This window comes from Stagnimonas sp. FW305-C-60 (assembly GCF_058782965.1).
Genome location: NZ_JBYSYF010000001.1, coordinates 277,578 through 331,810, shown reverse-complemented (window position 1 = coordinate 331,810; position 54,233 = coordinate 277,578). Strand labels below are relative to the sequence as shown.

At 66.9% G+C, this 54,233-nt stretch carries 55 protein-coding genes and 1 riboswitch (2 of these 56 cut by a window edge); of the genes, 27 read left to right on the top strand and 28 right to left on the bottom strand.

The window, feature by feature from the left end; genetic code table 11:
• The 3 genes from AC3WT6_RS01575 to AC3WT6_RS01565 all read right to left on the bottom strand — a co-directional run.
• A protein-coding gene (locus tag AC3WT6_RS01575; protein ID WP_492651795.1) for a DUF2277 domain-containing protein crosses the window boundary here: on the bottom strand, positions 1-188 show its 5' portion. It extends 88 nt beyond the left edge of the window; 188 of the gene's 276 nt are visible here — the first part of the coding sequence; it begins with the start codon at positions 186-188; the stop codon falls past the left edge of the window.
• Positions 189-244: 56 nt separating this feature from the next.
• Positions 245-541: a hypothetical protein gene (locus AC3WT6_RS01570; RefSeq protein ID WP_492651794.1), complete on the bottom strand. Its 297-nt coding sequence runs from the start codon at positions 539-541 to the stop codon at positions 245-247.
• 73 nt (positions 542-614) lie between these two features.
• Entirely contained in the window at positions 615-1,589 is a 975-nt protein-coding gene (locus AC3WT6_RS01565) for a helix-turn-helix transcriptional regulator (RefSeq protein WP_492651793.1), read from the bottom strand.
• A 116-nt stretch (positions 1,590-1,705) separates the two neighbouring features.
• Here AC3WT6_RS01565 and AC3WT6_RS01560 point away from each other — a divergent pair, with 116 nt between their 5' ends.
• Complete coding sequence (locus AC3WT6_RS01560) at positions 1,706-2,266, top strand: hypothetical protein (protein WP_492651792.1); 561 nt, start codon at positions 1,706-1,708, stop codon at positions 2,264-2,266.
• Between the two features lie 64 nt (positions 2,267-2,330).
• A complete protein-coding gene (locus tag AC3WT6_RS01555; protein ID WP_492651791.1) occupies positions 2,331-2,990 on the top strand; it encodes a protein tyrosine phosphatase family protein in 660 nt (219 codons plus the stop codon).
• Here AC3WT6_RS01555 and AC3WT6_RS01550 read toward each other — a convergent pair.
• The 3 genes from AC3WT6_RS01550 to waaA are packed head-to-tail and all read right to left on the bottom strand — an operon-like array spanning position 2,944 to position 5,662.
• Complete coding sequence (locus AC3WT6_RS01550; protein ID WP_492651790.1) at positions 2,944-3,354, bottom strand: GFA family protein; 411 nt, start codon at positions 3,352-3,354, stop codon at positions 2,944-2,946. The two genes, AC3WT6_RS01555 and AC3WT6_RS01550, sit on opposite strands and share 47 nt — an antisense overlap.
• Entirely contained in the window at positions 3,351-4,391 is a 1,041-nt protein-coding gene (locus AC3WT6_RS01545; RefSeq protein WP_492651789.1) for a ligase-associated DNA damage response exonuclease, read from the bottom strand. The genes AC3WT6_RS01550 and AC3WT6_RS01545 overlap by 4 nt, the downstream gene beginning before the upstream one ends.
• A complete protein-coding gene (gene waaA / locus AC3WT6_RS01540) occupies positions 4,388-5,662 on the bottom strand; it encodes a lipid IV(A) 3-deoxy-D-manno-octulosonic acid transferase (RefSeq protein WP_492651788.1) in 1,275 nt (424 codons plus the stop codon). The genes AC3WT6_RS01545 and waaA overlap by 4 nt, the downstream gene beginning before the upstream one ends.
• Positions 5,663-5,761: 99 nt before the next feature.
• On the opposite strand from waaA, the gene lpxL reads away from it, so the two are divergent.
• From lpxL to AC3WT6_RS01495, 9 genes are all read left to right on the top strand, one after another.
• Entirely contained in the window at positions 5,762-6,685 is a 924-nt protein-coding gene (gene lpxL, locus AC3WT6_RS01535) for an LpxL/LpxP family Kdo(2)-lipid IV(A) lauroyl/palmitoleoyl acyltransferase (protein WP_492651787.1), read from the top strand.
• Between the two features lie 83 nt (positions 6,686-6,768).
• A complete protein-coding gene (locus AC3WT6_RS01530) occupies positions 6,769-7,728 on the top strand; it encodes a YybH family protein (protein WP_492651786.1) in 960 nt (319 codons plus the stop codon).
• A 40-nt stretch (positions 7,729-7,768) separates the two neighbouring features.
• The gene (locus AC3WT6_RS01525) at positions 7,769-8,923 is read left to right on the top strand and encodes a L,D-transpeptidase family protein (RefSeq protein WP_492651785.1); all 1,155 of its coding nucleotides are present in this window, start codon (positions 7,769-7,771) and stop codon (positions 8,921-8,923) included.
• A gap of 155 nt (positions 8,924-9,078) precedes the next feature.
• Positions 9,079-9,201: a hypothetical protein gene (locus tag AC3WT6_RS01520; protein WP_492651784.1), complete on the top strand. Its 123-nt coding sequence runs from the start codon at positions 9,079-9,081 to the stop codon at positions 9,199-9,201.
• A gap of 120 nt (positions 9,202-9,321) precedes the next feature.
• Positions 9,322-11,196, top strand: coding sequence for an ABCB family ABC transporter ATP-binding protein/permease (locus tag AC3WT6_RS01515; RefSeq protein WP_492651783.1), 1,875 nt, complete (start codon positions 9,322-9,324; stop codon positions 11,194-11,196).
• A 93-nt stretch (positions 11,197-11,289) separates the two neighbouring features.
• Positions 11,290-12,141 carry a lysophospholipid acyltransferase family protein gene (locus tag AC3WT6_RS01510; RefSeq protein ID WP_492651782.1) on the top strand — a complete coding sequence of 284 codons (852 nt, stop codon included), beginning with the start codon at positions 11,290-11,292 and terminating at the stop codon, positions 12,139-12,141.
• 40 nt (positions 12,142-12,181) lie between these two features.
• The gene (locus AC3WT6_RS01505) at positions 12,182-13,162 is read left to right on the top strand and encodes an SDR family oxidoreductase (protein WP_492651781.1); all 981 of its coding nucleotides are present in this window, start codon (positions 12,182-12,184) and stop codon (positions 13,160-13,162) included.
• A 79-nt stretch (positions 13,163-13,241) separates the two neighbouring features.
• Positions 13,242-13,754 carry a Dps family protein gene (locus AC3WT6_RS01500; RefSeq protein WP_492651780.1) on the top strand — a complete coding sequence of 171 codons (513 nt, stop codon included), beginning with the start codon at positions 13,242-13,244 and terminating at the stop codon, positions 13,752-13,754.
• An 89-nt stretch (positions 13,755-13,843) separates the two neighbouring features.
• A complete protein-coding gene (locus AC3WT6_RS01495) occupies positions 13,844-14,881 on the top strand; it encodes an oligopeptide/dipeptide ABC transporter ATP-binding protein (RefSeq protein WP_492651779.1) in 1,038 nt (345 codons plus the stop codon).
• Between the two features lie 46 nt (positions 14,882-14,927).
• On the opposite strand, the gene dauA is transcribed toward AC3WT6_RS01495, so the two are convergent.
• On the bottom strand, positions 14,928-16,691 hold the full coding sequence (gene dauA / locus AC3WT6_RS01490; protein WP_492651778.1) for a C4-dicarboxylic acid transporter DauA: 1,764 nt from the start codon (positions 16,689-16,691) through the stop codon (positions 14,928-14,930).
• A 235-nt stretch (positions 16,692-16,926) separates the two neighbouring features.
• Positions 16,927-19,845 (bottom strand): M36 family metallopeptidase, encoded by a 2,919-nt coding sequence (locus AC3WT6_RS01485; protein WP_492651777.1) that lies wholly within the window; start codon positions 19,843-19,845, stop codon positions 16,927-16,929.
• A gap of 361 nt (positions 19,846-20,206) precedes the next feature.
• Between AC3WT6_RS01485 and AC3WT6_RS01480 the strand changes: the two genes are divergently transcribed.
• A complete protein-coding gene (locus AC3WT6_RS01480) occupies positions 20,207-20,860 on the top strand; it encodes a hypothetical protein (protein WP_492651776.1) in 654 nt (217 codons plus the stop codon).
• A gap of 24 nt (positions 20,861-20,884) precedes the next feature.
• On the opposite strand, the gene AC3WT6_RS01475 is transcribed toward AC3WT6_RS01480, so the two are convergent.
• The 5 genes from AC3WT6_RS01475 to AC3WT6_RS01455 all read right to left on the bottom strand — a co-directional run bounded on the left by AC3WT6_RS01475 (position 20,885) and on the right by AC3WT6_RS01455 (position 25,406).
• Entirely contained in the window at positions 20,885-21,814 is a 930-nt protein-coding gene (locus AC3WT6_RS01475; RefSeq protein WP_492651775.1) for an alpha/beta fold hydrolase, read from the bottom strand.
• Between the two features lie 107 nt (positions 21,815-21,921).
• The gene (locus tag AC3WT6_RS01470) at positions 21,922-22,542 is read right to left on the bottom strand and encodes a class I SAM-dependent methyltransferase (RefSeq protein WP_492651774.1); all 621 of its coding nucleotides are present in this window, start codon (positions 22,540-22,542) and stop codon (positions 21,922-21,924) included.
• Positions 22,539-23,699, bottom strand: coding sequence for a PQQ-dependent sugar dehydrogenase (locus tag AC3WT6_RS01465; RefSeq protein ID WP_492651773.1), 1,161 nt, complete (start codon positions 23,697-23,699; stop codon positions 22,539-22,541). Before AC3WT6_RS01465 ends, AC3WT6_RS01470 begins: the two co-directional genes overlap by 4 nt.
• Before the next feature lie 51 nt (positions 23,700-23,750).
• Complete coding sequence (locus AC3WT6_RS01460; protein WP_492651772.1) at positions 23,751-24,515, bottom strand: SDR family oxidoreductase; 765 nt, start codon at positions 24,513-24,515, stop codon at positions 23,751-23,753.
• Between the two features lie 120 nt (positions 24,516-24,635).
• A complete protein-coding gene (locus AC3WT6_RS01455) occupies positions 24,636-25,406 on the bottom strand; it encodes a M48 family metallopeptidase (protein WP_492651771.1) in 771 nt (256 codons plus the stop codon).
• Between the two features lie 67 nt (positions 25,407-25,473).
• Between AC3WT6_RS01455 and AC3WT6_RS01450 the strand changes: the two genes are divergently transcribed.
• Both AC3WT6_RS01450 and AC3WT6_RS01445 read left to right on the top strand, forming a co-directional pair.
• Positions 25,474-25,968 (top strand): DUF4864 domain-containing protein, encoded by a 495-nt coding sequence (locus AC3WT6_RS01450; protein WP_492651770.1) that lies wholly within the window; start codon positions 25,474-25,476, stop codon positions 25,966-25,968.
• Between the two features lie 157 nt (positions 25,969-26,125).
• Entirely contained in the window at positions 26,126-26,338 is a 213-nt protein-coding gene (locus AC3WT6_RS01445; protein WP_492651769.1) for a cold-shock protein, read from the top strand.
• 6 nt (positions 26,339-26,344) lie between these two features.
• Here AC3WT6_RS01445 and AC3WT6_RS01440 read toward each other — a convergent pair whose 3' ends face one another.
• Both AC3WT6_RS01440 and AC3WT6_RS01435 read right to left on the bottom strand, forming a co-directional pair.
• Entirely contained in the window at positions 26,345-27,154 is an 810-nt protein-coding gene (locus tag AC3WT6_RS01440) for an SDR family oxidoreductase (RefSeq protein WP_492651768.1), read from the bottom strand.
• A gap of 45 nt (positions 27,155-27,199) precedes the next feature.
• Positions 27,200-27,994 (bottom strand): inositol monophosphatase family protein, encoded by a 795-nt coding sequence (locus tag AC3WT6_RS01435; RefSeq protein WP_492651767.1) that lies wholly within the window; start codon positions 27,992-27,994, stop codon positions 27,200-27,202.
• 85 nt (positions 27,995-28,079) lie between these two features.
• Positions 28,080-28,306, top strand: a riboswitch (cobalamin riboswitch).
• Positions 28,307-28,421: 115 nt separating this feature from the next.
• On the opposite strand from AC3WT6_RS01435, the gene AC3WT6_RS01430 reads away from it, so the two are divergent.
• Together AC3WT6_RS01430 and AC3WT6_RS01425 are read left to right on the top strand one after the other, a co-directional pair.
• A complete protein-coding gene (locus AC3WT6_RS01430) occupies positions 28,422-30,272 on the top strand; it encodes a TonB-dependent receptor domain-containing protein (RefSeq protein WP_492651766.1) in 1,851 nt (616 codons plus the stop codon).
• A gap of 235 nt (positions 30,273-30,507) precedes the next feature.
• On the top strand, positions 30,508-31,047 hold the full coding sequence (locus AC3WT6_RS01425; RefSeq protein ID WP_492651765.1) for a cob(I)yrinic acid a,c-diamide adenosyltransferase: 540 nt from the start codon (positions 30,508-30,510) through the stop codon (positions 31,045-31,047).
• A gap of 222 nt (positions 31,048-31,269) precedes the next feature.
• Here the strand turns inward: AC3WT6_RS01425 and AC3WT6_RS01420 are convergent, their stop codons facing one another.
• The 4 genes from AC3WT6_RS01420 to AC3WT6_RS01405 all read right to left on the bottom strand — a co-directional run bounded on the left by AC3WT6_RS01420 (position 31,270) and on the right by AC3WT6_RS01405 (position 35,502).
• The gene (locus tag AC3WT6_RS01420) at positions 31,270-31,596 is read right to left on the bottom strand and encodes a hypothetical protein (RefSeq protein WP_492651764.1); all 327 of its coding nucleotides are present in this window, start codon (positions 31,594-31,596) and stop codon (positions 31,270-31,272) included.
• Positions 31,597-31,778: 182 nt separating this feature from the next.
• Positions 31,779-33,062 carry a hypothetical protein gene (locus tag AC3WT6_RS01415; protein WP_492651763.1) on the bottom strand — a complete coding sequence of 428 codons (1,284 nt, stop codon included), beginning with the start codon at positions 33,060-33,062 and terminating at the stop codon, positions 31,779-31,781.
• Positions 33,063-33,064: 2 nt separating this feature from the next.
• Entirely contained in the window at positions 33,065-34,180 is a 1,116-nt protein-coding gene (locus AC3WT6_RS01410) for an ATP-binding domain-containing protein (protein ID WP_492651762.1), read from the bottom strand.
• Positions 34,181-34,188: 8 nt separating this feature from the next.
• The gene (locus AC3WT6_RS01405) at positions 34,189-35,502 is read right to left on the bottom strand and encodes a serine/threonine protein kinase (protein WP_492651761.1); all 1,314 of its coding nucleotides are present in this window, start codon (positions 35,500-35,502) and stop codon (positions 34,189-34,191) included.
• A 792-nt stretch (positions 35,503-36,294) separates the two neighbouring features.
• Between AC3WT6_RS01405 and AC3WT6_RS01400 the strand changes: the two genes are divergently transcribed.
• Positions 36,295-36,771 carry a hypothetical protein gene (locus AC3WT6_RS01400; protein WP_492651760.1) on the top strand — a complete coding sequence of 159 codons (477 nt, stop codon included), beginning with the start codon at positions 36,295-36,297 and terminating at the stop codon, positions 36,769-36,771.
• A gap of 9 nt (positions 36,772-36,780) precedes the next feature.
• Here the strand turns inward: AC3WT6_RS01400 and AC3WT6_RS01395 are convergent, their stop codons facing one another.
• From AC3WT6_RS01395 to AC3WT6_RS01380, 4 genes are all read right to left on the bottom strand, one after another.
• Positions 36,781-37,137 carry a Spx/MgsR family RNA polymerase-binding regulatory protein gene (locus AC3WT6_RS01395; RefSeq protein ID WP_492651759.1) on the bottom strand — a complete coding sequence of 119 codons (357 nt, stop codon included), beginning with the start codon at positions 37,135-37,137 and terminating at the stop codon, positions 36,781-36,783.
• A gap of 8 nt (positions 37,138-37,145) precedes the next feature.
• The gene (locus tag AC3WT6_RS01390; RefSeq protein ID WP_492651758.1) at positions 37,146-38,366 is read right to left on the bottom strand and encodes an iron-containing alcohol dehydrogenase; all 1,221 of its coding nucleotides are present in this window, start codon (positions 38,364-38,366) and stop codon (positions 37,146-37,148) included.
• Between the two features lie 117 nt (positions 38,367-38,483).
• On the bottom strand, positions 38,484-39,761 hold the full coding sequence (locus AC3WT6_RS01385; protein WP_492651757.1) for a TolC family outer membrane protein: 1,278 nt from the start codon (positions 39,759-39,761) through the stop codon (positions 38,484-38,486).
• Positions 39,758-40,477 carry a TetR/AcrR family transcriptional regulator C-terminal domain-containing protein gene (locus AC3WT6_RS01380; RefSeq protein WP_492651756.1) on the bottom strand — a complete coding sequence of 240 codons (720 nt, stop codon included), beginning with the start codon at positions 40,475-40,477 and terminating at the stop codon, positions 39,758-39,760. The genes AC3WT6_RS01385 and AC3WT6_RS01380 overlap by 4 nt, the downstream gene beginning before the upstream one ends.
• Positions 40,478-40,593: 116 nt before the next feature.
• Here AC3WT6_RS01380 and AC3WT6_RS01375 point away from each other — a divergent pair, with 116 nt between their 5' ends.
• The 6 genes from AC3WT6_RS01375 (at position 40,594) to AC3WT6_RS01350 (ending at position 47,177) form a co-directional block, all read left to right on the top strand.
• Positions 40,594-41,628, top strand: a complete 1,035-nt coding sequence (locus tag AC3WT6_RS01375; RefSeq protein WP_492651755.1) for an HlyD family secretion protein — start codon at positions 40,594-40,596, stop codon at positions 41,626-41,628.
• Positions 41,629-41,920: 292 nt separating this feature from the next.
• Positions 41,921-43,501, top strand: coding sequence for a DHA2 family efflux MFS transporter permease subunit (locus AC3WT6_RS01370; RefSeq protein WP_492651754.1), 1,581 nt, complete (start codon positions 41,921-41,923; stop codon positions 43,499-43,501).
• 22 nt (positions 43,502-43,523) lie between these two features.
• Complete coding sequence (locus tag AC3WT6_RS01365) at positions 43,524-44,066, top strand: thioesterase family protein (protein WP_492651753.1); 543 nt, start codon at positions 43,524-43,526, stop codon at positions 44,064-44,066.
• 105 nt (positions 44,067-44,171) lie between these two features.
• Positions 44,172-45,209, top strand: coding sequence for a hypothetical protein (locus AC3WT6_RS01360; protein WP_492651752.1), 1,038 nt, complete (start codon positions 44,172-44,174; stop codon positions 45,207-45,209).
• Positions 45,202-45,720, top strand: coding sequence for an acyl-CoA thioesterase (locus tag AC3WT6_RS01355; RefSeq protein WP_492651751.1), 519 nt, complete (start codon positions 45,202-45,204; stop codon positions 45,718-45,720). The genes AC3WT6_RS01360 and AC3WT6_RS01355 overlap by 8 nt, the downstream gene beginning before the upstream one ends.
• Entirely contained in the window at positions 45,717-47,177 is a 1,461-nt protein-coding gene (locus AC3WT6_RS01350) for a M20 family peptidase (protein ID WP_492651750.1), read from the top strand. Before AC3WT6_RS01355 ends, AC3WT6_RS01350 begins: the two co-directional genes overlap by 4 nt.
• Positions 47,178-47,289: 112 nt before the next feature.
• Here the strand turns inward: AC3WT6_RS01350 and maiA are convergent, their stop codons facing one another.
• From maiA to phhA, 5 genes are read right to left on the bottom strand one after another with little or no spacing between them, the layout of a single operon-like run.
• Complete coding sequence (gene maiA, locus AC3WT6_RS01345) at positions 47,290-47,940, bottom strand: maleylacetoacetate isomerase (RefSeq protein ID WP_492651749.1); 651 nt, start codon at positions 47,938-47,940, stop codon at positions 47,290-47,292.
• Between the two features lie 48 nt (positions 47,941-47,988).
• Complete coding sequence (locus AC3WT6_RS01340; RefSeq protein WP_492651748.1) at positions 47,989-49,014, bottom strand: fumarylacetoacetate hydrolase family protein; 1,026 nt, start codon at positions 49,012-49,014, stop codon at positions 47,989-47,991.
• A gap of 7 nt (positions 49,015-49,021) precedes the next feature.
• Positions 49,022-50,152: a homogentisate 1,2-dioxygenase gene (locus AC3WT6_RS01335; protein ID WP_492651747.1), complete on the bottom strand. Its 1,131-nt coding sequence runs from the start codon at positions 50,150-50,152 to the stop codon at positions 49,022-49,024.
• A 14-nt stretch (positions 50,153-50,166) separates the two neighbouring features.
• Positions 50,167-51,234 carry a 4-hydroxyphenylpyruvate dioxygenase gene (gene hppD, locus AC3WT6_RS01330; protein WP_492651746.1) on the bottom strand — a complete coding sequence of 356 codons (1,068 nt, stop codon included), beginning with the start codon at positions 51,232-51,234 and terminating at the stop codon, positions 50,167-50,169.
• 32 nt (positions 51,235-51,266) lie between these two features.
• Complete coding sequence (gene phhA, locus AC3WT6_RS01325; RefSeq protein ID WP_492651745.1) at positions 51,267-52,100, bottom strand: phenylalanine 4-monooxygenase; 834 nt, start codon at positions 52,098-52,100, stop codon at positions 51,267-51,269.
• Positions 52,101-52,220: 120 nt separating this feature from the next.
• Here phhA and AC3WT6_RS01320 point away from each other — a divergent pair, with 120 nt between their 5' ends.
• The 4 genes from AC3WT6_RS01320 to AC3WT6_RS01305 all read left to right on the top strand — a co-directional run.
• Complete coding sequence (locus AC3WT6_RS01320; protein ID WP_492651744.1) at positions 52,221-52,700, top strand: Lrp/AsnC family transcriptional regulator; 480 nt, start codon at positions 52,221-52,223, stop codon at positions 52,698-52,700.
• A 66-nt stretch (positions 52,701-52,766) separates the two neighbouring features.
• Positions 52,767-53,246: a hypothetical protein gene (locus AC3WT6_RS01315; protein ID WP_492651743.1), complete on the top strand. Its 480-nt coding sequence runs from the start codon at positions 52,767-52,769 to the stop codon at positions 53,244-53,246.
• Between the two features lie 133 nt (positions 53,247-53,379).
• Complete coding sequence (locus AC3WT6_RS01310; RefSeq protein WP_492651742.1) at positions 53,380-53,832, top strand: MarR family winged helix-turn-helix transcriptional regulator; 453 nt, start codon at positions 53,380-53,382, stop codon at positions 53,830-53,832.
• A 3-nt stretch (positions 53,833-53,835) separates the two neighbouring features.
• Positions 53,836-54,233 carry the beginning of an HlyD family secretion protein gene (locus AC3WT6_RS01305; RefSeq protein ID WP_492651741.1) on the top strand. The gene runs 766 nt beyond the window's last position, so only the first 398 of its 1,164 coding nucleotides appear in the window; its start codon is at positions 53,836-53,838; its stop codon lies beyond the right edge, outside the window.

Sequence of the window (54,233 nt, the reverse complement as noted above, 5' to 3'; positions counted from 1 at the left end):
AGCGAGTCCATCAGCTGGCTCGCGGCTGCGCTCACCTGCTCGACCGCGCGATTGAACGCCGCCTCGTTGATCTTCGAGGGCGCATTGAAGCCGCTGAGTTTGCGCACGAACTGCAGGGCGGCGGCGCGGATTTCGTCCTCGGTGGCCGGCGGCTCGAAGTTGTAGAGCGTCTTGATGTTGCGGCACATGACGGATTCCAGCGCAGGTTTGCCGGGGGTAAGCCTAAACCTCGGGTGGCCGGTGTTCACCCACGGTGGAAGCGGCGCGTGCGATGCCCGGTGGTCAGCACCGCGCCGCCCACGCGTTCCAGCAGATAGGCGTCCCAGGCCTTTTCGTACTCGCGGTAGATCTGCTCGCCCTCGTGGCGTCGTATCGCCTCGCGGCCGCGCCGGTCGAGATAGACCAGAGCGCAACCCTGATGGTCGTGCTGGCGCCGGCCGTAGCGGCAGATCAGCGTGAGCGCGGCGGCCGGCAGGCCGCGCTGCTGCATGCGCACCTGGGCGTGCAGGCTCAAAGGCAGGCTGGAACGGTTGGTTGGCATGGCGGTCTCCGGTGTGTCGGGGCCGGCCATGCTCCCGGGGTTGCATCTCAGCAGGTGAGACGCCACCTCCCGCTCATCCGGGGGCGGGTCCGTATTGGCGCAGCAAGGCCTGAGCGGCGGCGATCACCGCTTCCCGTAGCTCGGGGGGATTCAGCACCTCGACGTCGGCGCCGAGCTTGAGGATTTCCATCTGCAGTTCGACCGCCGAGGAGTAGGGCACGCGCAAGGTGATGCGGCCGTCCTTGCCGAGCTTCAGGCTCTGCTCCGGGTGCCAGACCTCGTCCTTGACCCAGCGGCTGCGTTCGACGCTGAAGCGCAGCTCGGCCCAGCGCCGCTCCCTGGCGCCGAAGATGCCGTAGGCGGAGCCGAGCGCGGCGTTGAGCTGCTTGTCGCCGACCTCGTGGCAGGGCGCGTCCAGCAGCCGCACCTCGCGCAAGCCGTCCACCGCGAAGCTGCGCGGTCCGCCACGTAGATGGCACCAAGCATCGACATACCAGTTGCCGCGGTAGTGGATCAGCCTTTGCGGCGAGATGTCGCGCTCGGTGGTTTCGTCGGTGCTGCGCGCCCAGTAACGCACGCGCGCCTGCCGACGCTCGACCAGGGCCTTGGCGATGGGCGCGAAGGACTCGCTGGCGGCGATGCGCTGGCCCGGCGTGAGGATGCGCACCCGCTTGCGCAGCTCGGCGAAGGCGGTCGAGGAATCGCCCAGCAGTTGCTCCAGCTTGCCGCGCAGCGCCGCCACCGACTCCGCCAACAGACCGGAGCCCATCTGCTCCAGCAGGCTGTGCATGGTCAAAAGCGCGTGCAGTTCCTCGGCCGAGAACCACAGGCCCGGCAGCTCGAAGCCGCTCTCGCCGGCGCGGTAGCGGTAGCCGTTCTCGGCCTTGTCGTACTCGATGGGCGCGCGGTGGCGGTCGCGCAGGTATTCGATGTCGCGCATGAAGGTGGCGCGCGACACTTCCAGTTGCTCCAGAAAGCGCTGCGTAGTCACACAGCCGCCGGGTTTCAGCAGCCGGTGAATTTCGTGAAAGCGCTCGCCGCGTTCCATCGTCGCTCGGTGAGTTGATGCTGCCGGCGGCCGACCGGCGGAGGGCTGCGTCTCACGCCTTGAGATGCAGCGCCGGCAGTGTAGCCGCACCGTCCACCAACCCGCCGAACGCCGCCATGTCCGCCCTCGCCATCCGCCTACCGCAGTTGCTCCCCACCTTTCGCCCGGCCGGCTTTCGCCGCTTGCCGGCCCGGCCGCGGCCGGAGCCGATGCCGGGCCGCCGCCCGCTGCCGACGCGGCTGACCACAGAGTCCGCCGAGCCGCTCGGCGTCGCCTGGTGCGCAGGCCAGGACTCCACCCTGCGCTGGTGCTGGGCGGCGTCGCCGGCGGCGCTGCTGAGCCGGCTTTCGCGCGAGATTCCCGCTCAGGTGCTGCGCTTCTCCGAGGCCGGCCACGGCTTGGGCATCCTGCTGCGGGTGGCGGCCGACGAACTCGATGCCAGTGGCGCGGCCGACCCTAGCCGCATCCTGGCCTTGGCCGCCAAGCTGCGGCCCTGGGTGAGCCTGCGCTGGTGCGGTAGCCAGGCCGAGCTGCGCGAAGGTCAGGGTGGGTTCGCCGGCGCCTACGTCAGCGCCTTCCTGGGCTGGGATCCGGCGACCGATCCGGAATTCCAGCCCGAGGTGCCGGCCTATCGTCTGGCGGAGTTTCAGCGCGCCGTGGGCTTGCAGCCCGCCTAAGCCCCGGCGCAGACCGTGCAGGTAGTAAGGGCAGGCCCCAGGGGTATGACGTAGCCTAGGCGGCATGTCATACCAACCCCACCAGTCACAGATGTCCGGGTTCGGCGCCGGACGGGCGCTGAGGCGCGTCGGTCTGCTGTTGCTGACGCTCTTGTTCGGGACGGCGGCCGGAGCGGACGAGGCGCGACCGGCGGCTGCCGCGGTCCCCGGCTTCCAGGCCCTGTTTCTCGCTGGCCCCAACCTCTATAGCGGCGGCCCGCCAGACCGTGCCAGCCTGGAAAAGCTGCGGGACATGGGCCTGCGTCATGTCATCGATCTGCGTCCTGCGGAGCCGGGGATGGAGACGGAGGCGGCCTGGGCTGCCGAACTGGGGCTGAGTTTCCGGCGTCTGCCGGTGCGTGGCGCCGAAGACCTCACGCCGGAGATGGTGCGGCGCTTGGATCAGGAGCTCGCCACGCTCAAGGGCGAGCCGGTGCTGGTGCATTGCGCCAGCGGCAACCGCAGCTCCGCGCTGTTGGCGCTGCGTGCGTCTTGGATTGAGGGTTTGCCGCCGGAAGAAGCGCTGCGTCTGGGCCAGCGCGGCGGCCTGACCAAGCTGGCGCCCGCAGTGCGCAAGGCCCTGGGTTTGCCGGCAAGCGAGGCAGCGAGCACGGTATCCCTGCCAGCCACGTCTTGTGTTAGCGCCAGCTCGGGTACTCCGGATGCTGCGGCAGGTTGTCCCTGATCGCGTACCAGTCCGCGCGGTAGGCGGTCATGAAGTGAAAGTCCGGACTGTGTCCGGCCGGGGTATCGAGTAGGCCGATGCGCAGTCGCAGTACGCCCGGCTTCCTGGCGTTGCGGCTATAGACCGGCGAGCCGCAGTGGCCGCAGAACACCCGCTGCTTGCCGGGCGAGGACTCGTAAGCCTTGAGCAGTTCGGCGCCGGCCAGTAGCTGGAACGCGGTTTCCGGTATCGGCGCGTTGGCGGCGAAGGCGCTGCCATTGGCCTTGCGGCACTGCTGGCAGTGGCAGAGGCCGATTTCGCTCAGGGGCGCGGTCAGCGCATAGCGCACTCCGCCGCAGAGACAGGAACCTCGAAGCTCGTTCACGCGTTAGCTCCCTCGGTGATTTCCGCGAAGCCGGAGACCGCCGTCCCCGCCTCCAAACCTGGCTCCGGTTCCAGCGCCGCCGCCGCGATGCCGCGCTCGCGCAGATGTGCGACCAGGGCCTCGCTGCGGCCGTGCATCACCAGCACCCGGCGGGCGCCGGTTTCCTCGATGCTGCGGACCAGTCCCGGCCAGTCGCTGTGATCGCTGAGGACAAAGCCGCGCTCGTAGGCGGCGCGGCGCGGTGTGCCCTGCAACTGCATCCAGCCGCTGGCCAGCGCGGTGGAGTAGGGCGCGAAGCGGCGCATCCAGGGTGTGCCGCCGGCACCGGGCGGCGCCAGCACCAGCCGGCCGGCAAAGCTGGTCCCCTTGGGGCGGTCGCCCACCGGTTCGGTCGGCAGCATGGGCACGCCGGCCTGGCGGTAGGCCTTCACCAGCGGCGTCATCGCCGCGTGCAGCAGCACGGTCTCGTTGGTGAGCGCGGCCAGCTCGGCAAGGATGCGCTGCGCCTTGCCCAGTGCGTAGCAGAACAGCACCGCGGTGCGGCCCTCGGTCCGGCACTGCCGCCACCAGTCGAAGATTTCGCGCACCACCTCGGCCGGTGGCTGCCAGTGGAAGTCCGGGCGCGCGAAGCTGGCTTCGGTGACGAAGGTGTCGCAGGGCACCACCTCGAAGGGCGCGCAGCTCGGGTCCGGGCAGCGCTTGTAGTCGCCGCTCACCACCCAGACCTCGCCTGCCACCTCGATGCGCACCTGGGCGCTGCCCAGGACATGGCCGGCCGGGTGCAGGCTGATGGTCGCGGCGCCGAGTTGCAGGCGCTCGCCATAGGCCAGGCTGGTCAGCGGCGCATTGCGGCCGAGACGGATCTTCAGCAGGCCCTCGCCGGGCCGCGCCGCCCAGTACTGGCCCATGCCCGGTCGCGCGTGATCGGCGTGGGCGTGGGTGAGCACCGCGCGTGGCACCTTCTTGACCGGGTCGATGTAAAAGTCGCCCGCCGGGCAGTAGAGCCCGGCGGCGCTGGGCACCACCAGCGCGCTCATGCCGCCGCGACCAGATCCAGCAGCCGTTGCAGGGCGCCGCGATTGGCGGCCACCGCCGCCGCGCCGGCCGTGCCCATGGACTGCCGCCGCGCCGGGTCGGCGAGCAGGCTCAGCACCGCCTCGGCGAGCGCGCTGGGTTCGGCCAGCTCCTGCGCCGCTTCGCAGCCGAGCAAAAGCTCGCGCGCCGGCAGAAAGTTGTGCATCTGCGGGCCGAACAGCACCGGCTTGCCGAGGGCGGCCGGTTCCAGCACGTTGTGGCCGCCGACCGGCACGAAGCTGCCGCCGACGAAGGCGAGGTCGCTGGCTTCGAGATAGGCCAGCATCTCGCCCATGCTGTCGCCGAGCAGCACCTGCGGTGGCTCGCCCGGCGCCGGCGCGTCGGCGTCGGTGGGGAAGTCGAGCGCGCTCCGCCGCAGCAGGCGCAGGCCGGCGCGCTCCGCCAGTCGCGCCACGGCATCGAAGCGCTGCGGATGGCGCGGCACCAGGATCAGCAGCGCGGCGGGCAAAGTCCTGAGCACCTGCAACTGCGCGGCCAGCGCGATCTCTTCCTCGCCCTCATGGGTGCTGGCGGCGATCCACACCGGCCGTGTGGCGCCCAAGGCCGCGCGGATGCGCTGGCCACGCAGGAGCTGCGCCTCCGGCAGCGCGAGATCGAACTTGAGATTGCCGGCCACGCTCACCCGCGGCGCGCCCAGTGCCCGGAAGCGCTCGGCATCGAGCGCGCTCTGGGCAGCGATGTGGGCGGTGTCGGCCAGCGTGGCGCGGGTAAAGCCGGCGACCCGGCCATAGCCCTTGAACGAGCGCGGCGACAGCCGGGCGTTGGCGATCAGCAGCGGGATGCCGCGCTGCGCGCAGGCGCGGAAGAGATTGGGCCAGAGCTCGGTTTCCATCACCACGACCTTCGCGGGGCGGGCGCGGTCGAGAAAACGCGCCACCACGGTCGGCAGGTCGTAGGGCGCGTAGCTGTGGATCACGCTCTCGCCCAGCGCCGCCGTCACCCGCTCGCTGCCGGTGGGCGTGGTGGTGGTGACCCAGACCCGGCGCTCGCCGTGCTTGGCGACCAGCGCCTTGATCAGCGGCAGCGCCGCCAGCGATTCGCCGACGCTGACCGCATGCACCCACACCGCCACGCCCTCCGGCGGCCGCGCCACGTGGCCGAAGCGCTCGGCGATGCGCTGCCGGTAGGCCGGCAGCTCGCGGCTCTTGAGCAGCAGGCGCAGCACGATCAGCGGCGTCAGCAGGGTGAGCAGCAGGGTGTAGAGCAGGCGCATCGTCGGGGCCAGGCATCGCGGTAGGCCGGCATTGTCGGCTCTGCCGACCCTGGCGACTACAATGCCGCGCCCGCCAGCCTGGGCCGACCACCGCCGCCGATGCACGCCCCACCGTTCCGCGCCTCCTTCCTTGGCCCCCGCTACTGGCCGGTCTGGCTGGGCCTGGGCCTGATGCGGCTGCTGCACCTGCTGCCGATCACCTGGCAGCTGGCCTTCGGCGAAGCTCTGGGGCGGCGGCTGGGTCGCCTGCTCGGCTCGCGCCGGCGCATCGTCCGCGCCAATCTGGCGGTGGCCTTCCCCGAGCAGAGCGCCTCGCAACGCGAGGCGATGGTCGACGCCCATTTCGCCGCGCTCGGCCGTGGCCTGTTCGAGGCGGCGCTGGCCTGGTGGAGCTCCGACGCCCGTCTGCGCGGCTTGGGCACCGTGGAAGGCGTTGAGCATCTGCGTGCCGTACAGGCGAAGAAGCAGGGCGCGCTGCTGCTCACCGGCCACTTCACCACGCTGGAGCTGGGCGCGCGCTTCCTGTGCCTGGCCGGCGTCGACTTCCACGCCATGTATCGGCCCTACGAAAACGGGCTGATGGACTACTTCATGCACCGCTGGCGCGAGCGCCGCTCGCGGTTGCCGGCGCTGCCGCGCGACGAGCTGCGCACCCTGGTCAAGGCCCTGCGCGGCGGCGCGGCGGTCTGGTACGCGCCGGACCAGACCCTGGACACTCGCATCAGCGTCTACGTGCCCTTCTTCGGCAAGAAGGTCGCCACCATCGTCGCCACCAGCAAGCTGGCGCAGATGGGCCGGGCGGCGGTGGTGCCCTACTTTCCGGCCTATCAGGGCGGCGGCCGCTGGAAGGTGGTGATCGAACCGGCGCTGGCGGACTTTCCCGGCCCCGACGAGAGCGCCGACGCGGCGCGGGTCAACGCGGTGCTGGAGGCCGGTATCCGCGCCTACGCGCCGGCCGAATATTTCTGGGTGCACCGGCGCTTCAAGCATGTGCCGGCGGGCGAGGTGGACATTTACGCCTGAGTCGGCCGTGCGCGCGCTTCCCGTCAGGTAAATGGCTTATAGTTCCGGCCTAATAAAAGGCCAGTACACCTGAGGTTTTCGGCGTGAACCGCACCCTATCCCGCCTCGCTTTCCTTGCCGCCGCGGCCGCCTTCGCGCCCTTGGCCATCGCCGCGACCCCGGTCGAGCAGGCCCAGGCCCAGCTCAACGGCGGCGATCTGCAAGGCGCGCTCAAGACTCTGGACCGCCACCTCGCCAGCTCGCCGCAGGACGCCGAGGGCCGCTTCACCCGCGGTCTGGTGCTGGTCAAGCTGAACAAGACCGAGGAGGCGCTCAAGGCCTTCGCCGATCTCACCCGCGACTACCCGCAGCTGCCCGAGCCCTACAACAACCTGGCCGTGCTCTACGCCCAGCAGGGCGACTACGAGAAGGCGCGCGACGCGCTGGAAGCCGCGCTCGCTACCCATCCGGCCTATGCCACCGCCCATGAGAACCTGGGCGACATCTACGCCGCCCTGGCCGGCGCCGCCTACAACCGCGCGCTGATGCTCGACCAGAGCAACCAGACCGTCCGCTACAAGCTCAACCTGGTCAACCAGCTCGACACCGGTCTGGCCGGTGTCGCGTCTGCGTCCGCCGCTCCGGTGGCCAAGCCGGCTGCCGCGGCCGCGGTTCCTGCCGCCGCCCCGACCCCGGTGGCGGCCGCTGCGGTTGACCCGGGCATCGACGCCGCCGCGATCAACACCAGCCTGCTGGCCTGGGCCAAGGCCTGGTCGGCGAAGGATGTCGATGGCTATCTCGCCCAGTACGCGCCGGACTTCGCGCCCGAAGGCGGGCTGACCCGCGCCAGCTGGGAGCAGCAGCGCCGCGAGCGCATCGGCCGCCCGGCGCGCATCGCGGTGCGTGCGCTGAATCCCGAGATCAGTCGCATCGGCGGCGACCGGGTGCGCGTCAATTTCGTGCAGGACTACCAGTCCGACAGCTTCTCCGACCAGGTCAACAAGACCCTGGAACTGCGGGCCACCGAAGGCGGCTGGAAGATTGTTCGCGAATACATTCGCTAAACGTCGAGCCGCCGCCGACGACAGGACGCACAGATTCCCGATGCGGTTCCCCCCCCGGCTCGCGCTGACGCTGCTGTGCACCCTGCTGCCGCTGGCAGTCCAGGCCAACTTCAGCCCCGAGCAGCAGCTCAAGACCGCGGTCGACCAGCTGCGCGCCGGCCATAACAACGAGGCCTTCCAGCAGCTCGAAAAGCTGGTCAAGCAGGAGCCCAATTTCCGCCTGGCCCAGCTGATCTACGGCGAGTTGCTGGCGGTGCGCTCCGGTGCCAACAGCAAGCTGGCCGGCAGTGGCGACGCCCAGCTCAAGGATCTGCTGGAGGAGGCGCAGCTGCGGCTGTCGCCGCCGGTGAAGCTGGCCGGCAGCCTGCCCAGTCTGGTGCTGCAGGTCGCCAAGGCGCAGAAGTATCTGGTGGTGGTGGATCTCTCCAGCGCCCGGCTCTATCTGCTGGAAAATCTCGGCAACGAGCTGAAGGTCTTGCGCGAGCACTACGCCGCCATGGGCCGCAACGGCGCCGGCAAGAGCAGCAAGGGCGATCTGCGCACGCCGATCGGCATCTACACCATCACCGGCTTTCTCAACGACCAGGGCCTGCCGGAGATGTACGGCGCCGGCGCTTTTCCGCTCAGCTATCCGAATCGCTGGGACCAGAAGCTCGGCCGCTCCGGCTCCGGCATCTGGCTGCACGGCGTGCCGCGCGACACCTACTCGCGGGCGCCGCGCTCCAGCGAGGGCTGCGTGACCATGGCCAATGACGATCTGGTCGCGCTCAAGCCCTATCTGCGGGCCGGGCAGACGCCGGTGATCCTGGCCGATAAGCTGGACTGGCAGGAGCCGTCCAAGCTGGCGGCGCAGCGCGAGCCGCTGCTGAAACTGGTCGAGGCCTGGCGCGCCCGCTGGTCGGCGCGCGACACCGAGGCCTATCTGGGCTACTACGCCGCCAACTTCAGCACCGACGGCATGAACCGCGCCGCCTTCGCCGCCCACAAGCGCCGGGTCAACGCCGCCAAGAAGCGCATCGAGGTGAAGCTGCGCGACCTGGAGCTGTTCCGCTATCCGGGTGAGGAGAACCTGGTGATGGCGCAGTTCATCCAGGACTACAACAGCGACAACTACGCGGTCAGCTCGCGCAAGCAGCAGTACTGGAAGCGCCAGGCCGACGGCGGCTGGAAGATCGTGCTCGAAGAGAGCCGCTGAAGCGCTCGCGGCATCCCCTGAATCCGCACCTGCCCGGCCTCGCCTCGGGCGTTTTGCGGTTGGGTGCCGTCAGAAATTCGCAACTAACTTTAAGTCTGTTCTCTTGTGCTATGTTTTTACTGGGAATATATTCCGCATCTCCAGAGGAGCGCGCGATGAACAAGACGACTGCCGCCAGCAACAACCCCGGCCCGGCCACGACGCCGGCCCAGACCAGCCTGAAGCAGGTGTTCCAGCGCCTGGCCGCCGCCGGCGCGCCCTTGAAGAAAGCCGCCTGACCCTCGGTAAGTCCAGCGCCCGCGACCTTGCCGCGCGGGCGGTCCGCCCTTGCAAGGGGCCTGTAGTGAGCCCAACTCTGGGATAGCGCGGCGGCCGCCGCGCGCCGCCACTGCGCTGCCATGAAGCCCCTGCCGCCGGCCGAGCCGGCCCCCCAGTCCAATCCCGAAGCCGAGCCGCCCGCCCCGCTGGCCCAGGCGCTGCGCGCACTGTGGCCCTCGCTCAAGGCGTTTCCGGTCCACGTCGGCTTTGCCGCGCTGATGCTGATCGCCGCCAAGCTGGCGGCGGTGGGCCTGCCGCTGCTGCTCAAGCGCCTGGTCGACACCCTCGACGCCAATCGCGGCGCCGCCCTGGCCCTGCCGCTGGCGCTGCTGTTCGGCTACGGCGCCCTGCGCTTCGTCAACGTCTTGTTCGGCGAGCTGCGCGACGTGGTGTTCGGCCGCGTCTCCGAGCGGGCGATGCGCCGGGCCGGCCTTGAGGTGTTCGAGCATCTGCACCGGCTCGATCTGGAGTTTCACCTGTCGCGCCGCAGCGGCGCCCTGGCGCGCGACATCGAGCGCGGCGTCGAGGGGATCGGTTTTCTGCTGCGCTTCGCGCTGTTCACCATCCTGCCGACACTGCTGGAGCTGGCGCTGGTGATGGCGGTGCTCTGGAAGGTCTACGAGATCGGCTTTGCCCTGATCGCGCTGGCGGCGGTGGTCGCCTATGTGTTCTGGTCGGTGCGGGTCACCGACTGGCGCACCCGCTACGTGCGCGAGGCCAACGAGCGCGACAGCCAGGCCAATGCCCGCGCGCTCGACAGCCTGCTCAACTTCGAAACCGTGAAGTACTTCGGCGCCGAGCCGCTGGAGTCGCGCCGCTACGACGGCGCGCTGGCCAGCTACGAACGCGCCGCCGGGAAAAGCCGTGGCAGCCTGGCCCTGCTCAATGCTGGCCAAGCCTGCATCATCGCCGCCGGCCTCACCGCCATGACCAGCCTGGCGGCGCTGCGGGTCGGCCAGGGGCAGATGAGCCTGGGCGATTTCGTGGCGGTGAACGCCTTCATGACCCAGCTGTTCGTGCCGCTCAACGTGCTGGGTTTCGTCTACCGCGAGATCCGCCGCGCGCTCACCGACATGGGCAAGCTGTTTCGCCTGCAAGCCCTGGTGCCCAAGATCGCCGACCCGGAGCAGCCGCTGGCGCTGCCGGCGGGGCCATTGGCGGTGCGCTTCGAGCAGGTGCACTTCGGGTACCGGCCGGAGCGGGAGATCCTGCGCGGCACCGACTTCGAGATTCCCGCCGGGCATACCGTCGCGGTGGTCGGCGCCAGCGGCGCCGGCAAGTCCACTCTGGCGCGCCTGCTGTTCCGCTTCTACGACCCGCAGCAGGGGCGGGTGCTGCTCGGCGGGGTCGATCTGCGCCGGCTGCCGCTGCACAGCCTGCGCGCGGCGCTAGGCGTGGTGCCGCAGGACGTGGTGCTGTTCAACGACAGCCTGCTGGAGAACCTGCGCTACGGCTGTCCCGAAGCCAGCCGCGAGGCGGTGGCGCAGGCGGTGCGGCGGGCGCATCTGGCCGACTTCGTCGCCCGACTGCCGCAGGGCCTGGATACCCCGGTGGGCGAGCGCGGCCTGAAGCTTTCCGGCGGCGAGAAGCAGCGCGTGGCGATCGCCCGGGTGCTGCTGAAGAACCCGCCGGTGCTGATCTTCGACGAGGCCACCTCCTCGCTCGATACCATCGCCGAGCGCAGCATCCTCGCCGCCCTGCGCGAGGCGGCGGCGCAGCGCACGGTGCTGGTGATCGCCCATCGGCTGTCGACGGTGGTGCATGCCGACCAGATCGTGGTGCTGGACCAAGGGCGGGTGGTCGAGCGCGGCAGTCACGCCGAGCTGCTGGCCGCGGGCGGTGCCTACGCCCGCTTGTGGGAGGCTCAGCGCCACCAGCGCCCGTCAGGCGGAAGCGACGCAGGCCTAAGCGCGGATTTCGGCATCGCCGCCATCGGTGGTCAACGCGAATCGTGAAAACCTGTTATTGCCTTGTTCAGGTGCGAACTCAATAATCGTTTCGAGTTGTTCGACTAGGGGAGAACGGCCCGCCAAGGCCGCCTATAAGAAATGCAAATTCAAGAAGTCCTCAGCCTGCTGAAAAACTTCAGCGCCAAGGAAGAGGTGCTGCGGCGGCTAGTGACGCCGGAGATCGAGGCTCTGGTGGCGAAGATCCCCAAGCCGGTCGGCAGCTTCGGCTTTGACGCCTGGGGCTACAACGAGGACTCCTTCAAGGTCGGCATCGCCGTCTTCAAGCTGCTCTACGACCACTACTTCCGGGTGCAGGTGCACGGCCTGGAGCACATCCCCAAGAACGGCCGGGTGCTGATCGTCCCCAACCACTCCGGCCAGCTGCCGATGGATGGTGTGCTGATCGGCATCGCCACCGCCACCAATCCCAAGGGCCCGCGGGCGGCGCGGGCGATGATCGAGCGCTTCTTCCCCACCGTGCCCTGGCTGGGCAATCTGCTCAACTCCTGGGGCGGAGTGATCGGCGACCCGGTCAACTGCGTGAAGATGCTGGAGGCCGAGGAGGCGATCATCGTCTTCCCCGAAGGCGTGCGCGGCTCCGGCAAGCTCTACAAGGACCGCTACAAGCTGCAGCGCTTCGGCAACGGCTTCATGCACCTGGCGATGAACCAGCACACGCCGATCGTCCCCTGCGGCGTGGTCGGCTGCGAGGAGACCATGCCGGCCGTCGCCAATCTCGCCCCCCTGGCCAAGCTGCTGGGCGTGCCCTATGTGCCGGTGGTGCCGGCGCCGTTTCCGCTGCCGGCCAAGGTGATCCTCAACTTCGGGGAACCGATGCACTTCACGCCGGTTCGTACCGAGGAGGAGGTCACCACCCGCGTCGAGCAGGTCAAGGCCGAGATCCAGCGGCTTATCAACAAGGGACTGCAGGAACGCACCAGCATCTACTGAGCGGCGCGGCGCGGTGCAAAAAACTACAGGAGAACGCGGCATGGCCGTCGAGAAGAAAGCAGCAGCCAACGGTGCAGCAAACAAGAAAACGGTACTGGTCACCGGCGCCGCCGGGGCCCTGGCCAAGCGGGTGATCGCCCGCCTGCACGGCCGCTACAACGTGGTCGCGGTGGACTTCCGCCGCAAGGTCGAGACCGACGCCGGCATCCCCAGCTACAAGGTGGAGATGGAGAAGCGTGGTTTCGAGGACATCTTCCTCAACCACAAGATCGACGCGGTGCTGCACATCGGCCGCATCTTCGCCCACGAGTCCTCGCGCGATCGCCGCTACAACGCCAATGTGCTGGGCGCCAAGAAGCTGTTCGAACTGTGCAAGAAGTACGGCGTCGGCCAGGTGCTGATCCACTCGACCTACTACGTCTACGGGGCGTCGGCCTACAACCCGGCGCTGCTCGACGAGAGCCACCCGCTGAAGGCCAGCGAGGTGACCATGGACCTGGTCGATTCGGTGGAGCTGGAAAGCCTCGCCAACATCTACCTGTGGAAGCATCCGGAGCTGCACATCACCATCCTGCGGCCCTGCAATGTGCTGGGCCCGGGTGTACGCAATTCGATGAGCCTGCTGCTCTCGCACACCTTCACGCCGGTGCTGCTGGGCTTCTCGCCGATGATGCAGTTCCTGCACGTCGATGACATGGCCGACGCCCTGGTGCTGGCTTTCGAGCAGAACAAGCCGGGCATCTACAACGTCGCCCCCGACGACTACATCCCCTACCAGCGGGCGGTGGAGGAATGCGGCTGCAAGAAGCTGCCGATCCCGGGCATTCCGCCGATGGTGCCGAAGCTGATGTCGAGCCTGCTCAACTGGGGCGCGTTCTTCCCCCCCTACCTGATCAACTACTTCAAGTACCCGGTGATCCTCGACGGCCGGCTGTTCAACGAGACTTTCGGCTGGAAGCCCAAGCGCAACTTGAACGACATCTTCACCTACTACCGCAAGACCAAGCTATCGAGCTCATAAGCGCAAACAACTGGCCGCAATGACGCCGGCGGGCGCAGTATCCGCGACAGGGCATTTCCCGTGAACGGAGGCAGCGGTGATGAGCAAGAAGGAAAAGGTTAAGGCCAAGAACGCCGGCAAGGCGCCGAGCATCGACATCGGCATTGACGCCGATAGCCGCAAGGCGATTGCCCACGGTCTGTCGCGCCTGCTGGCCGACGAGTACACGCTCTATCTCAAGACCCACAACTTCCACTGGAACGTCACGGGGCCGATGTTCAACACCCTGCACCTGATGTTCGAGACCCACTACACCGAGTCGGCGCTGGCGGTGGATCTGGTGGCCGAGCGCATCCGTGCCCTGGGCTTCCCGGCGCCGGGCACCTACAGCCAGTACGCCAAGCTGTCCTCGATCAAGGAAACCGAGGGCGTGCCGGAGGCGATGGCCATGGTGCGGCTCTTAGTCGAGGCTCACGAGGCCTGCGCCAAGACCGCGCGCTCGGTGTTCCCGATCGCCGACCAGGCCAGCGACGAGCCGACTGCCGATCTGCTGACGCAGCGTCTGCAGGTGCACGAGAAAACCGCCTGGATGTTGCGCGCGCTGCTCGAATAAACCGCGCCGCCGTCCCCGTCGACGGTTGCGGGGGCGAAACCTGAAACGGGCATGGCGGCCGTCGGCGGCCGCTGTGCGAAAATGCCGGCATGTCCGCGCCGCCCCTGCTTACCGTCCGCCGTCTCTCCGTCCAGTATCCGATCCGGCGCTGGGCGCCCTGGCAGGCCAAGCGCCAGCTGCGGGCGGTGGACGGCATCAATTTCAATCTGGAGCCGGGCGAGACCCTGGGTGTGGTCGGCGAGTCCGGCTGCGGCAAGTCCAGTCTGGCGCGTGCCCTGGCTGGCCTGGAGCCGATCGCCGGCGGGGCCGTGCACTTCCTCGGCCGCGACCTCGCCAAGCTGAGCAAGAAGGAGTGGCGGCCACTGCGCCGCGACATCCAGATGGTGTTCCAGGACCCGCTGGCCAGCCTCAATCCCCGGCACAGCGTCGCCAAGAGCATCGAGCAGCCGCTGATCGCCCTGCGCCCGGAGCTGGACGCCAGCGAACGCGCGCGCCGGGTGGCGGCGATCCTGGAGCGGGTTGGCCTGGATGCCGGCGACGGCGTGCGTCGGCCCAAGGAGCTCTCCGGCGGCCAGTGCCAGCGGGTCGGCCTCGCGCGCGCCCTGGTGGTCGAGCCCAAGCTCTTGATCTGCGACGAGCCGGTGTCGGCGCTGGATGTCTCGGTGCAGGCCCAGGTCATCAACCTGCTCGCCGAGCTGCAGCGCGAGCGCCAGCTCGCCATCCTGTTCATCGCCCACGATCTCGCCGTGGTGCGCCAGCTGTGCAGCCGGCTCCTGGTGATGTATGCCGGCCGGGTGATGGAGCAGGGCGCCCGCGAGCCGCTGTTCGCGCGGCCGGTGCATCCGTATACGCAGGCGCTGATCCGGGCCATTCCCGGCGAGGGCGCGGCCAAGGCCGAAGGCAAGAGCGAGACTCCGGAGGGCGAGGCTCCGGACCTGTCGCTGCCGCAGCTGGGCTGCGTCTACCGCAGCCGCTGCCCGATCGCCGACGACTACTGTGGCCGGGTGACCCCGACGCTGCGCCGCACTGGTGAAGGTCTCGACCACCACGCCGCCTGCCATTTCAGCGCGCCGGAGCTCTCCGAGCTGGCCGAAACCTGGCCCCAGGGCCTGCCGCTGCCCGCCTAGGAAAAGCAGCCCTCCGCCGCAGCGACCCCCTTAGTGCTAGCAGGTCCTAGGGCGCTGAGGCTGGGTGGTCGGTGCCTGCCGGCTCCGCCAGTCGCTTGACCGCCGCCGCGACATTGCGGAAATACCAGCGCCGCCCCGGCTCCTTGAAGTAGCCGGCCTCGCGCAGCACCCGCAGCACATTGCGCTGTGCGGCGCAGATGGCGACATAGATGCCGGCCTCGTGTAGGTCGTCGAGCACCGCCTCCAGCGCCACCAGGCCGGTGGCGTCGATGGTCGGCACCGCCGACAGGTCGAGGATCAATGCCCGCACCTTGCGGTCGTGGCGGCGCAAGCCTTCCATCGCGCGCTCGGCAGCACCGAAGAAGAGGGGGCCGGCGATCTCGTAATAGCGCACATCGCTGGGCAGGCCCTGGGGCGCGTCGGGCGCGTTCTCGCCGACCAGGCGCACCATCGACACCTTGGACATGCGGTGCATGAAGAACAGCGCGCCCAGCACCACGCCGACGGTGATCGCCATCACCATGTCGACCATCACCGTCAGCACGAAGGCAGTCAGCAGCAACAGCACGTCGCCGCGCGGCGCCACCCGCAGGATGTGCCGGAAGTTGCGGCGCTCGCTCATGTTCCAGGCCACCATCAGCAGCAGCGCCGCCAGCCCCGACATCGGCAGCAGGGACAGCAGCGGCGCCAGGGTTAGCATGCAGGCCAGCACGAACAGCGCGTGGCTGATCGCGGCGATCGGCGAGCGGGCGCCGGTGCGGATGTTGGCGGCGGTACGCGCCAGCGCGCCGGTGGCGGGGATGCCGCCGAACAGCGGCGCCAGCACATTGCCCAGGCCCTGGGCGACCAGCTCGGCGTCGGGGTCGTGCTTTTTGCCGGTCATGCCGTCGGCCACCACCGCGCACAGCAGCGACTCGATGGCGCCGAGCATGGCGATGGCGAAAGCCGGGCCGACCAGGCTGCGCAGCAGCTCGAAGGACAGCTCCAGCGGCGCGCCATCCTTGCCGGGCAGATTCCAGGGCAGTTGCAGGCTGGGCAGCATCGGCGGGATGCCGGCGTGGATCTGGCCGTCGAGTACATAGCTGAAGCGGTCGGCGACGGTGGTGATGTCCACTCCCGGCAGCAGGTGTTCCAGCGCATAGCCGGCCAGTGCCGCGAACACCGCCGCGACCAGATAGGCCGGCACCGGCAGCTTCAGCCGGTTCCAGACGATCAGCAGGCCGAGTACGGACAGCCCCAGCCCGGTTTCCCAGGGACTGAAGCTGGGCAGGGCCGCGACCAGTTCGCCGAGGCGGCCGGCGAAATGTTCGGCGTGCGGCTGAAACTTCAGGCCCAGAAAATCGTGTAGCTGCAAGCTGGCGATCACCAGGGCGATGCCGCTGGTGAAGCCGGTGGTGACCGGGTGCGGGATGAACTGGATCAGCTGCCCCAGCCGCCCCCAGCCGAGCGCGATCAGCATCAGCCCGGCCATCAGCGTCGCCAGCAGCAGGCCGCCCAGGCCCTGGCTGGCGGCGATCGGTTGCAGGATCACCACGAAGGCGGCGGTCGGTCCGGTGACGCTATAGCGCGAGCCACCGGCGGCGGCGGTGAGCCCGCCGGCGATGAAGGCGGTGTAGAGCCCATGCTGCGGCGGCACGCCGGAGGCGATGGCCAGCGCCAGCGCCAGGGGCACCGCGATGATGCCCACCGAGATGCCGGCCAGGAGATCGGCGCGCAGCTCGCGCCGGCCGTAGCCCTCCGCCAGCGATTCGCGCAGGGCGATGCCCAGGGGCGGAAAGGCGCGCCGGATGCGGTGAAGAACGGTGGGCACGAGGGCAGCTCCGGTTCAGCGCGCGTTGCAAGCTGCTGACGCAGCCACGGCTGCCGGCAGGGGCTGGGCCGGCCGTAGTCCGCTGATGCATGCCTTGGCAAGCAGTACTGCAGTCATGCGGCGATTGTGCCGCAAACCGTCGGCTTGCCGCCTGGAGGCTGGCTTCCGCCACGGCGCAAAAGAAAACCCCGGCACCAATGGGTGCCGGGGTCGGGTTTGTTGCCGGGGTCTGTTGCTATTGGGCGCTGCGACGACGACGGCGCAACAGGCCCAGGCCCAGCAGGGGCAAGAGCAGCAGCAGGTTGAGCGCGCCGCCGAAGCTGCCGCTGGTGCCGCCCGAACTGCCACCGCCCGAGCTGGTGCCACCGGAGCTGGTGCCGCCCGAGGACGAGCTGCCCTCGACCGCGCAGGCGATGGGTGTGAAGTCTTCAACCACCCCGGTGAGGTCGGTGCTGTCGCGCGCCGGCGACACCGCGTCGCGCCCCATGCCGCGCTTGGCGAAGCCGGCCGAGCACTCGCTGAAGTCCTGGAAGTCGGTGGCATAGGCCGCCGCCAGGATGGCATCACGCGCCTCGGTGTAGGTGGCGTCGTCCGGCGTCATCTTCAGACCGGCGATCACGTAGTCCTGCATCCGGCTCTGTGCCTCGGCGTAGCTGTGGCGCGGGTCGTTGAGCAGGCCCACATAGCACTCCCACATCGCATTGGCCCAGATCTCGCCGGCGTTGTGCACCTCGGAGTTGGTGGCGCCATCGCCGCCGTCGGGCGTCGCCTCGCCATCGGAGATGTGCCTGAAGGTGAAGGCGTTCTTCTCCATGTCCGTCGAGTAGGGCGCGCGGCGGATGCCGGAGTAGAAGCCGTTCACCACATAGCCGGCCAGGCCATAGGCGCCCTGGTAGTGGTCGTTGCCCGGCACCAGGCGGTCTTCCGGGCGGGTCGAGAGCAGGAAGGCGTCGATGTCGCCCCAGCCCTCGCTCATCGCCCCGGACTGCTGGTTGCTGGAGTTGGTCAGCCGGTGGTGTACGTAGTGGAAAAACTCGTGCGCGACGATCTGGTTGTCGAGCGTGCCGTCGAGATCGGTGCTGGCCTCGCGGCTCAGCTTCAGCTGCACGTCCTTGCCTTCGGCGAGCAGCGCCTTGATGGCGTCGCCGTCTTCCTGGCGGATCATCACCGCCGGGGTGGTGTAGGTGAAGTCGGTGGAGATGTAGGGCAGGCTGATCGGCAGATCGGCATTGCCCATCGGGATCGGATCGCCGTCGGTATTGTTGACCACCACGATTGCCGCCGCGCCGGACAGCTGTGCGAAGCGCGCCTTGGTGGTGAACGAACAAGTACCGCGGTCCACCAGGGCGATCTTGCCGGCCAGCGACAGCTGAGGCAGTGCCGGCAGCGCCGAGATCAGCAGCGTGGTCAGGCCGGTGGGGTCGGGGTTGACGATGCCGCAGCCGTCGGTGGCGACGTCGTAGCCGTCGTCGGCGAGCACCACCGAGGTGGCCGCGAGATCCCAGCTGGCCGGGCTGAAGCTGCCCACCGAGAACAGCAGCGGCTGCCCCTCGCTGGGCGCCACCTGCTGCACGCTACCCTTGATGACGCCGTCGAACAGGTACTGCTGCATGCGCGGCGAGGAGCCGTCGGCGGGGGTGGCCATGTTGGCATTGCTGCGGCCGGAAGCGTCCTGGCCCTGGGCGAGGATGGGGTCGCCCTCTTCGCCGCCGCGACCGTAGTTGCTGGTCTGGGCGTTGCCGGCTTCTTCGTTGAAGCCGTGCTGGTACCACCAGTCATGCAGCCAGTTGTTGATGTAGAACAGGCTCACCGCCGCCGCGTTCTTGGCGTTGTCGTGGCTGGGGTCTTCGTCCGGCTCGATCGCGTAGTCGAAGCTGTGGTCGCCGGTGGTGGCCGGGTAGATGTCGCCGACCAGGGCCACGCAGGTGTTGAGGATGGGATCGAGCAGCGGGCTGCTGATCAGGCCCGAGGTCGGCGAGTCGACCACGTCGATGCAGGCGCTGACGTTGTTGCCCACCGTCTTGCTGGCGTCGTCGGCCAGCCAGGGATCGCCGATGCCGGCGTCGCTGAGGGTGATCATCTGGGCGCTGACGTCGCTGATGCGTTCCAGCCGCTCGCTCGGCGAGCTGCCGGGGAAGGGCGTATAGCCATTGCCCAGCGGCGAGTCGTAGGGCGTGTAGGCATTGCTGGCGTCGTCGGCGAACACCCGGTAGCTGAATGGCGTGGCGCGCGCCACCAGATCGCGGCGGTGCAGGATGCTGCCGTCCACCGCCGACACCACCAGGCCGTAGGCGCCCAGCTCGCCCTGCGATTGGCTCTGCGAGAACAGCTCGACGTAGTAGGCCGGCTCCAGATGGCCGTCACGCGGGTAGTACAGCGCCTTGGCGCGCGGCAGGCGCTCGAAGCCCTGCTGACTGCCCAGAGCGGCGGTGGAGAACCACTGATAGCCATGGCGCTCGAACGCCGGCTTCAGCAGGCCGGCTTCCAGCTTGCCGCCGAGGCTGGCCCAGCCGGCCGCGATGGCCTGCGCGGCGCTGCGCTTGAAGCTCAGCGCCTTGGCGGCGGTGGCGTCGTAGTCGCTGGCGAAATAGCCGGAGACCGCCACCGGCGTACCCGCGCGGTCGAGCAGCACATTGAGCCTGCGGCCGTACACCTCGACGCCGTTCACCCTCTGCTTGAAGCGCACCACCGCCGGACCGTTGCCGTTGTACTGGGCGTCGCTGACCTCGGCCTCGGCGATCATCGCCTCGCTGAGCTTGAGCAGCCCTGCCTCGGCACGCAGCTGCTCGCGGGCACGGGCGATCAGCTGCTCGCGTTCGGTGAGCGCGCCCACCGCCTTGGCGGTCGCGGTTTTCTCCGCCCACAGAAAAGTCGGCAGGCCGAGGTTGCGGTCGTACAGCGCGTTCTGGTGGCGGCCGCCAAAGCCGCCCGGGATCGGTGCCAGCTTGGCGGCGTATTCGCTGCGGCTGCGGTCGAAGTTGGGCAGGCCGCCGGTTTCGTGGCTGCCCAGGCGGCCGGACTTCGCCAGCAGGCTGGCGTGGCCGAGCGCCTTGGAGTCGGTCGGTGCGACGCAATCGGAGCCGAATGCGGGAGACAGGCTCGCGCCCAGGCCAAGACTGATGGCCGTAGAGATGCAGAAGGTTTGCAGTTTCATCGAAACTCGGGGGGCTAATGACAAAGGTTGAAGGATCAAACCGGGAAGGAGACCCAGAACAACACCCCACTCAGAGCTCGTCGTGAGCCTGAGTCTGATAGTTGGGGTATGGAGTTCGTGCGATTGACAAACAATCGACAAATTCCAAACTTTCTCTGTGCTTCCTGCACTGTTTGTTGCCGGTTTTCTCGAATTTCACGAGTCCCGGCGGGCGGCGAATATGCAGCACAAGTCGTGCCGACTCCAGTCTCAGGTTGCCAATCGGGATCGCGCTGGCGCGCTGGCCTCAGGGCGGGCAGGATGTCGCGGCGTTCCGGAGCGGACGCTTGGATCAAAGCAATCCAGAACCAGGGAATCAGGGATGAAGGACTTACGACCGCCGGTGCGACCGGCGCAGCGGCGAGGGCCGCCCGGAGACGATTCCGGCGAGCTGCTCAAGGTGGTGATCGTCGCCTTGCTGCTGACCGTCGGACTGATGTTCGCCTACCAGTACAGCAAGCCCAGGCCGATGCCGCCGGTCGCAGCAACGCCGCCCGCAGTGCCAGAGCCGCCGCCCGCCACGGCGAGCATGCCGCCCCGGCCCGACTACGGCAGTCCGGCGTCGCCTGCGCCTGTGGGGCCCAGCGCCTCCGAGTGGAGCCGGCTGGACTCGCTGCGCGACTACTGCCAGCGCATGACCCGGATGAATGCCGGCGGCGAGTATCCGTCCCTGCAACGCTCGGCCTGTGGCGATTACGCCCGCTATGCCCAGGCGCATGGGTTTGGTGCGGTGGCTCTGCCCGAGGTTCAGGAGGCCTTGCCCGGGCCGCCTCGACCCGCACCCGCATGGACGGCTGAACGCAGTCCGGCGCGGCCGCGGACTCCGCCGGGAGATTGCTACTCGCTTGAGCGAGAAAAGCAGAGCATCAACGCCCGAACCCGAGAGTTCCACTCTGGGCAGGAGGCGGAGTGGTATCGGCAGCGACTACGCGAGATAAACGCCCGGATGTGGGACCTGAATTGCCGCAACCACTGAGCGCCGCAGATCCCCATTTCGCCCTCAGGCGGTGACGGTCACCGGCCGCGCCTCGCGGCGATGCGTGGACAGGAACTTGCCCAGCTCCCAGACGAACTTGCGCGGACTCTCGAACGGCACCGCGTGGCCGCAGTGCTCGAAGCGCACCAGCTCGCAGTGCGGCACCCATTCCGGCAGGCGCAGCTGGCCGCGCGCCGGGTACATGGTGGAATCCATGCCGACGAAGGCGCGCATCGGTACCGGCATCGCCGGCAAGCTCGGCCGCCAGTCGTAGTCGTCGCGCAGATAGCTGCGCAGGGCGTCCATGTAGATCGGCCAGTTGCTGATCGGCGCCACCCGGCGGATCAGCGCCTCGTGGCGGGCCAGGCCGCTGATGCCCTGCCAGGCGCGGCCGGCGAAGGCATGGCTGAAGAATTCGGCGAGGGTCTGCCAGAGCCGGCTGCGCAGCGTTGCCGGAATCTGCTCGAAGCGCTGGCCGCGCCAGTGTTCGAGATCGCGCATCAGGCCGCTCCACTGGCCAAGCTTGATCGCCTGCCGGCTGCCGAGCAGGCCGTCGCGCCAGTCCGGGCCGTTGAGCACGCAGGGTGCCTGGTCCATGTGCAGATAGGCGCGCACGCCGGCCATGCCGTAGCGGCGCTGGTATTGCAGGCTGGTGCAGGCGCCCATCGACAGGCCGCCGAGGATCACCTCGCTCTCGCCCAGATGGGCCAGCAGGTCGGCGAGATCGTCGGCGTGCTGGTCGAGCAGTTGCGGCCGCGCCAGCGCCAGCTGGTGCGAGCCGCCGAAGCCGCGCAGGTCCGGCAGCACGAAGCGGTAGCGCGCCGCCAGCGGCGCGATGAAGGGCAGCCAGAGAAAGCCTGGCATCGCGAAGCCGTGCAGCAGCACGACCGTGGGCCCGCGTCCGAGCGAGTGGTAGTGCAGCCTGGCGCCGTCGCGCATCTGTGCGTGGTTCATAGGCTGGAGACGCTAACGACAATCGCCATTGTTGAAAGCCATCCCGACCCCGAACCCCGCCCTGCGGTAGCAAATCCGCCCCCGGCGGTGCCTGGAGCTGCTGGGCGCTATTGCGCCGCGACCGCGCGGCCGCTGTAGACGTAGGTCATCGGCCGCGGGCCGGGCAGGTACTTGGTTTCCAGCGCGGTGGTGGCGAAGCCGCCGTCCTTGAGCAGTTGCGGCACGTCGCGGGTGAGATTGCAGCCGCCGGCCAGCGGCTTCCAGCAGGGATTGAGCCGGTATTGCCAGGCGCGCACGCTGGCGTCTGGCGCCAGGCCGTGTTCGCAGAACAGCAGCTCGCCGCCCGGCTTGAGCACGCGCCGCATCTCGCGCAGCGCCGAAACGCCGTCGGGAATGGTGCAGAGCGTGAAGGTGCAGACCACGCTGTCAAAGCTGGCGTCCTCGGCGCCGATCTGCTCGACCACCAGGGGCACGGTCTGCACCGGTATGCCGATGTGCGCGGCACGCTTGCGCGCCAGCGCCTGCATCTCGGCGGCGGGATCAACGCCGTAGATGCTGCTCACCCGCGCCGGATCGTAGTGTTCGAGGTTGAGGCCGGTGCCGATGCCGATCTCCAGCACCCGGCCTCGCGCCAGCGGCACGATGCGGGCGCGCTCGCCACGCACATGGCGGTTGCCGCAGGCGCAGTCGATCAGGTGCGGCAGCAGGTAGCGGTCGTAGAGGCTCATGGGGTTCTTAAGTGTTTGATCAGATCGAGGCGCAGGATCGCGCCCTCGGTTTCGTCGGTAAGCAGGTAGAGCGCGCCGTCCGGCCCCTGCCGCACGTCGCGCAGGCGGCGGTTGAGGCCTTCCAGCAGACGCTCCTCGGCGACCACCCTGTCGCCCTCCAGGCTCAGCCGCGCCAGCTGGCCGAACTTCAGCGAGGCGACAAAGGCGCTGCCCTTCCAGGCCGGGATGCGGTCGGCGGTGTAGAAGGCCAGCCCGCTGGTGGCGATCGACGGCAGCCAGTAGTGCCGCGGCTGCTCCATGCCAGCTTTTTCCGTGAGCCCTTCGCCGACCTTCAGCCCCGAGTATTCGCGGCCGTAGGTGATCACCGGCCAGCCGTAGTTGCGGCCCGGCCGTACCCGGTTCAATTCGTCGCCGCCCTTGGGACCATGCTCGCTGATCCACAGCTCGCCGGTTTCTGGGTGGATCGCCGCGCCCTGCGGATTGCGGTGGCCGTAGCTCCAGATCTCCGGCCGCGCGCCGCTGCTCCGCACAAAGGGATTGTCGGCCGGTATGCCGCCGTCCACGCGCAGGCGCACCACCTTGCCCAGGCCGTTGTCCAGCGTCTGCGCCTGGGCGCGGCCGGTGTAGCGCTCGCCCAAGGTGACAAACAGCGTGCCGTCGCGCGCGAAGGCCAGCCGCGAGCCGTAGTGGTTGTCGCTGTCGGCCAGGGCCGGCTCTTGGCGGTAGATCACCCGCAGCTCGCGCAGGCTGGCGCTGGCGCGGTCCAGGCGCGCGCAGGCTACCGCCGTGGCACTGCCGTCCTCGCCGCGTGGCTCGGCGTAGCTGAAGCAGATACCGCCAGTAGTGCCGTGATCGGGAGTGAGTGCCACGTCCAAAAGCCCGCCCTGACCGCGCGCATGCACCGCCGGCAGTCCGCGGATCGGCGCGCCGATCTGGCCCTCGCGGCTGACCAGGCGCAGGCGGCCGGGGCGTTCGCTCACCAACATGGCGCCGTCCGGCAGAAAGGCCAGCGACCAGGGCTGCTCCAGGCCGCGTGTCAGCTCGCTGAGCACCAGGGTTCCGGCCTGCGAGGGGAATTCCAGAGGCTGCCCCGCTGCCGCGGCGCTGGCGCGCAGGTCGCCCTGCCGGTAGGCCGCCAGCGACAAGGCTGTCAGCATGACAGCCAGCAGCGCCGCGCGGCGGCCCGGGCGCTTCAGGCGTATCACGCCCTAGCCCAGGGGGCCGCGATGCACGGCCAGGCCGGCAAAGGCCTGGCAGGTCGGCATCAGCGAGATGGTGTTGATGTTGATGTGCGCCGGCCGCGTCGCGATCCAGTGCACGGTGTCGGCGATGTCCTCGGCGGTCAGCGGCTGGGTGTCTTCGTAGACCTTGGCGGCGCGGGCGTCATCGCCGTGGAAGCGCACATTGGAAAACTCGGTGCCCCCGCAAAGGCCGGGCTCGACATTGCTGACCCGCACCGGCGTGCCCAGCAGATCGGCGCGCAGATTGAGCGAGAACTGCCGCACGAAGGCCTTGGTGCCGCCGTAGACATTGCCGCCCGGGTAGGGCCATTCGCCGGCGATGGAGCCGAGGTTGACGATGTGTCCGCGACCGCGCGCGACCATGCCCGGCAGCAGGGCGCGGGTGAGGTAGAGCAGGCCCTTGATGTTGGTATCGACCATCTGCTCCCAGTCGTCGAGGCTGGCCCGCTGCGCCGGCTCCATACCCAGGGCGAGGCCAGCGTTGTTCACCAGCAGATCGACGCTGGCGAACTCGGCTGGCAGCGCCGCGACCGCGGCTTCGACGGCGGCGCGGTCGCGCACGTCCAGCGGCAGGGCCAGGCAGGGCACGGCGAGTTCATCGGCCAAGGCCTGCAGGCGCTCGCCGCGGCGGCCGGCGAGGACCAGTCGGGCGCCGTCGGCGGCGAAGCGGCGGGCGATGGCGGCACCAAACCCGGCGCTGGCGCCGGTGACGAGTACTGTTTGCGGATTCATGGCGAGGGTCGGCTTGCGAAAGGCCGCCAGTGTGCGCAAGCACCGCCGCGCCGTCACCTGCCCAAGGTTGGGCCTGCCGCGAGTAGCCGGGTCGGCTGGTTTACTTCTATCGGCTTCGCCTCAGGGCGCGCACTGCGGATTCTTGCCGGCGGCGCGCGCCTGCTCGTAGATCGGCATCGATACGTTCAGCCGCTCCGAGAGCTGGCGAATGCGGGTTTCGTCGGAAGGGTGGGTGGACATGAACTCCGCCGGCTTGTCGCCGCCCAGGCGCGCCATGTTCTGCCACAGCGGAATCGACTGGCGTGGATCAAAGCCGGCCTTGGACATCAGGTCCAGGCCAAGCAGGTCGGCCTCGGACTCGTGGGTGCGCGAGAACGGCAGCACGAAGAAGACGTTGCCGGCCATCTCGAACAGCCGCGGGTCGTAGCCGGTGGCGATGCTCGCCACCTGCGCGCCCAGGCCGGCCGCCATCTGGTCGGACATGCGCTCGGCCGAGTGATTGGCCAGCACATGCGCCACTTCATGGCCGATCACCGCCGCCAGCTGGTCCTGGTTGGTGGCTGCCTTCAGCAGGCCGGTGTAGACGCCGATCTTGCCGCCGGGCAGGGCGAAGGCGTTGATGTCCTTGGAATCGAACACCGTCACCTCCCACTGCTGGTTGCCGGGGATCTCGGCGGTGACCTTGCGCGCCACGCAGCTCACGTAGCCATTGAGTTTGGGGTCCTTGGTGGCCGGGGTTTTCTTCTGCATGTCGCGGTAGGAGGCGATGCCCATCTCGGTCACCTCCGACTGCGAGACCAGCATCAGCTGCCGACGCCCCAGTGGCGAAGTTGCGCAGGCCACCAGCAGCAGGCCGGTGACGAGGGCGGTGGTCAGGGGACGCAGGCGCATGGGCAACTCCAGGGACGAGGCTGGGCGCATGATACGAAAGCCCACCCGGATCGGAAGCCTGTCCGCCATGTCGTCCCCGCTCAGACCCGCCGCCTTGTGGCTGCTGCCGCTGCTCGGCGGTGGCCTGCTGGCCTATGCCTGGCTGCGCGGGCCGGCGGTGGTCATCCAGCCAGAGCCGGGGCAGAGCCCGCGCACGGTGGTCAGCCTGCAGCTGGCCGCCCTGCGCCAGGTCGACGAACCCGCACCGGAAGCCGGATTCGCCACGGTGTTCCGCTTCGCCTCGCCGGAGAACCAGCGCAAGACCGGCCCCTTGCCGCGCTTTTCGCGGCTGCTGCGCAGCGGCCCCTATGGCGCGCTCATCAATCATCGTCAGGCGGTGGTGCTGGCCGCCATCGAGCGGGGTGGGCAGGTCTCGGTGCCGGTGGAGGTCACCAGCCGCTCCGGCCGGGTTTACCGCTTCGTGTTCCTGCTGCGCCGGGCCGACGATCCGTCCTGCCCCGGCTGCTGGCGGACCGAGGGCGTGATCCCGCCCGCGGACGCCGCGACCTCACCGGAGACCTGAGCGGGCTCCGGGCCGCTGTCGCCGGGATTTCCAAAGCCCGCCGAGCCACACTAAATTACCGGTCAAAGAAATCCCGGCCCGGGAGGGGGCGAAAGCCCCAAGCAGGCGCGCCGCCTGCCTCTGGCAATACCGGTTTGGAGTTAGAGGGGATCGCTGCATGTCGTCACGCGTTACCGGAACCGTGAAATGGTTCGACAACGCCAAGGGGTTCGGCTTCATCCGCCGCGGCGAGGGCGAGGAAGACGTCTTTGTCCACTTCCGGCAGATCCAGGGCGAAGGCTTTCGCAGCCTGCGCGAGGGACAGCTGGTGAGCTTCAGCCTGGTGCAGAGCGAGAAAGGTCCACAGGCCGACGAGGTGACGCCGCAGTAAGCGGGCTCAGTGCCCGCCCGCCGCCTGCTGTAGGCCGCTGGCGGTGATGCTGGTGCCGCCCAGGCTCCAGCCGCCATCGACCGGAATCACCGCGCCGGTCACATAGCGCGCCAAGGGCGAGCCCAGCCAGAGGCAGCAGTTGGCGATGTCGTCCACGCTGCCGAAATGCCGCAGTGGCACGCTGTCGGCCACCGCTTTTTCCAGCGCGAGAGTCGGCGCCAGCCGCTTCATGCCCTCGGTATCGGCGATCGGGCCGGGCACTACCGAGTTCACCCGCACTCCGGCCGCACCCCACTCGATGGCGGCGACGCGGGTGACCATGTCGACGCCGGCCTTGGCGGCGCAGACGTGCATCTGCAACTGCATGGCGTTGTAGGACTGCGGTGCGGAGATGTTGACGATGCTCGCACCCGGCTTGTTGAGGTGCGCATAGGCGGCGCGCAACACGTGGTAGGTGCCCAGGAGATCGATGTCGATCACGGTCTTGAAGCCGTTGGCGGACATGCCCAGCGCCGCCGCCGGGAAGTTGCCGGCGGCGCCGGAGATCAGCACGTCGATGCAGCCCAGCTCGCTCGCCGCGCTGGCCAGCGCGGCTTCCACCGCCGCGTAGTCGCGCACGTCGGCGGCGTAGCCACGCACCTCGCCGCCGTGCTCGCGCAGGGCCGCCACCGCCGCTGCCACCTTGTCCGGCGAGCGCGACAGCACCGCGAGCTTCGCGCCGGCGCGGGCAAAGCCGTGGGCGATGCCGAGGTTGATGCCGGAGGTGCCGCCGGCGACGAACACGGTCTTGCCGCGGTAATCGATGCTCTGCTGCATGGGTTCTCCTCCCACGATGGTTCTTCTTTTGTTGGTCGCGGCCGGCTAGGCCGGCGTGTAGGCCAGCGCCGTGCGCAGGGTTTCCTGCAAGGCGCCATTGCTGGCCAGCACGCTGGTGGTGGCCAGGCTGATCGGCCCGCCGTCCAGCTCGGTGAACACGCCGCCGGCTTCGCGCACGATCACCACCAGGGCGGCGATGTCGAGGATGTTGACGTTGGTTTCCACCACCGCGTCGATGCGGCCCGAGGCCAGCAGGTGGTAGTGCAGAAAGTCGGCATAGCCGCGGATGCGGTGCAGTTGCGGAATCACCGCGCCCAGGCGCGCCCAGCTCGGCGAGGCGGCGAGCGTGGCGAGATTGCCCAGAGACAGCGTCGCCTTGGCCAGGCTGGCGATGTCGCTGACCCGCAGCGGCTCCGGCCCCTGCGCGCCGAGCAGGTAGGCGCCCTGGCCGCGCTCGGCGTAGCAGGTTTCGCCGGCGCCGCCGTTCCAGCAGGGCGCGCTGGAGACACCCAGGATCAGCTCGCCGCGGTGCATCAGCGCGATCTGGGTGGAGAACATCGGGTAGCCGCGCACGAAGGCCTTGGTGCCGTCGATGGGGTCGACCAGCCAGAGGTATTCGGCGCTGGCGTTGTCCTTGCCGCTCTCTTCGCCGAAGAAGCCGTGGCCGGGGAAGTGCTTGAGCAGCACCGCCTTCACCGCCGCTTCGGCCGCCTCGTCCACCTCGGTCACCGGCGAGGCGTCGGCCTTGATGCGCACCTCGAAGTTCTTGCGGTAATGGGCGCGCACCACGGCGTCGGCGGCGCGGGCGGCTTCGAGGGCGGCGTTGAGAAACGGACTCATGGTGAAAGGTCAGGCTGGCTTTACGGGGCGCCTAGCTTAAACGGCTCGTCCGCCTGCGGGTTTGCGCGGCCGGTTCGCCGGCTCTACAGTGCGCGCGCTTGACGGTGCCCCGAGGTGCGATCCCCATCGCCCGGAGGGTTAAACGGGAAGCCGGTGCAATACCGGCGCTGCCCCCGCAACGGTGAGCAGGAATCGATCTCCCTTGGAGCCACTGGCGCAGCCGCGCCGGGAAGGCGGAGACCGACGAGGGCCTGGCATTGCCGGCGCCCTCAGCCTGCGAGTCCGGAGACCGGCCTTCGAGCCAGCACGGATTCGCGGTGGGCGAAGCCGGCGTGGCTCGTTTCCGGCCGCGCCGAAGCTCGTTCTCCCTGGGTCCGCCTTACCCACCTAGGGCCTTGCGGGGACGCAAGGCCGGGAGATGATGCTCATGAAGAAGTACCCCCACGCGGCGCTGGTCGCCAGCCTGCTGGCCCCCAACCTCGCCCTTGCCGCCGAGCCGACGCCGCTCGATCCGGTGCTGGTCACCGCCACCCGCACCGCCACCCTGGCCTCGATGGTCAATGCCGCGGTCAGCGTCATCGACCGCGAACAGCTCGACCTGCTGCAAGCCGCCGACATCGGCGAGGCGCTGAACCTCATCGCCGGCATCGACGTGATCCGCAGCGGCGGCCCCGGTCAGTCGCCGCTGACGGTGTTCATCCGCGGCGCCGAGAGCAACCAGACGCTGGTGCTGATCGACGGCGTGCGCCTCAACGACGGCATCAACAGCCTGGCCGCCATCGAGGACATTCCGCTGGAGTCGATCGAGCGCATCGAGGTGGTCAAGGGCCCGCGCTCCAGCCAGTGGGGCGCCGACGCCGTTGGCGGCGTCATCAACATCATCACCCGTGGCCAGGCGGCCCAGGGCTTCCACGGCCAACTGGCGGCGGGCGCCGGCCGCTACCAGAGTCGCGATTACAGCGCCCGCCTCGGTTACCGCCAGGCCGACGGCGGCCTCGCGCTGACGCTGCAGCAGCAGGACAGCGACGGCTATCCGCCGTTTGCCGGCAGCCAGGTGGCGGCCGGCCACGAGAATCTTGCCGTGAGCTTCAACGGCGACGCGCAGATCGGCGAGAACCGCTTCAGCCTCAGCCACCTGCAGGCCGACGGCAATACCGACTACCTGGGCTCGGCCTTTGATACCCAGGCCAAGCAGTACGACTACAGCCGCCGCAGCAGCCGCCTGGCCTGGGAGCGGCCGCTGTGGGCCGGCTGGATGAGCACCCTGGCCCTGCAGCTGGGCGGCGATGACCGCGACGAGCAGCAGGTCGGCTTTGGCACCGTGCCCGACTACTACCGCACCGAGCGCCGCGCGCTGGACTGGCAGAACGATGTCACGCTCGGCGCGCACCGCCTCACGGTTGGCCTCAACTACCAGGACGAAGACACCAAGGCGAGCGTCTCCGACGCGCAGTTCGACGCCTCCACGCTCAGCAAGGCGCTGTTCGTGCAGGACGCCCTGCGCTACGGCGCCTTCAGCGCCCTGGGCGCGCTGCGCTACACCGATCACGACAGCTTCGGCGGCCACACCACCGGCGCCATCGATCTGGGCTACGACCTGACTCGCGATCTCACCGTCGGCATCGGCTACGGCACCGCCTTCCGCGCGCCCAATGCCTCCGAGCGTTTCCTGTCGTTCCCGGCGTTCTCGTTCTTTGCCAACCCCGATCTCGATCCCGAGGAGTCGCGCAATCTCGAAGCCAGCCTCAAGGCGCGTCTCGGCCAGGCGCAGACGCTCGCCCTGCATGTGTTCGAGAACAAGATCAAGGATCTGATCGCAACCGCCACCGACGCCAGCTTCAACACCACCTATGTCAACGTCGACCGCGCCAAGATCACCGGCGTTGAACTCGACTATCAGCTCGCCGTGGGCCGCTGGGCGCTGGGCGTCAACGGCTCCTTGCAGAAGCCCGAGAACGAGGCGACCGGTGAGCGCCTGCTGCGCCGCGCCAGCAAGTCGCTCACCGCCAACTTGAGTCGCCGCATTGGCGAGCACCGCCTGGGCCTCAATGTGCAGGCGGTGGGCGATCGCGACGATGTCGACTTCGGCAGCTTCCCCAGCCAGCCGGTGAAGAACGGCGGCTACACCCTGGTGAACCTGACCGGCGAGCTGAAGCTGCCGCAGGGCTGGAGCCTGTCCGCCAAGGTCGAGAACCTGCTCGACCGCGACTACGTGACGGTGTTCGGCTACCAGCAGTCCGGCCTCGCCACTTACGGCACCCTGCGCTGGAGCTGGTAGTCCGCCGAGGTGAAGCCCTCTCTCCCCTTGTGGGAGAGAGTTGGAGAGAGGGGGCGAGCGCAGCGAGTTGCAGACCCGTCACAACGTAAAGGCACTCGCTGCGCTCGCTCCCCCTCTCCCGGCCCTTTGGGCCACCCTCTCCCACAAGGGGCGAGGGGCTCAAGCCGCTTGCAGAGCGCGAGTTGAAACGCCATTGTCGCGGCGAGCAATCCCCCGAATCCAGGTTAGTCACTCGATGGGCCACCGCCTTTCCAAGATCGTCACCCGCACCGGCGATGCCGGCGAAACCGGCCTCGCCACCGGCGAGCGCATCGCCAAGACCCATGCGCGCGTCGATGCCATGGGCCATGTCGACGAGCTGAATTGTTGCCTGGGTCTGGTGCTTGCGGTGGAGCTGCCAGCCGGCGTGCGCGCCGCGATAGCACCCTGCCAGCACGAGCTGTTCAACCTGGGCGGTGAGTTGTCCATGCCGCCGGCGCAGCTGATCACCGAGGCGCATGTGCTGCGTCTCGACCAGTGCCTGGCCGATCTCAATGAAACCCTGCCGCCCTTGAAGGAATTTGTGCTGCCCGGCGGCGGCGAGGCCGCCGCGCGCGCGCACTTGGCTCGCGCCGTGGCGCGCCGCGTCGAACGCGCCTTGTGGGTGCTGAATGCGCAGGAGCCAGTGAACCTCCACGCCCTGCACTACGCCAATCGACTGTCTGATCTGTTGTTCGTCTGCTGCCGCGTGCTCGCGCGCGGCGCCGGCGGCGAGGTGAGCTGGAAGCGCGGTTAGCGAGGGGCTGCTGTTTGCGCTGAAATGCAAACGGCTAATGGGTGCCAACAGCTGACGATCATCCAAGAGGCCTATGCTCTAGTTCGGAAGCAGCGAAGGGCACTAGCGATCGATCCTTGCTCCAAGCAGGATCAGTGTGTGCATCCAGCGGTTGAATCCGCAGCTGGGTGGAGACGCTTACGGCAGGCTTGTTCTGGCATAAGCCACCGGTATTTCTAGTTTTCAAAGCAACGTTATCAGCCCCGGGCTGCCGGCAGAAGATTGACTCATCCCCAATAGTTCGACGGGGACTGCCAAATATTTTTCACAAAAGAGCATCACTTCGTTGCCGGACTTCTCTGCTTCATCAAGCTGGTCGCAGCAATAAAATTGCTGCGAAAGGAAACTGGGAACGTCGGTGACGTTATTCGAAACGATACTTACGTACAAATCGCGCACGTTCGGCGACCAACAGTAGCTATAAGGGCCAATCGGTATTACCCGGACAACTTGGCCGCCATGCTGATTCGACGCAGCATATGTCTGAGCAACGAAGCTAGAGGACGTCACAAAAATTGCACCCGATCTAAAGCGACATCCGAACTTCGACAAGAACCAACCATCCGCGGCGAGATGAAGAGCCGCCGGGGTGTTCCGAGGCATCCTGTCCTTTCGAACTTGATTCAGTGAAATGCCAGGGCGCCTTCGTTCCCCACGATAAAATGCAAGAGTCTCAAAGCTGAACACGTAACCTATCTCCCCGATTTTCTAGGACGCTTCGGAGACTCGCCAGTTAGCTTTCTCGCTTGAGATAAAGCATCGTGAGCGGTCCTGACTAGCGAGAAAATCATCTCGGCCCGTTCGTCTCCGCTGTCATCATGGGAACGTACATCCTCCGAAAAAGCGCGGCTTATTGTATTAACGCCCGGGAGCAAACTTACTATAAGTGAGCGGCCATGAAGAGGTTTAAGCGTCGATAGTTTGAGCGGAAGTCGCGAGATAACCGCAAGTTCATCGACGGAAATATCGCAGTCAGGTCGCGCGTCGCTATTGAAATATCCACATATATCACGAATTATTTTATTGCAGGCGCCTGCAAATATTCGTCCAGATTCGAATTCCTCCGATTTCGCGGCGAAGACCGCATACCAAAGCAAGATATCCGCATCTCTGCCAGCAAGTCGGTTGGCGATATTTATATGATTCAACGTTCCAGGCGCAATTTCATTGCAGAAAAACGCGAGGCATATAGCCCTTAAATCTCCACCACGATCATTCTCGTCGACCGCCGCTACGATTCGATCGAAAGCGGCTTTCCTCCTATCGAACGCTTCGGTGAAAAGGCCAGACAGCTCTAAGATTTGGGGGTATGTTCGAGAAAGGAACCTAATAAAGTCCAGCTTTGATAGCTCTCCACCGAGGTAGTCGCTGAGCGCGTCACTTTTTACAGAGCCTCGATACGCGTTATCAAGAACAGATGCCACATATACGGCAGCCTCAGAAGAAGCCTTATTTGCTCCTTTACCTAAAATACTTCTGCAATGAAGCCACCGACCAGAGACTTCGTCGGAGCGAATGGTTGGATAAAGAAACCTAGCTCGGGCAATGGCGAAACCGAGTGTTCGGCGCATCGTCGAGTAAATTGCTGGGGTCGCATCGCCTGACTCCATGCCAACGGCGGACAAGGCCTCGCCTATTGCGAGCCCCAAGAACAAGGAATTGTCTGGAAGGATGTGCGCTTGAGAGCGGTCGCTTTCCATCGCCGACTCAAACTGCTCACGTGTGACCACATACGACAACGAGGTTATCGGAGCAAAACTCGGGTAATAAGCATTGAGCGCCGCAAAGAATGTGGCAAGATCGTCAGACTCGGGGACGATATATATAGGCAACGACAATGAGTCTTTCTCTGCCGACCAGTAGCAAGAGTGAGTCGCCTCTACCTGTTTTCCGCTATACGAAAAAAGGTCGGAGCGCCGATTGTCCGATTTCGCATTAATCAGACCAAGAAGGGATTTTGTATTTTTGACCAACATTGCTATCTCTTAAATAAGTCGCTAAACGACGACTTCCGCGCAGGCGGCTTCAAGGCAGCCATAGCCGTAGTCAAATATGGCGGAACTACTCCACTATAATACAAACTTACCGCCGTCTTCCCGCGCAACACACCTGTATAAATTAGACGCTTTTGGGCAGGTCCCATTCGCGATAACACTTCGCAGCCGGCGATATGAACGGCCCGGAATTCGAGGCCCTTCGAGCCATGTATTGTATCAACCCAAAGCTGATCATTATCATCTAGTGGGCCAAATTTAATTGCCTCCAAAAAAGCATCGCGCTGATCTCTTTTAGGAAATAGCACCCCAATTTTCTCTCCCGGATATAAATCCAACTGCCCAGAAATTAATTCCACAATTTTACTAATTTGCAAATCAAAGCTTGGCAAGTTAGACATAGTGATAGATGATGGCATTGCATCCTCGTCGTACTTGCTATAGGGAGTAATATCGGGAAATGTAACCTTGTCGGAATAAATCGCGTCCGCAACCCTGCAAATCTTGGTGCCCGTCCTATAGTGAAAGTTCAGTCGAATTATATTCTGATTAACCAGCCTCCCGAGAATATCGGGTGTCTGCGAGTTTCTATAAATTGACTGTCGATTATCGGCCACCAGAACCAATGTTTTGGTCAGCTTTCTAAATATTAATAACTCAGTATCAGTGTAATCCTGCGCCTCGTCAATATATAGCGCAGGATATAGCTGATCCGAAAGGCCTCGTGAGTCGATCAGCGAAGTAACCAATCCGGCGAGATGCTGTCTTTCAGCCTCGAAGTCGGGCATCGATGTAAAATCAACTTTGTATTCGTGAAGCAGATCTCTGAAAAACGTCGTCGCTGTTACGACGTTTGATTCGGGAACGCCATACTGTTCGCAGCCCTGCCTGATGAAATTTTTTAGGCTTGCAGTAAAAACAACGATTCTGAAGTCTCCGCGATTCAGAAAGGCCATCTGCTTGGCACGCAATAAAATAATATTGGTCTTGCCAGATCCCGCTGGGCCGATCAACAGAAAGTTCTCTAGAGGGTCAATCGTATCTGCAGCATGAATCTGATCGCCATCCAGATCTTCAGCGGCTATCCAATAAGTAGTCATCACTCTGCCTATTGAGGAATAATTGAGCTAGCAAAATGAAGCAATGTCTTCAAACAACTGTCTAGCGCCGCCTGAACAGTGAATATCTCCGTCCATGCTGCATTTAACTTTAGCTCCCCTTTAACAAAACCTTGAACTGAAATATCCGAGTGAAATGCGCTTGCAGAACTTTTGGCAACACGGATCACAACGGAAACTCCGGCGGGAAAGCTTAGTTTTTCATCTTCTCTGAACTCAAAACTATAAGAATATTCAAATTCAGAAGCGACTTGAGGCGTCACCGTGCTCATTGGGAAAACAGTCGATTTTCTCAAATAGCTTCGAACTTGAGAAAAAAGTCCCTCTTGAAGATTCCACAAATCCAGTCCCGAGCTAGCAGGATCTGTAGTTGGCGCTGACACCGCCTCAATGATTTCTGCTGCTTTGATTTGACGGAATCGGAGTTGACGCTCTTGCTCTTCAAAATCGACGGGTTCGCCGGTTGCTTGCTTATTGAATGCATCCCAACTAACAACTTCCAATCGTTCGGTCCAGTCCTTGGTTAGACATCTTTCTGCGAGCGCAACTAACCAAGGATCAACGTCGGGAGCTTGGATGTCAGGCGCCCTATCCCTTACGGAATCAAACAGAACAGCAGCGGGAGAATCAAACCCTGCAAATAGCTTCTTGCGCATTATCATGTCATGAAGCGTTGCTCCAATTTGATAGTACGTGATGGCAAGCCAGCCTTCGTTCGAGCTGTCTTCGTTTCGCCAAACAAACTCCCGAGGACTATAACGAGTGGAAGCAACGAAATCTTCGCCGGATAGTCTCTCGTCGAGGCTGGCTGGCCGAAGCATGATGCCGAGATCAAGAAGGGTTAGCTTCGAATAATCTGCGCTGATAATAATGTTTGCGGGTTTTATATCTCGATGGAAACAGCCCTTGTCTACCGCAAGAAACTTTGCCGCATCAACCAACTGACTTAATAGTGGCGCGATATGCTCCCTTGGAAACGTCGAAGTTAGATTTTCCAAGGTATCTCCGGGAACCAATTCCATCACTAGAAACAGAGTATTTAGCTCAGGCCATTCGCCGCCTTCGAGAATTTCGACGAGATTCTTATGATGCTTTGCCCCTCTGAGGCTCAACTGTTCCTGGAGCCTCAGAAGCTGTTGATCGTAGCCATATTTCTTCACTGCCTCCGGGATGTAAACCTTAACTGCAGCCTGAACCCCTCTTTTTCTTCCGCTGTAGACAATTCCGTCCGCGCCACCGCCTAGTTTTCTTTCTAATACCCAGCCATTTACAACGGCCCCTTCAAGGTGACGAACGTTATTCATGGAATTTATTTGGCGAGGCTTTCGAAGTGAAAAGACAGCACCAAGAGCTGTAATTGAGCCGAGGGCAGCATGGAGCAATGGGATCATTGAATGCGCGCGAGAATCGTGGCAATCATCTCGCCCAAACTTGGACCGCCCGGAGCCTCAGTCCTCTGAGACACGATTGCGCGGGCGGAACTCGGTGCCTCTACTGGATCGGCCAACCGCTTCCGAATAGTTGTTTCGACACTAGCGCGTTGCATCTCGCCTCCCATTTTGCAGCGTCCCTTTCGAAGATTAAGACAAATCGCATCACACAGGTCCCGGGTTTTGGAAGGATGCCTCCCACGACTCGGGCCAACCCGCGACCGAGAAGATTCATAGGTCGAGGTTGCTGGTCTCGGCCGGAGGACTGCCCGGCGATCTTTTCGGTGCCCTGCGAGCGTGTTTCGATCTGCTGACGGCAATCAGGCCCGTCTCTCACACCGTTCAGGTGGGCGCTGCATGCGTTTCTCGTCGCATGGACACGTCGCAGGCCCCGCTCGACATTTTTTATGTTGGACATCTGAGGTTGGCCGTGCGGAGGTATAACGTGCGTTGCCATCCAGATGGCTCCTGTGCATCTAAATGCGACGAAAACAGGCGTACCTCCCATTTCACATGCTCGCTGACGGTAGTCAGAATGGTCGTCCGCTTTGGGCTGAAGACTGTCCTTTGTAGAACAGGCGGTCAGGGCGGCGCCCAACTTTTGCGAGCCCACGAACGACAGGCCGCGAAATTGGCACTGTCACGCAGCCGGCATAGGCTGTGTGCATGGACCTCGAAACCTGGGAGCTGCTGAGCTACGTCGTCACCGTCGTCGGCTTGCCGATGGCGATCGGCGTGTTCGTCTACGAGCAGCGCAAGGAGCGCAACAACGAGGAGGAAGAGGTCTACCAGCTGCTCTCCGACAACTACCAGGACTTTCTGCGGGGGACGCTGGAGCACCCGGACCTGCGGCTGTTCTCGCTGGAGCAGGCCGGCGAGCTGAGCGCCGAGCAGAAGGAGCGGCGGCTGATCATCTTCAACATGCTGATCTCGCTGCTGGAGCGCTCCTATCTCTTGCTCTACGAGGACGACATGAGCGCCATGCAGCAGCGCCGCTGGGCCTCCTGGGAGGACTACATGCGCGAGTGGTGCGCGCGGCCGGAGTTTCGGGCGGCGGTGCCGGCGCTCATCGGCGGCGAGGACCCAGACTTCGTCGCCTACCTGCAGAAGTTGGTACGCGAGGCAGAGGCGGCGCAGCGCTGAGGCGGCGCTTCAGAACAGGCGGGCAAGTACGGCGTCTTCCTCGCCTTTCGGAAAGCCGATGCTCAGCGCCTTTCCGTCGCGCTCGAACACCGGCCGCTTCACCAGCGAGGGCTCCTTCGCCAGCAGCGCGGCGGCGTTGGCGGCGGTGAGGCCGGCCTGGGTGGCGGCGTCGAGCTTGCGCCAGGTGGTGCTCTTGCGGTTGACCACCACGTCTACGCCCAGCGCCGCTATCCAGGCCTGGGCCTTGGTCGCGCTCAGGCCTTCAAGCTTGAAGTCATGGAAGCGGTGCTCGATTCCGGCCTCGCGCAGGCGCGCCAGCGCGCGCTGCACGGTGTCGCAGTTCTTGATGCCGTAGACGCTCAGCACGCGCGTGCTCAGGCAGCGGCCGGCAGCAGGCCGCGCAGGAAGCTCTCGCACTCGGGCTTGTCCATGTAGCGCGGCACCGCGTAGGTCCAGTGCGCTTCGGCCAGGGCCTTGTCGGTGATGGCCGGGATGTCGCTGGCCTTGAGCTTGTCGACCTGGCTGGGGATGCCGAAGTCGGCGTTGAGCTTGCGCACATGGGCGATGAACTTGTCGGCCAGCTGCGCCTCGCTCTCGCCGCCCTGCTTCAGGCCGCTGACCTCGGCCAGCTTGGCCAGGCGCGGCGTGCAGTCGGGCTTGGAGAAGTCCAGCACCCGCGGCAGCACGATGGCGTTGGCGAGCCCGTGCGGCAGGTGGTAGTAGGCGCCGAAGTTGTGGGCGATGGCATGCACATAGCCGACGCCGGCGGTGGTGAAGGCCACGCCCGCCTTGAACGAGGCCAGCGCCATGTTCTGCCGCGCCTCGACATTGCCGCCGTTCTTCACCGCCTCCGGCAGGTTCTGCATGATCAGGCGCGTCGCCTCCAGCGCCTCGGCGTCGGTCATCGGCGTGTGGTTGCGGCTGATGTAGGCCTCCACCGCGTGGGTGAGCGCGTCCATGCCGGTGGCGGCGGTGATCGGGGCCGGCAGGCCGGTCATCAGGGCGCCGTCCAGCGCCGCGCCAATCGGCACCAGCTTGGGGTCCATGATCGCGAACTTGCGGGTGGTCGAAGGATCGCTGACCACGGCGGCGATGGTCACTTCCGAGCCGGTGCCGGCGGTGGTCGGCACCGCGTACAGCGGCATCGGCTTGAAGATCACCCGCATCAGGCCGGCCATGTGCACGATCTTGTGCGGGTTCTTCGCCCGCGCGGCGATCACCTTGGCGGCGTCGATGGAGCTACCACCGCCGATGGCGAGGATGGCGGTGCAGCCTTCTTTCTTCAGCATCGTCAGGCCGGTCTCGATCTGCTCGATGGTGGGGTTGGGCAGCACGCCGTCATAGACCACATAGCCGACGCCCAGCTGGCGCAGCTTCTCCTCCATGGGCTTGAGCAGGCCGATCTTCACCAGCATGCCGTCGGTGACGATCAACAGGTTCTTCACGCCGGTCTTGGCGATGTGCTCGCAGAGTTGCAGCGAGGAGCCGGGGCCGCTGAACAGCTCCGGCGTGCGGAAGCGCAGCAGCGGGGTGGCGATCTTCAGGATGAACTGAAAGATCTTGTAGACCAGCACCTTGAGCGAGAACGGGATCATGCGGAGTCTTCCGGCAAAGGGATAAAGGGAGTAGGCCCGCCTTAAGGCGGCGGGCTCGGGCGGCGCATAGTCCACTCTCCAAGGGGCTGGCGGTCAATAGCGCCGCCCCATGCCCCTTCAATCCGGCACGTTCTCCAGCTCCAGCTTGCCGCAGGCGGCGAGCAGGCGGAAGGCGGTGACCGCGCGGTCGCGCTGGGCGCCGACCAGGTTCACCTGGGCGTTCAGCAGGTCGCGTTCGGCGTCGAGCAGGTCCAGCGTGGTGCGGCTGCCCACCTTCAGCTCCTTGCCCACGCCATCCAGCGCCAGCTCGGCGGCGCGCACCTGCGACTGGTAGGCGGCGATCACCGGGCCGGAGGCGCGCAGCAGCTCCCATTCGCGGGCGGCGGTTTCGGCGTAATAGGCCTCGGTATCGGCGGCGGCGTACTGGGCGCTGCTGGCCTTGGCGCTGGCCTCGCGCACGCGGGCGCTGACCAGGCCGCCGGTGAGGATGGGCACCTGCAGCTTCAGCTGCACCGCCCAGGTGGAGAGCCGGTCGTAGCCGAAGTCGCTGTCGTCCTGGGTGCCGGCGCGGGCGTCGAGCGAGAGCTTGGGCAGGCGCTCGGCGGCGGCGGCGCGGATCTGCGACTGCGCGGCGCGGCCGCTGTGCTGGGCCGAGAGCACGGCGGGCGCGGTGTGCGACTGGCTGATGGCTTCTTCGCGGCTGGCGGCGGTGGCGATGAACTCCGGCCAGGGCGCGTCGAGGTCGGCCGGCAGCGTGCCGAGCAGGCGGGTGAGCGCGATCTCGGAGGCGCGCAACTGCGCCTGGCTGCGCTCGACGTTGGCGACGGCCTCGGCAAGCCGGGCATCGGCGAGTGCGACGTCGGTGCGGGTGGCCTCACCGGCCTGGTAACGCTTGTCGACATCGCTGCGCGCCTGCGCCAGCGTCTCGCGGTTCACCGCCGACAGGTGCGTGGTCTCGCGGTCACGCTTCACGTCCAGATAGGCGGTGAGGGTGGCGAGGATCAGCTTGCCGCCGACATCGCGGCGCTTCTCCAGCGCCGCTTCCACCGCGCGGCGGGCGGAGTCTTCCAGCGCCGAGGTGCGGCCGCCGGTGTACAGCGGCTGGCTGGCGGCGAGCGAGAAGCTGCTCGGCGTGCGCACGCCGGAGGCTGGGAAGGGCGCGTCGGTTTCAAAGTCGGAGCGACCGACATCGGCGGCAAAGCCCAGGCTCAGGCCGCTGCCGGCGCGCGCCACCGTCTCACCGGCGCGGGCGGCGTCGATGTCGGACTCGGTCTGGTCGAAGCGCGGGTCGTGGTGCAGGGCGGCGGTGGCGGCGGCGCGCAGGCTCAGCGCCTGCGCCGGGGCGCAGGCGGCGAACAGGGCAAGCGCGGCGAGGCGGATCAGGTTGGGCTTCATGAGCGGCTCCGGGCCGGTTTCTTGTTGGGTTTTGCGGGCGGCTGGCAGCCGTACAGGAACAGCTGCACCGCCTGCTCGACGAAGGCCTCGGGGGTGATCGCCAACGCCAGCGGCGAGAGTCCGAACAGGCTGCGGAACTGGCAATGGCCCTTCATCAGGGTGATGAACTGGATGGCCGCGAAGTCGGGGTCCGGCGCGTGCATGTGGCCGCCGGCATGGCAATGCGCGAAGAAGGCGGCGAGCTGCTGGCGCGCGCGCTTGGGGCCGTTTTCGTAGAACTGCTGGGCCATCTCCGGGAAGCGCGTCGCCTCGGCGATGATCGCGCGCATCAGCCGCACGCCGTTGGGATCGGTGAACAGCTTGAAGAAGCGCAGGCCGAAGGCGCGCAGGGTGCTTTCCAGATCGCCTTCGATGCCGGTGGGGATGGCGACATCGCGCAGAAAGCGCTCGCAGCCATTGACCACCATCTGCTCGAACAGGCCTTCCTTGCTGCCGAAGTAGCTGTACAGGCTGGCCTTGCTGCCGCCGACCCGCTGGATCACTTCCTCCAGCGAGGCGCCGGTATAGCCGTGTTCCAGAAACACCGCCTGCGCGGCGCTGAGCATGGCTTCGCGGCGCCGCTCGCCACGCGCGTTGGTGCGCGGCGCGGCCGGCGCCTTCGCCTTCCGGCGGGCGCTGGTGGTGCGGCTTGCGGTGCTGGTGGTGGGCTTGGGCATCGCGCTTGAAGTGAACTGTACTGTTCGTTACAGTACCAATCACTACCCGCCGCCGCAAGCCGGCCGGGGCCGGGCACGCAAGGCCGACAACCCGTCTCACAAAAGGAAGCATCGCGATGGCTGCCAACAAGATCGTCCGCACGGCTGTACTGGGTGCCCTGGCCGTGGGCGCCGTCGCCTTCGGTGTGCATTGGTGGCAGACCGGCCGCTGGCTGGAGTCCACCGACAACGCCTATGTGCGCGCCGACATCGCGGTGATCACGCCGCGCATCGCCGGCGAGATCGTCGAGGTGGCGGTGCGCGAGAACCAGCTGGTGAAGAAGGGCGAGGTGCTGGTGCGCATCGATCCGCGCGACTACCAGGCGCGGCTCGCCAATGCCCAGGCGCAGGTGGCGCAGGCCGAGGCGGCGCTGGTCGCCAACAGCCGTCAGCAGGAGATGCAGGCGGCGATGATCGACGAGGCGCGTGCCAGCCTGAATGCCGCCGAGGCCGACCGCGTGCGGGTGCGCAAGGACTACGAACGCGCCAGCTCGCTGGTGAAGGACGGCGTCGCCACCCAGGCGCGGCTCGATACCGCCAGCGCCGGCTACCAGTCGGCCCAGGCCACGGTCACCCGTGGCAGCGCGGCCCTGAAGGCGGCGCGTACCCAGATCGGCACCCTGGAAGCCGAGCGTGCGCGCCTGGAAGCGCAGTTGCAGGCCACCAAGGCCGCCGAGCAGCTCGCCGCGCTGGATCTCGAAGCCACGGTGCTGCGTGCGCCCAGCGATGGTCTGGTCGGCAATCTCGCCGCCAAGCTCGGCGAGCGCGTGAGCCCAGGCCTGCGCCTGCTCTCGCTGGTTGCCGCCGGTACGGTCTGGGTGGAAGCCAACTACAAGGAAACCCAGCTCACGCATGTCGCCGTCGGCCAGCCGGTGCTGGTGCATGTCGATGCCTTCCCCGATGCCGAGATCAAGGGCCGCGTGGAGAGCGTGGCGCCCGCCTCCGGCGCCGAGTTCGCGCTGCTGCCGGCCGACAACGCCACCGGCAACTTCACCAAGATCGTCCAGCGCGTGCCGGTGAAGGTGACGCTGGAAGTCCCGGCCGAGCTGGCCGACAAGCTGCGCTCCGGCATGAGCGTGGAAGCCGAGATCAATACCAAGCCGCAGGGTTAGGGCCTGTTAGCGCTATGGGAGTTGCTGCGTTGCTGCCCCAAAGGCCGCCAGGCAAGGCGCCGAACGACGCCAAGGCTGGAGCCTTGGCTAGGCCGGCAACGCTGCATGGCGGCCTTTGGGGCAGCAACCCTTCGGGGCCGGACTGTTTTGGCGCATTGCGGCGTCAGCGAGTCCTTCAATGCGAGCCACCATTGCGCGGCCTCGCTTCCTTGCACTGCGCCAAAACAGCCTTCGGCCGCAGCAATTCCCATAGCGTTAACAGGCCCTATGGCCGACAGCCCGGAGCGGCGCCATGAACGACAACGGACAGCTCCTCAGCGAGGAAGAGCGCAAGGCCGCCTACCGCCGCGCCTGGTTCGGCTTCATCGCCATGATGTTCGGCAACTTCATGGCGATCCTCGACATCCAGATCGTCGCCAGCTCGCTCAAGGAGATCCAAGCGGGCTTGTCCGCCAGCGCCGACGAGCTGACCTGGGTGCAGACCAGCTATCTGATCGCCGAGGTCATCGCGATCCCTCTGTCGGGCTATCTGTCGCGGATGATGTCGACGCGCATCTACTTCGTGATGAGCGCCATCGGCTTCACGCTGGCCAGCCTGCTCTGCGCCTTTGCCTGGAACATCGAGAGCATGATCGTGTTCCGCGTGCTGCAGGGCTTTCTCGGCGGCGGCATGATCCCCACCACCCTGGGCGCGATCTTCCTCTTGTTCCCGCCCGAAAAGCGGCAACTGCCGACCGTCTTGGTGGGTCTCGTCATGACCACCGCGCCGGCGCTGGGGCCGACGCTGGGTGGCTATCTCACCGCCGCGTTCTCCTGGCACTGGCTGTTCTTCATCAACATCATCCCCGGCACCCTGCTGTCCATCGTGGTCTGGCAGAACGTGCGCTTCGACAAGCCCGACTGGTCGCTGCTGCGCAAGATCGACCTCTGGGGTCTGCTGGGCATGGCGCTGTTCCTCGGCAGCCTGGAGTTCGTGCTCGACGAAGGCCCGCGCCACGACTGGTTCGAGGACGAGCTGGTCTGGCGCATGTTCTGGGTGATGCTGGCCGGCGCCGCGCTGTTCTTCTGGCGCGCCTTCACCGCCGAGCATCCCATCGTCGAGCTGCGCACCTACAAGAACCGCAACTTCGTGTTCGGCTCCATCGCCGCCTTCGTGGTCGGGGTGATGATCTTCGGCATGGTCTATCTGGTGCCCACCTTCCTCGGTGGCGTGCGTGGCTACAACAGCCTGCAGATCGGCCAGACCATGATGGTGATGGGCGTGGCGATGTTCTCCAGCGCGCCGCTGGTGGGCCGGCTCGCCACCAAGCTGGACCTGCGCCTGCTGCTCGCCTACGGCCTGTCGATGGTCGCCGTCGGCACCTATCTCAACGCCCATCTCACCGCCGACTCCGGCTTCTGGCAGTTCTTCTGGCCGCAGGTGATGCGCGGCCACGGCTTCATGTTCTGCATGATCACCATGACCGGCCTGGCGATGGGCACGCTGTCGCCGGATCAGGTGAAGAACGGTTCCGGCCTGTTCAACCTGATGCGCAACCTCGGCGGCGCCATCGGTCTAGCGCTGATCAACACCGGTCTGCACGAGCGCAGCTGGTTCCACTACGCGCACCTGTCCGCTTCCATCAACGATGCCCGCGCGCCGGTGCAGGAGGCGCTCAGCAACGGTAGCGCCCTGCTGCGGCCGGAGCTGGGCGGCGACGCCACCGCGGCCACGCTGGGGCGCATCGCCGGCCTGGTGCAGCAGCAGGCGGCGATCATGAGCTTCAACGACGTGATGCTGGTGATGTCGCTGCTCTGCGCCTTCGCGGTGCTGCTGCTGCCGTTCGCCGACAAGCCGCAGATGCTCGGCGCCGCCGGCGGTGGGGCTCACTGAATTCCCACTACCGGCCGCTGCCATGAGCCTGTTCATTCGTCTGTTTCTGGTGCTGTTCTTCCAGTCGCGCGGCAAGACCGCCGGCCTGCTCGACTCCACCGTCGTGCATTCGCGGGTGATGCCCAACGACCTCGACCTCAATCGCCACGTCAACAACGGCCGGGTGTTCACCTTCGCCGATCTCGGCCGCATGGACTGGTTCACCCGCACCGGCTGCCTGAAGGCGGCGCTGAAGAACGGCTGGATGCCGATCATCGGCGATGCCACCGGCCGCTTCATCAAGCAGCTCACCGTGTTCGAGCGCTTCAGCGTCGAGAGCCGCATGCTCGGCTGGGGCGAGAAATGGGCGTTCATGGAGCACCGCATCCTCAACGCCCGTGGCGAGCTGGCGGGTGTGGTGGTGATCCGCGGCATGTTCTGGAGCCGCAAGCAGGGCGCGGTGGCGCCGCAGCGCCTGCTGGCCGCCACCGGCCAGACCGTGCAGACCTCGCCGGCACTGCCGCTCTGGGTGCAGACCTGGGCGGAAAGCCTGGAGCAACTCAGCGCCGCCGCCCGGCGTGGCTAGTAACGTCGACCACCGCTGCCGCGCACTAGGCGCTGTTCCCCAGTCTGGGCTACCCTTGCGTCGCTACCACAAGCGGTAGGGAAGATCAGGCCTGGGAGACACAATATGTTGACGTCGCTCATCGCCGTCCTGGTGTTGTTGGTGATCGGCTTCTACGCCGCGACCATCGCCGTGATCGGCCGCGCCGGGGTCGGCGAAGCCAAGCTCCTGCGCAGCCGCCGCCTGGCTCTGGGGCTGGCCGGCGTTTCCGCCCTGGCCCTGGCCTACATGATCTACAGCCATCCGCTGGGCAGCGATGACCCGCTCAATCGGCCCAGTGCCTGGGCGGCCAAGGCACCGCCGCCGGCCGAACGCGCCAGTACCGCCGCCGCCGTCGATGCCGCCAAGCCGGTCGCAGCGCCGGCGGCTGCCGAGGCGACCGCGAAGGCGCCTAGCCCGCCGCCGCCAGTGGAAGCCGCCGCCACGCCGGCGACCAGCGCCGCGCCGGGTGAGCCCCGGAGCATCCCGCCGCCGGCCAGCACCGAGACGGAGTCCTCGCTTTCCGCCTCGGCGGCAGCGATGGAAGCGGAGATGCGCCGCCGTCGGCAGTCGATGCCGGCACTGGCCGAGGAGCCTGCCCAGCCGGTGGTGACGAGTCGCGTGCTCGCCGAGCCTGCCGCCATCCCGTCCGCGCCGGCCAAGACGCCGGCCAAGGTGCCTGCCGCCGTCGTCGCCCCGGTCGCCCCGCCAGCCCGCCGCAGCGTTAGCGCGCCGCGGGCGACGCCGCCGGTGGTCAGCCGCGCGGCGGCGGTGGTTGGCCCGCGGGTGGCCAGTGTCGCGCCGCTCGCCTATGCGCCTCTGACCATCGTCATCCACAACCAGTTGGGCGCGGCGCAGCAGAGCGAGCGGCTGGCGCTGTCGATTGAGGGCAAGCGCGTCGCCAGCTTCGAGATCACCGAGGCGGCGCCGGCCATCGCCTTGCCCATCCATCTGCCGCGACCGGGCCTGCTGCACTACCGCATCGAGGGCGAGAGTCGTCAGGGCGAGCGGCTCAGCTTGCAGGGCGAGGGTTGCATCAGCGCCACCGAGGGCGCGCGCTTCGAGGTACGCCGTCGCGGCAGCGACAGCCGCCAGGTTTTTCTGGAGTCGGTAATCAATGGCTGAAATCGCCAGTCGCAGCGTCGCCTCGACCGCGCTGCACGAGCAGGTCTACATGGTTTTTCCGAATGACCTGAACTCCAACGACACCGTGTTCGGTGGCCTGATCATGGCGCAGATGGACCGCATCGCCGCGGTGGTCGCCGACCGCCACGCCGGTGGCGTCTGCGTCACCGCCAGCGTCGATGCCGTGCACTTCCTGGCGCCGGCGCGCAAGGGCGATGTGCTGGTGTTCGCCGCCAGCGTCAATCGCGCCTGGACGACGTCGATGGAAGTGGGTGTGCGGGTGGAGGCCGAGTGCATCGGCACGACCGACCGCCGCCATATCCTTTCCGCCTACCTCACCTTCGTGGCGCTGGACGCCGCCGGCAAGCCGCGTCCGGTGCCGGCGCTGCTGGCCGAGAGCGAGGTCGAGCGGCGCCGTTTCGAAGAAGCCCAGCTGCGCCGCGCCTCGCGCCTGAGGCATGCCGAGGAATTGCGGCTGTTGCGGGCCGCCAGTCAGGAAGACCTGAGATGAAGACAAGGATTTGGTGGCTGCTGCCGGCCGCCCTGATGGGACTGGTGGCTGTCGTCGCTTTGCGGACCATCTATCTGCAAGCGCCGGCGCCGTCGGCAACCGCCGCTGCCCCCCTCTCCGACGCCATCGACGGCGCGCGCCTGGCCCAGCATCTGGGCGAGGCGATCCGCTTCCGCACCGTCACCCACCAGGACCCGCAGCAGGACGAGCTGCCCGAGTGGCAGCGTCTGCATGACTGGCTGGCCAGCACCTATCCGGCCGCGCACGCGGCGATGCGCCGCGAAGTGCTCGACGGCCGCAGCCTGCTCTACACCTGGCCCGGCAGCGACGGCGCCCGCGCACCGATCCTGCTGATGGCGCACCAGGACGTGGTGCCGATCTCGCCAGGCACCGAGGGCGACTGGCAGCAGGCGCCGTTCTCGGGCGCGGTCGAGGGCGGCTATGTCTGGGGCCGAGGTGCGGCCGACGACAAGGGCTCGCTGGTCGCTCTGTTCGAGGCCGCCGAATCGCTGGCCGACAGCGGCTTTGTACCGGCGCGTACGGTGCTGTTCGCTTTCGGCCATAACGAGGAGGTGCTGGGCTCCGGCGCCAAGGCCATCGCCGAGCATCTGCAAGCCCAGGGCATCAAGCCGGAGTACGTGCTCGACGAGGGCATGCTGGTGATCGAGGGCCATCCGGTCACCGGCGCGCCGGTGGCCCTGGTCGGCATCGCCGAAAAGGGCTACGCGACGCTGCGGGTCACCGCGCGTGCGCCCGGCGGGCATTCCTCGATGCCGCCGCCGGAGACCGCGGTAGCCACACTGGCGGCGGCGATCACCGCCATCACCGGCAATCCCTTTCCGCTCGACTACTCCGGCCCGGCGCGCGAGATGCTGGAGCAACTGGCGCCGCACGGCGGCCTGGGCATCCGCATGGCGGTCGCCAATAGCTGGTTGTTCGAGCCCCTGCTGGAGCAGCAGATCGCCGCCACGCCCTCGGGCGCGGCGCTGCTGCACACCACCATGGCGCCGACCATGCTGGAGGGTTCGCCGAAGGAAAACGTGCTGCCGCAGACCGCCATGGCGCGCATCAACTACCGCCTGCATCCGCGCGACAGCGCCGCCACCGCACTGGCGCGCGCGCAGGCCGCGGTCGGCAGCCTGCCGGTGACGCTGGAATGGGAAGGCACGCCCAACGAGCCCTCGCCGCTGTCCTCCACCAGCTCGCCGGCCTGGCAGGCCATCGCCGCGCTGGCGGCGGAGTTCAGTGGCGCGCCGGTGGCGCCGGCTCTGGTGCTGGGCGGCACCGACAGCCGGGTGTTCAGCGGCCGCGCCGACGATGTCTACCGCTTTCAGCCGGTGCGCCTAAAACTCTCCGAGCTGGACATGATCCACGGCACCAACGAGCGCCTGTCGATCGACAACCTCGACCGCATGGCCGAGTTTTATCGGGCGCTGATCGCCAAGACCGCCGGCTAGCTGCGCTCTGGATGCGCTAGCCGATTCCCGCACTTTCCTTCCCTCCCCCGCCTGCGGGGGAGGGCTAGGGTGGGGGCGGTCAACGCAGGGCCGCCTCGGCCTTGAAGGCGCTTCAGGCCGGCTGCGCATCCGGCTGTTGGTTGGGGTGCGCGGCAATGAAGGCCGGCAAGGCTTCCAGCCTCCCGCTCAGCGCCACCAGGCGCGGATAGCGCGCCAGATCGGCGCCGAAGCGCCGCGCCGCGTAGACCTGCGGCACCAGGCAGCAGTCGGCAATGCCCGGCTGGTCGCCGAAGACGGCGGTTGCCAGCGGCTGGTCGGCGACCTCCGCCTCCAGCGCGCTCAGGCCACGGTCGATCCAGTGCCGTATCCAGGTCTCGCGCTGCGCCTCGTCCACGCCCAGGGTCTTGCTCAGGTAGCCCAGCGGGCCGAGGTTGTGCAGAGGCTGGATGTCGGCATTGATCGCCTCGCAGAACTGCCAGGCGCGCGCGGCCTCGCGCGGCTCGGCGGACACCAGTGGGCGCTCCGGAAAACGGGCGTCGAGATAGCGCAGGATCGCCAGCGACTGACCGAGTTTGAAGTCGCCATCGACCAGCAGCGGCACCCGGCCTTCCGGATTCAGCGCGCGGTAGCCGGCGGCGTGCTGTTCGCCGCCGTCCTTCACCAGATGCACCGGCCGGTACTCGTAGTCCAGGCCCTTGAGCGCCAGCGCGATGCGCACGCGGTAGCTCGCCGAGGAGCGCCAGTAGCTGTAGAGAGTCAGCATGCTCGGGGTCACTCCGTAGTTTTGTGGAATGCGCGATCAGCCGCCGGATCAGTGGTCTGGATGGCGCTCGACGCGCTGCTCAATCGCGCCAAAGATCGAGCGGCCCTGCGCATCGCGCATCTCCACCTTCACCGTGTCGCCGAAGCGCAGGAAGGGTGTTTGCGGCTTGCCCTGGCGCAGGGTTTCCACCGTGCGCAGCTCGGCCAGGCAGGAATAGCCCAGCCCGCCTTCGGCCACCGGCCGGCCTGGTCCGCCGTCGGCATCGCGGTTGCTGACCGTGCCGCTGCCGATGATCGAGCCCGCCGCCAGCGGCCGGGTCTTGGCCGCGTGGGCGACCAACTGGCCGAAGTCGAAGTTCATGTCGACGCCGGCGTCCGGCGCGCCCAGCGGCGCTCCGTTGAGCCAGGACAGCAAGGGCCGGTGCAGCTTGGCGCCGATCCAGGCGCTGCCGAGTTCGTCCGGCGTCACCGCCACCGGCGAGAAGGCGCTGGACGGCTTGCTCTGGAAAAAGCCGAAGCCCTTGGCCAGCTCGGCGGGAATGAGATTGCGCAGCGAGACATCGTTGACCAGCATCAGCAGACGGATGTGGCCGCGCGCGGCTTCGGGTGATACCGCCATCGGCACGTCGTCGGTGACCACCGCGATCTCGGCTTCAAGGTCAATGCCGTAGTCCTCGCTCGCAGCGAGAATCGGCGCGGTCGGCGCCAGGAAGCTGTCGCTGCCGCCCTGGTACATCAGCGGATCGGTCCAGAAGCTGGCCGGCATTTCCGCACCGCGCGCCTTGCGCACCAGCTCGACGTGATTGACGTAGGCCGAGCCATCCGCCCACTGGTAGGCGCGCGGCAAGGGCGAGAGCAGGCGGCTGGCGTCGTAGGGCCGCCAGTCGCCGCGGTACTCCCCGGCGCAGAGCGCGTCGTAGAGACCGGCCATCAGCGGCGAGAGGCGCGGCCAGTCGTCGAGCAGGGCTTGCAGCGTCGGCGCGATTTCCGGCACCGGCAGCATGCGTTCCAGATCGCGGCTGACCAGGAGCAACTGGCCGTCGCGGCTGCCATTGGCGAGGGTGGCGAATTTCATGGTGGTACTAGGGCTGACGCCAGGAAAGGTGGTAGTCGGGGTTCTCGACACTGCCGGCGGCGGCGCCGATCTCCAGGGCATCGCGGGTGTCGATCATCACCGCGTACTCGTCGGTGGCCGGTTTGCTCTGCACCAGCATCTTGCCCAGGGCCTTGGGGTGCGGGCCGTGGGTGAAGCCGCAGGGGTGCAGGGTGATCATGCCGGCGTGAATGTTGTCGCGGCTGAAGAAGTCCCCGGCGTGATAGAACAAGACCTCGTCGTAGTCGTCGTTGTTGTGGAAGAACGGCACCTTGATCGCGCCCGGATCGGTCTCGAAGGGGCGCGGCGCGAAGGTGCAGACCACGAAGCGGTTGGCGACGAAGGTGGTGTGCGCCGAAGGCGGCAGGTGATAGCGCGCCGAGACCAGCGGGCGGATATCCCGCACATTGATGCGCACCGGATGCAGGTTGCCGTGCCAGCCCAGCGCGTCCAGCGGGTTGTAGGGATAGCGGACGGTGGAGAGCGCGTTGCGGCGCTTGATGCGCACCTGCCACTCGCCCGGCTCTGCCGCCTGCGCCTTGAAGGCGGCGTCGAGCGCGGGGATGTCGAACATCGCCGGGTCGAAGATCGCGTGCTCGCCAAGCAGGCCCTTGTCCGGCAACTGGTAGCTGCTGTTGCTGGCCTCGATCAGCAGCAGGGTGAGCGGCGCCGTGCACTCCAGCCGCCACATCGTGCCGCGCGGCAGCACCAGGTAGTCGCCGGCTTCAATCGCGAGGTGGCCGTAGTCGCAAAACAGCTCGGCGCTGCCGGCGTGGACGAACAGCAGCTCGTCGCCATCGCTGTTGCGTACCAGATGATCCATCGAGGCCGTGCAGGTCCATTGCCGCAGGCGCACATGGGCGTTGAACAGCAGTTCGTGCGCATCCCAGGGCGAGCCGCCGCTGGGGCCGAGTTGCGCGGCATCGAAGGCGCGCGGCCGCAGCGGGCCTTCCCAACTGGTCCAGCCGGTGGGCGGACGCGGATGGATCATGTGGCTGGCGGGGCCGAAGAAGCCCTCCTTGCCCAGCTCGCGTTCCACCGTGCCCGGCGGCAGGTCGGCATGCGCCTGGCGCGAGGCCAGGCCCTCGATGTGCGGGCGGTTGATCCACTTGCGAGACATGCTGCCTCCTTGCCTTAGGCGGCTTCGGCCTTCAGCACGCCGCGGCGAATCTGGTCTTCCTCAATGCTCTCGAACAGCGCGCGGAAGTTGCCCTCGCCGAAGCCCTCGTTGCCCTTGCGCTGGATGATCTCGAAGAAGATCGGGCCGATCACCGTGCTGGTGAAGATCTGCAGCAGGATGCCCTCCACCGGCGCGCCGTCGATCAGGATCTTCAGCTCCTTGAGCTGGGCGACGCTCTCGCCATGGTTGAGCACGCGGCTGTCGACCTTGTCGTAGTAGGTTTCGGGTGTGTCCATGAACACCACGCCACGGTGCTTGAGCGCGGACACGGTTTCGTAGATGTCGGGCGTGGACAGCGCGATGTGCTGGATGCCCTCGCCGCGGTATTGCTTGAGGAATTCCTCGATCTGGCTGTGCTCGTCGGCCGACTCGTTGATCGGGATGCGGATCTTGCCGCAGGGGCTGGTCATCGCCTTGCTGAACAGGCCGGTCTGCTTGCCCTCGATGTCGAAGTAGCGGATCTGCCGGAAGTTGGCGATGCGCTCGTAGAAACCGGCCCAGAGGTCCATGTTGCCGCGCTCGACGTTGTGGGTCAGGTGATCGATCTCGGTCAGACCCACGCCCTGCGGATGCTTGTCGACGCCGGGGAAGAACACGAAGTCCACATCGTAGATGTCGTGGCCGGTCTTGCGGTCGGCGAAATAGAGCACCGAGTTGCCGATGCCGTAGACGCTGGGCAGGCGCAGTTCCATGAAGCCGGGCTTGGCGTCGAAAGCCACCGCGCCCTGGCTGATCGCGTGCGCGTAGGCGGCGGGTGCATCCGCCACCCGCCAGCCCATCGCGCAGGCGCTGGGGCCGTGCGCCTGGGCGAACTGCGCGAAGTGCGTGTAGGGCGTGCCATTGACCAGAAAGTTGATGCCGCCCTGGCGGAACAGGGTCACGTCCTTGCTGCGGTGCCGGGCGACGGCGGTGAAGCCCATCATCTCGAACAGCCGGTGCAGCTGCTGGATGCCGGCGGCGCTGGGGGCGGTGAACTCGACAAACTCGAAGCCTTCGGTGCCTAGCGGGTTGATGGCGCTCATGGGGGATTCCTGCATGGGGAAGGTAGGGGAGGTCAGGCCGCGAGTGCTGTCTGGGCAGCGGGCTGTTGCTGGATTCCGGCCTTCGGCGGGAACAGGGGTTCGAGCAGGCCCAGGCTGCGGGCCTCCTGGACTTTCGCCATCAGATCGAGCTGGGTCAGGCGCGAGAGGTCGGCGAGTTCCTCGATCACGTAGTAGAGCGGCTGCATGATGTCGATGCGATAGGGCGTGCGCAGCACCTCGACCAGATCAAACTTCCGGCGCAGCGCGACATTGGAGCGATAGGCGTACTCGGTCTCGCCGATCGAACTCAGGATGCCGCCGCCGTAGATGCGCATGTCCTGCCCCGGTTTCTGCAGCAGACCGAACTCCACGGTGAACCAGTACAGGCGCGCGAGGTAGACGCGGTCTTCGCGGCTGGCGGCGAGCCCCAACTGGCCGTAGCGATGGGTGAAGTCGGCGAAGTGCGGGTTGGTCAGGAGCGGGGTGTGGCCGAACAGCTCGTGGAAGATGTCCGGCTCCTGCAGATAGTCCAGCTCCTCACGGCGGCGCACGAAAGTGGCGGCCGGGAACTGCCGGTTGGCGAGCAGGCGGAAGAACTCGCCGAAGGGAATCAGCGCCGGCACATAGGCCACCTCCCAGCCGGTCTCGCGCTTGAGCACCTTGCTGATCTCCGGCAGTTGCGGCACGTGATCCTTGGGCATGCCGATCTGTTCCAGGCCGTAGAGGAATTCCTCGCAGGCCTTGCCCTGGATGGCCTGTTCCTGGCGCGCGTACAGCTCCGCCCAGATCGCGTTTTCCTCGTCGCCGTAGCGCACCAGGCCGGTCTCGTCGGGCAGGCGCGAGACATAGTTGCTGGCCTTGCTCATCGTAAGTCTCCTCGTCGGGCCGGTTTTGAAAGCCACTGTAGCGCGAAGCCGCTGGCGGTTCCTTGCAAATACCTACGCGAGAACCGATGCTCGCGCAGCAATCCACTACAAATCCGCCAAATGGCGAATAAAAGTAAGCGCGCCGACCTGGACCGCACCGATCTGCGCATCCTCCGCGAGCTGCAGCGCGACGGTCGCCTGCCGGTGGTGGCCCTGGCCGAGAAAGTGTCGCTCTCCGCCACCGCCTGCCAGCGGCGGGTGAAGAAGCTGGAAGACGCCGGAGTGATCGAGCGCTACGCCGCGGTGCTCAGCCCGGCGGCGCTGGGCCAGACCCTGGAGGCCTTCGTGCGGGTGGCCATCGAGCGCCAGTCCAAGGACGTCAGCCAAGCTTTCCAGGACGCCATCCGCCGCCGGCCGGAGGTACGTGCCTGCTATGTGATGACCGGCGACCAGGACTATCTGCTGCATGTACAGGTGGCCGATCTCCAGGCCTTCGCCGAGTTTTCCATGCAGGTGCTGATCGGCCTGCCGGGGGTGCGCGACGTGCGCTCCTCGCTGGTGCTGGAGGCGATCAAGCACGACGAGGGCTTGCCGCTGTAGGCTGGCCGGCGCGACGCTAAGTCCCCGAGTCGCATCCCTCACTCACTTATCGAGCCCAGGTCCGTCATGAATCTCCGTCTCGCCCCGCGTCGCCTGTTGGTGCTGAGCCTGCTGGCCGGTATTGCCGCCTGCTCCGGCCCCCAGTTTCGGCCGGGCGACGAGGCGCTGCGCAGCGACCGCTCGGTGGTGCGCCTGCTGGCCCTGGTGGAAGCCAGCCGCGAGCAGCAGGACCAGGTGCTGGCCGCCTACGACGTCGATGCCGTCCGTCGCCGCGAGATCGAGCGCGAGTTGCAGACGCTGAACCGCGAGCGCGGCAAGCTGGACCCGCACCAGCCCGACTTCCTGGCCGCCAACCAGGCCTGGGTGCAGCGCTGGACCGCGCTGATGGCCGAGCGCTACGCCATCCAGGCCCGTTTCGACGTGGCGGTGGCGGGCGCGCTCAAGAGCAGCCAGTGGGAAGACTGGGTCAACTACACCACCGCCCAGCCGTCCGGTTACGGCGGCTATGGCGAAGGCGGCCCCGGCCGCCGGTCCAGCGGGCCCTGAGCGCGCCGCGCCTTCCAGCGGCTCCGATCCCATCCTGAACAGGCTCCTGGCCGCGACGCGGCCGGGCCGGACGGTCATGGCGCGCGGAGCAGCGGCAATTGATTAGTTGGCAAATGGTTAGTAAGCTAACCATATGTCCAAGAGCTCCGCACCGCCGCCAGTCACCGTCACCTCCCTGCTGATGGAGGTCAGCCGCCTGGTGCGTGCGCGCTTCCGCGAGCAGGCCCAGGACTGGGAGTTGACTCAGCCGCAGTGGCTGGCCCTCGCCCACCTCAACAAGACCCCCGGTCTGACCCAGTCGGAGCTGGCCGAGCGCCTGGAGGTGAGCAAGGTCACCGTCACCCAGCTGGTCGACCGGCTGGAGAAATCCGGCTGGCTGCGCCGCGAGGCGCACGAGTCCGACCGCCGTGCCACCCGCCTGCAACTCACCGCCAAGGCCGAGCCGGTCACCGCCGAGTTGTGGCGGGTCGGCGCGGTGGTGCGCGGTCAGGCCCTGGCCGGCTTCAGCGCCAGCGAGCGCGAACAGCTGGAAAGCCTGCTGCAGCGGGTGAAAACCAACCTCAGCGGCCCCGCCGCCAAGGAGTAAGTCATGAACGAATCCGGAACCCCGAACCCAAGCAACGCGCCCGCCGCCAACGACGCCGCCGCGATCACTCCGGCGCCGCCGGCGAGGCCCAGCATCGCCATTCCGGAACGCCGTCGCCTGCGTTCCGTGCTGTTCATCGCCGGCCCGGCGCTGGCGCTGCTGGCCGGCGCCACGCTCTGGTTGCTGGGCGGCCGCTACATCGATACCGACGACGCCTATGTGAAGGCCAACAAGGTCAATGTCAGCGCCGAAGTCACCGGCCTGGTGGCCGAGGTGCTGGTAAAGGAAAACCAGCCGGTGCGGCGCGGCGAGCCGCTGCTGCAACTGGACCGCGCGCCGTTCCAGGTGGCGGTGCAGCAGGCCGAGGCCAATCTCGCCCAGACCCGCTTGCAGATCCAGTC

Excerpts from the sequence above, each read along its gene's own strand:
- AC3WT6_RS01455 (WP_492651771.1), bottom strand. The coding sequence starts at position 25,406 with ATGCGCCTGCGTCCCCTGACCACCGCCCTCGTCACCGGCCTGCTGCTG.
- AC3WT6_RS01555 (WP_492651791.1), top strand. The coding sequence starts at position 2,331 with ATGTCATACCAACCCCACCAGTCACAGATGTCCGGGTTCGGCGCCGGA.
- AC3WT6_RS01380 (WP_492651756.1), bottom strand. The coding sequence starts at position 40,477 with ATGCCCAAGCCCACCACCAGCACCGCAAGCCGCACCACCAGCGCCCGC.
- AC3WT6_RS01470 (WP_492651774.1), bottom strand. The coding sequence starts at position 22,542 with ATGAGCCTCTACGACCGCTACCTGCTGCCGCACCTGATCGACTGCGCC.
- AC3WT6_RS01435 (WP_492651767.1), bottom strand. The coding sequence starts at position 27,994 with ATGAGTCCGTTTCTCAACGCCGCCCTCGAAGCCGCCCGCGCCGCCGAC.
- phhA (WP_492651745.1), bottom strand. The coding sequence starts at position 52,100 with ATGAGCAAGGCCAGCAACTATGTCTCGCGCCTGCCCGACGAGACCGGC.
- AC3WT6_RS01320 (WP_492651744.1), top strand. The coding sequence starts at position 52,221 with ATGGCGAATAAAAGTAAGCGCGCCGACCTGGACCGCACCGATCTGCGC.
- AC3WT6_RS01570 (WP_492651794.1), bottom strand. The coding sequence starts at position 541 with ATGCCAACCAACCGTTCCAGCCTGCCTTTGAGCCTGCACGCCCAGGTG.
- AC3WT6_RS01445 (WP_492651769.1), top strand. The coding sequence starts at position 26,126 with ATGTCGTCACGCGTTACCGGAACCGTGAAATGGTTCGACAACGCCAAG.
- AC3WT6_RS01560 (WP_492651792.1), top strand. The coding sequence starts at position 1,706 with ATGTCCGCCCTCGCCATCCGCCTACCGCAGTTGCTCCCCACCTTTCGC.
- AC3WT6_RS01525 (WP_492651785.1), top strand. The coding sequence starts at position 7,769 with ATGCGGTTCCCCCCCCGGCTCGCGCTGACGCTGCTGTGCACCCTGCTG.
- AC3WT6_RS01385 (WP_492651757.1), bottom strand. The coding sequence starts at position 39,761 with ATGAAGCCCAACCTGATCCGCCTCGCCGCGCTTGCCCTGTTCGCCGCC.
- AC3WT6_RS01495 (WP_492651779.1), top strand. The coding sequence starts at position 13,844 with ATGTCCGCGCCGCCCCTGCTTACCGTCCGCCGTCTCTCCGTCCAGTAT.
- AC3WT6_RS01355 (WP_492651751.1), top strand. The coding sequence starts at position 45,202 with ATGGCTGAAATCGCCAGTCGCAGCGTCGCCTCGACCGCGCTGCACGAG.
- AC3WT6_RS01430 (WP_492651766.1), top strand. The coding sequence starts at position 28,422 with ATGAAGAAGTACCCCCACGCGGCGCTGGTCGCCAGCCTGCTGGCCCCC.
- AC3WT6_RS01350 (WP_492651750.1), top strand. The coding sequence starts at position 45,717 with ATGAAGACAAGGATTTGGTGGCTGCTGCCGGCCGCCCTGATGGGACTG.
- AC3WT6_RS01400 (WP_492651760.1), top strand. The coding sequence starts at position 36,295 with ATGGACCTCGAAACCTGGGAGCTGCTGAGCTACGTCGTCACCGTCGTC.
- AC3WT6_RS01565 (WP_492651793.1), bottom strand. The coding sequence starts at position 1,589 with ATGGAACGCGGCGAGCGCTTTCACGAAATTCACCGGCTGCTGAAACCC.
- AC3WT6_RS01500 (WP_492651780.1), top strand. The coding sequence starts at position 13,242 with ATGAGCAAGAAGGAAAAGGTTAAGGCCAAGAACGCCGGCAAGGCGCCG.
- AC3WT6_RS01465 (WP_492651773.1), bottom strand. The coding sequence starts at position 23,699 with ATGCTGACAGCCTTGTCGCTGGCGGCCTACCGGCAGGGCGACCTGCGC.
- AC3WT6_RS01310 (WP_492651742.1), top strand. The coding sequence starts at position 53,380 with ATGTCCAAGAGCTCCGCACCGCCGCCAGTCACCGTCACCTCCCTGCTG.
- AC3WT6_RS01520 (WP_492651784.1), top strand. The coding sequence starts at position 9,079 with ATGAACAAGACGACTGCCGCCAGCAACAACCCCGGCCCGGCCACGACG.
- AC3WT6_RS01360 (WP_492651752.1), top strand. The coding sequence starts at position 44,172 with ATGTTGACGTCGCTCATCGCCGTCCTGGTGTTGTTGGTGATCGGCTTC.
- AC3WT6_RS01370 (WP_492651754.1), top strand. The coding sequence starts at position 41,921 with ATGAACGACAACGGACAGCTCCTCAGCGAGGAAGAGCGCAAGGCCGCC.
- AC3WT6_RS01415 (WP_492651763.1), bottom strand. The coding sequence starts at position 33,062 with ATGTTGGTCAAAAATACAAAATCCCTTCTTGGTCTGATTAATGCGAAA.
- AC3WT6_RS01480 (WP_492651776.1), top strand. The coding sequence starts at position 20,207 with ATGAAGGACTTACGACCGCCGGTGCGACCGGCGCAGCGGCGAGGGCCG.
- AC3WT6_RS01405 (WP_492651761.1), bottom strand. The coding sequence starts at position 35,502 with ATGAATAACGTTCGTCACCTTGAAGGGGCCGTTGTAAATGGCTGGGTA.
- AC3WT6_RS01505 (WP_492651781.1), top strand. The coding sequence starts at position 12,182 with ATGGCCGTCGAGAAGAAAGCAGCAGCCAACGGTGCAGCAAACAAGAAA.
- maiA (WP_492651749.1), bottom strand. The coding sequence starts at position 47,940 with ATGCTGACTCTCTACAGCTACTGGCGCTCCTCGGCGAGCTACCGCGTG.
- AC3WT6_RS01315 (WP_492651743.1), top strand. The coding sequence starts at position 52,767 with ATGAATCTCCGTCTCGCCCCGCGTCGCCTGTTGGTGCTGAGCCTGCTG.
- AC3WT6_RS01425 (WP_492651765.1), top strand. The coding sequence starts at position 30,508 with ATGGGCCACCGCCTTTCCAAGATCGTCACCCGCACCGGCGATGCCGGC.
- AC3WT6_RS01475 (WP_492651775.1), bottom strand. The coding sequence starts at position 21,814 with ATGAACCACGCACAGATGCGCGACGGCGCCAGGCTGCACTACCACTCG.
- AC3WT6_RS01440 (WP_492651768.1), bottom strand. The coding sequence starts at position 27,154 with ATGCAGCAGAGCATCGATTACCGCGGCAAGACCGTGTTCGTCGCCGGC.
- AC3WT6_RS01485 (WP_492651777.1), bottom strand. The coding sequence starts at position 19,845 with ATGAAACTGCAAACCTTCTGCATCTCTACGGCCATCAGTCTTGGCCTG.
- waaA (WP_492651788.1), bottom strand. The coding sequence starts at position 5,662 with ATGCGCCTGCTCTACACCCTGCTGCTCACCCTGCTGACGCCGCTGATC.
- AC3WT6_RS01515 (WP_492651783.1), top strand. The coding sequence starts at position 9,322 with ATGAAGCCCCTGCCGCCGGCCGAGCCGGCCCCCCAGTCCAATCCCGAA.
- lpxL (WP_492651787.1), top strand. The coding sequence starts at position 5,762 with ATGCACGCCCCACCGTTCCGCGCCTCCTTCCTTGGCCCCCGCTACTGG.
- AC3WT6_RS01450 (WP_492651770.1), top strand. The coding sequence starts at position 25,474 with ATGTCGTCCCCGCTCAGACCCGCCGCCTTGTGGCTGCTGCCGCTGCTC.
- AC3WT6_RS01335 (WP_492651747.1), bottom strand. The coding sequence starts at position 50,152 with ATGTCTCGCAAGTGGATCAACCGCCCGCACATCGAGGGCCTGGCCTCG.
- AC3WT6_RS01390 (WP_492651758.1), bottom strand. The coding sequence starts at position 38,366 with ATGATCCCGTTCTCGCTCAAGGTGCTGGTCTACAAGATCTTTCAGTTC.
- AC3WT6_RS01545 (WP_492651789.1), bottom strand. The coding sequence starts at position 4,391 with ATGAGCGCGCTGGTGGTGCCCAGCGCCGCCGGGCTCTACTGCCCGGCG.
- AC3WT6_RS01410 (WP_492651762.1), bottom strand. The coding sequence starts at position 34,180 with ATGACTACTTATTGGATAGCCGCTGAAGATCTGGATGGCGATCAGATT.
- hppD (WP_492651746.1), bottom strand. The coding sequence starts at position 51,234 with ATGAGCGCCATCAACCCGCTAGGCACCGAAGGCTTCGAGTTTGTCGAG.
- AC3WT6_RS01340 (WP_492651748.1), bottom strand. The coding sequence starts at position 49,014 with ATGAAATTCGCCACCCTCGCCAATGGCAGCCGCGACGGCCAGTTGCTC.
- AC3WT6_RS01365 (WP_492651753.1), top strand. The coding sequence starts at position 43,524 with ATGAGCCTGTTCATTCGTCTGTTTCTGGTGCTGTTCTTCCAGTCGCGC.
- AC3WT6_RS01510 (WP_492651782.1), top strand. The coding sequence starts at position 11,290 with ATGCAAATTCAAGAAGTCCTCAGCCTGCTGAAAAACTTCAGCGCCAAG.
- AC3WT6_RS01375 (WP_492651755.1), top strand. The coding sequence starts at position 40,594 with ATGGCTGCCAACAAGATCGTCCGCACGGCTGTACTGGGTGCCCTGGCC.
- AC3WT6_RS01460 (WP_492651772.1), bottom strand. The coding sequence starts at position 24,515 with ATGAATCCGCAAACAGTACTCGTCACCGGCGCCAGCGCCGGGTTTGGT.